Origin of the sequence: Bacillus cereus group sp. Bc031, from assembly GCF_027716265.1 — a bacterium.
In the GTDB taxonomy this organism is placed as follows: Bacteria; Bacillota; Bacilli; order Bacillales; family Bacillaceae_G; genus Bacillus_A; species Bacillus_A paranthracis.
The window spans coordinates 1-43,334 of sequence record NZ_JAQFUL010000041.1; the positions used below are offsets into that span (position 1 = coordinate 1).

A 43,334-nucleotide genomic window follows, 5' to 3' on the forward strand; every position below is an offset into this window, starting at 1 on the left:
TCGAAACGATTATCTGTTATTTTTGGGGAATTTAAAACCGTTGTTATTGGGTATTTTACAATCGTTGATTACAGATAGAAATTTTGGTGAAACAGTAGTTCAAAGATAACATCAAGTGTATACAATAAAGCGACAGCAGGTAATATACAAATAAATATAAATCTCCAATTTTTTAAATAATGTTTATAATTAGTAAGTACTTTTTCCATTAATATTGCTCCTACAGTTTTTATTTTCTATATAATTATACATTTAAATAAGTAGATTTACAAAGTGTTTAAAATTTATTTAGCAACTATTATGATTTTGTGTGATTGATAACGTGGAAGCAAAAAATATTTTAGGTCTATAAGTTGAGGAGGAGATGGAGAAAGATTTCATTAAAAACTTAGATAGCTGCATTAATCAATGTAAGAAATGATTTGACTAAAAAGCTTTTAAAGAACGATAGTAAAATGATACACTATACTCTACGTTATTTTTGAAATGAATAGAGGGATTTACGTGATAGATAAAATTAAAAACGTTGTTGAAGATATGTATGAAGATGAAGCAAAACATTTACTTCAAAGTATTCTAATACAGTTAGATGTATTAGACGGGAATTATAATGAAGATATGATAAAAAATTTAACGAGTATTCCTAAGCAATTAACGAATGATACAACTAAGGAAAAGAATATAAGTGAAAGTATACACATTCATATCGCTTTTGATGATTCAACAGCCGGTTGTTTAAAATATATGTTGAAACAGGAAGGGTTACTCGAGGAGAGTGTGGTTTCATTCTCTGAATTCTTTTCAATTGGGCCAATACATCAATTACATACAAATGAAGGTCAGTTAGCAAGAAAATAACGCGCATGAACATGTAGGCTTAAGTTTTGTAATCGCGCAATTAAAAGATAAGAAAAACATTCGATTTATAAATACGTCTGAAGCGAGTAAAGAAATATTAAAACAAGAGTATGATATTCGTGGAACAGGAGAGTTACCACCTGAAAGTTTAGCTCTAATTCAAAAAAGTTTTGTAAAATTGCCGTATTTAACTGTAGAGAATCGTCTGCAGTTTGAACATGAGTGGGATAGTCTATCGAAAAGTACGGAATTTTTAAGAGTTTGGACAGACAATGAAGTGCATTCTGTACAAGAAGATTATTTTGATCAATTTATAATTGAATGTGCGAAAAGTGTAGGTGCTGATCAAGAATTTCTAAAAGCTCCGATAGTAATTGGTGAAGCACTTGGTCTTGTAGAGCAATCAGTTGGCGATACGTTTTTAGAATATCGCTTAAAGGAATTAATTAAACAAGAAGTATTTGAATTTGAAGGTTCATTAGATGAAATGCGTTTCTATAGTGTGAAATTAAGAAAATAATACATCTATTCCGTTTATGAAAAAGCTCGTATTTTTAAAATACGAGCTTTATTTTTTGTTGAATTTAGGCTATACATAAGATTCCCAGAGAGGGCATATCACATATGAATGGTAAAGGTAATGAATGAAAAGAAGGTGATTTATTAATATGTATAACCAACAAAATTATCCATATGTTCAAGCGATGTATTATAATCCACAAAACTACGGGTATGAACCTACAAATGAAGTGAGAGATATTGAACAAGAAGATTACAGACCAGATGATGCGGAAGATGCTCCAACGTCACCACCTCCGTCACAAGCGCCGTCGTTACCGTCTACATTTGCTTCTCCTGCACAACCAGGTAATATGAAATCTTGGATGTGTAACTGTCTAGGAAGATGGGGCTATTTACGCTTACATCGTCCTGGTCCTTTCGGAAGGGATTTATGGTTCTTCCCGACCGAAGTGAGAAGAAATGGAGTATCAGGTTACACGTGGCAAGGTGGTCGGCGTCGTAAAATAAGTTATCGCTATCAACAAATTAGTAATTTCATGTGCTTCGCATAAAGAAAAGTGAGAGAGTAGAAAGATTTTACTCCCTCACTTTTTTATTTTTCAATATACGAAGTAAGGTTTTGATTAAAAAGTTACAATTTTCACGTTTTTATTAGCGTATAATGCATATGTTGGTTGTTTTTTTTAAACAAATGAGAGTGAGGGAATACAATGTCAATGAAAAATAAAGTTGGGCTAAGAATAGAGGATGGCATCAATTTAGCTTCAGCTCAGTTTAAAGAAGATGCATATGAAATTTATAAAGAATCTCGTAAAATGCAACCTATCTTATTTGTGAATAAAACTGAATTAGGTGCAGAGTGGCTTATTACAAGATATGAAGATGCTTTGCCGCTTTTAAAAGACAGTCGCTAAAAAAAAGATCCGGCCAATGTATTTTCTCAAGATACATTAAATGTGTTTCTTACTGTTGACAATAGTGATCATTTAACGACGCACATGTTAAATTCAGATCCACCTAACCACAATCGTCTGCGATCACTTGTGCAAAAAGTTTTCACACCGAAGATGATTGCACAACTGGAAGGAAGAATTCAGGATATTGCAGATGATTTATTGAACGAAGTTGAGCGGAAAGGTTCATTAAACCTTGTGGATGATTATTCATTTCCTTTACCAATCATTGTAATAAGTGAAATGCTCGGCATTCCAAAAGAAGATCAAGCGAAATTTAGAATTTGGTCGCATGCTGTCATTGCTTATCCAGAAACACCAGAAGAAATAAAAGAAACTGAAAAGCAACTATCTGAGTTTATTACATACCTTCAATATTTAGTTGATATGAAACGAAAAGAACCGAAAGAGGACTTGGTTAGTGCTTTAATACTTGCAGAAAGTGAAGGACATAAACTTAACGCTCGGGAACTATATTCAATGATAATGTTACTAATTGTTGCAGGGCATGAGACAACGGTAAATTTAATAACAAATACGGTATTAGCACTTCTTGAAAATCCGGATCAATTACAGTTATTAAAAGAAAATCCAAAGTTAATTGATGCAGCAATTGAGGAAGGATTACGATATTATTCCCCGGTTGAGGTTATAACTTCAAGATGGGCAGATGAACCTTTTCAAATTCATGACCAAATAATTGAAAAAGGAGATATGGTTGTCATTGCCTTAGCTTCTGCAAACCGTGATGAAACAGTATTTGAGAATCCGGAAGTATACGATATTACTCGCGAGAACAATCGCCATATTGCCTTTGGACATGGTAGCCATTTTTGCCTAGGCGCTCCACTTGCTAGGTTGGAAGCAAAAATTGCTATTACTACGTTATTCAATCGGATGCCTAAACTACAAATAAAAGGGAATCGAGAAGAAATCAAATGGCAAGGTAATTATTTAATGCGTTCTTTAGAGGAATTACCATTAACATTCTAGAATATTTATTATAAGACATGCATACATTGAAAATGTTTTACATAGAGTATGTATGTGTTATTTAAATTCGAAACGGAAGGGTGAAAACATCCCAATGATCAACTAATTCTATTTGTAAGAGATCTTCGTTAAAAAACGAAATATTCTTCTGAATAGGATTAGTCTGTACATTTATAGAAAAGGGATGTATTTCGCTCTGCGAAAATATAGTCTTTTCATATGATTTGTGCTGCCTCCTGTTCAGAACATGAAATAGGGGGCTTTTTTATGTCGACAAATGTAGAAATGAAACAAAATAATGGGGTATCACAAGTATTAAAAAACCGGTTTGTACAGGGGATTCTAGCATCAGCATTATTTTTACAAATTGGAATATGGGTTCGGAACTTTGCGGTATTACTATATGTAATGGAAATGACAAAAGGTGATGCTTTTGCTATTTCGATGATTTCAGTGGCGGAGTTTGCTCCAATTTTCATCTTTTCCTTTATTGGTGGAACGTTTGCTGATAGGTGGAAGCCGAAGAGGACTATGATATGGTGTGAGACTTTAAGTTCTTTATCAGTATTTGCAGTATTAATTACTCTAATGTTTGGAACGTGGAAAATCGTGTTTTTTGTCACACTTATTTCTGCAATCCTTTCGCAATTTTCTCAGCCATCTGGCATGAAATTGTTTAAACAGCATTTATCGGCAGAACAAATTCAATTAGCAATGTCTATTTATCAAACAATATTTGCGATATTTATGGTGTTAGGACCGATTCTTGGAACATTTATTTTTCATAGTTTTGGAATTTATATTTCAATCATTATTACAGGTATCGCTTTTTTACTTGCAGCAACTGTGTTGTTATTTCTTCCGAAAGATCTTGAGAATGATAATGAGAAGAAAGAAATCACTCTATTACAGGAAATGCTCGATGGAATTAAATATGTGAAAAAGAAAAAGGCATTAACTTTGCTAGGGCTTTGTTTTATGGCTGCAGGACTAGGAATTGGTTTAATTCAGCCGTTAGGTATTTTTATTGTGACTGAGCAGTTAGGATTATCAAAAGAGAGTTTACAATGGTTACTAACAGTAAATGGTGCAGGAATGATTGTTGGCGGTGCTTTAGCGATGGTGTTTGCAAAAAATGTTGCGCCGCAAAAGATGTTAATTATCGGTATGCTTGGTCAGGCAATTGGCATCGGTATTATAGGTTATTCCACCAATTTATGGGTAACACTCACAGCACAACTTTTTAGCGGTTTAGCTCTTCCTTGTATTCAAATAGGTATTAATACGCTCATTATTCAAAATAGTGATACTGATTTTATTGGTCGTGTAAATGGTATTTTAAGTCCGCTATTCACCGGTTCAATGGTAGTAACGATGAGTATTGCTGGTTCATTAAAAGAAATGTTCTCATTAAGTACGATGTACGAAGGCACAGCTTTACTATTTATAATTGGATTATTATTTATTTTACCTATATACAATTTAAAGCCAGTTATAGCAATAGAGAGTGAAATGAATAGGAAAGGAAGTGCTGTGCAACATGAATCCTAATCCAAATGTTAAATACCCTATCGAAGGAAATAAAAATGTTCACTTTATAAAAAATACAATAACGAAAGCTAATATACTCTCCGGAGATTATTCATATTATGATGCGAAAGATGGAGAAACATTTGAAGATCGAGTATTACATCATTATGAATTTCTTGGAGATCGCCTTATCATTGGAAAGTTTTGTTGTATTGCAAATGGAGTTACCTTTATTATGAATGGAGCGAATCATCGGATGGATGGATTTTCGGCATATCCATTTAATATATTTGGAAATGGGTGGGAGAAGTATACACCTAATTTGTCTGATTTACCTTACAAAGGTGATACAGTTATAGGAAATGACGTTTGGATCGGTATGGATACAACAATTATGCCTGGAATAAAAATAGGGGATGGTGCAATAATAGCAGCTAAATCGGTTGTGACTAGAGACGTTGCACCATATACAATTGTTGGTGGAAACCCTGCAAATAAAATAAGGGAGAGATTTTCAAATGCAATAATAGAAGAATTATTGCAAATACAATGGTGGCATTTTCATATTGAAAAAATAACTGAAAATATAGGTGCTATTGTACAAGGAGATATAGAGCCATTAAGAAAGCTAAAAAGGGAATAAAAAATGCATAACAAAAAGTATCATACCTCCGAATTTTGTTAATGATAATAGAACGAGGAGGTGTGATACTATGGCACAAGACGTTTTATGTGAAGTAAACAACTGTAAATTTTGGGCTAACGGCAATAAATGTAGCGCAGACGCAATTTATGTAGTAAGTCATAAAGGAAAACAAGCATCGACTACAGAAGAAACAGATTGCAAAACTTTCGATCCGGAAGTATAAATTTTTGAAGGGTAGCCAAATCGTGGTTGCCCTTTTATTAATTATAGTATTGATAATAAATCTCATTTTCATTCATTGTTTTTAACTTTTCTTTTATTTTTTCATATTTTCTTCATAAGTGATGTAATCCAGAGCAATTCATGTTCGATACGTGATTTACTAAATTCAATTACTTCTGTAATAAAAGGTGAACTAGCATCTAAAGATTGAATAGCAGTAAGTTGTTTATGTAGTATGTCTTGGCGTATTGTTAAAACTTCTTTTCTAGCTTCATAATCAAGCTTTTCAAAAAGCGCGATACGAACAAGAAATTCTATATTGTTTGTCGCGAGTTTTTTGGGAAACTCGCGCAACATTTCAGAAAAATTTCTTCTCCTGTTTCAGTAATTTCATACATATTTCGGTTTGGTTTTCCGACTTGTGTATGTACCTTTTTCGTTATAGCCCTCATACTCTCAAAACGTCGAAGAGAAGGATAAAGTATATTATGATTTAATTCAAAATTCTTACCTATTCGCTTAAAACTCAATAAACTGTTCAGCAAGGTACAAATTTACTGTACCTTGTTTTTTTATTTCTCAATTGTAAAATTTTAGTTGGTTATTTAGTATGGAAGTGTGTGAATAAGAGTAGAGGAGGATGCTTATGTTAACGTGTAATGGAAGTAAGACGTTCCAAACATTTATTAAAGCTGTAACGGATTTAATAAATAGTAATTTGTTAGAAGATCAAATTGTTTGTGGGATTGAAAAATTATTAGAAGAACTTTTAGAAAAGAAAACATGGCTTCCGTTAGAAAAACAGAAGGCGAATTCGGCTCAATATGAACGACACTTGCTTTATGAAGATCCTTTAAATCGTTTTGAAGTATTAGCTCTTGTATGGAAAGATGGACAATCGACTCCTTTGCATGATCATGATGGCACATGGGGAGTAGAAGGCGTATTTACAGGAAGAATAATGGTGCAGAACTTTATACAAACGAAGCAGCTTGAAAATTCACTTGTTTATTTAACTCATACAGGAAATCTTTATTTGGGAGAAGGAGAAACAGATAAAGTCATTCCACCAGCTGATTGTCATATTCTTGAAATAGCAGAAAATGAAAGCGTTGTCACTATTCATGTTTACGGAAAACGTTTAGAAAAGTTTAAAATATATGTCCCAACTGAAGAAAAGAATGTGTACATGTGTGAGACGAAATATATTAGTTATAGTTCATAGTTTAAAATCAGAAGCTTTTCTTTAAAAAGAAAAGCTTCTGATTTTATTTTTAATTATTTCTTGACCTGAAACGCTTTTCATAAATTATAACTAAAGAGAACCTCACGAGATCAGTGTGAAAACGATACCTTGAATATAGGTAGAACTCGTGTATTTTAGAAAGTGGTGAAGAAATAATGAAATTAATAGCAATTGATTTAGATGGAACCCTTCTTTCAGGGAATAAAATGATTAGTACAGAGAATGCAAAAGCAATTCGAGCATGTCAAGAAGCGGGCCATGTTGTAGCGATTTGTACAGGACGTTCTATTGTCGATATTGAACGATTATTGTTAGAAGCTGATTTAGAGTGTCCGATCATTGCAGAAAATGGTGCACTTATATATAAAGATAAAAAAATGATGAAAAGATATCCAATTCAAAATATGCAGGCACTTAAAATAGTAAAATATCTTGAAGAGAATGGTTTATATTATCAACTTTATACAGATAAAGGCGTATATGTTCCAGAATATGGAGTGGAAAGTGTACGCAGGGAAATTGAGGATTTGAAAAATTCAAAAACAAATGTGGATATACAAGAATTAGAAACAATTGCAGCATTATACCTTGAGCATACAGCATTTCATAGTACGGAAAGTTGCAAGTCAATTGTAGAAACAGAAATACACGTGCATAAATTGTTGCCATTTTCTTATGATATAGAGAAATTAAAAAAACTAAAAGAAACATTTCTTCATAATTCAGATTTAGCAATTACATCTTCATATTGGCACAATTTAGAGATTAATCATCGAGATGCTCAAAAAGGGAATGGATTATACACTTTAGCTGAATATCTTAATATTTCAGTTGAAAATACTGTTGCGATAGGTGATGGGCTAAACGATGTTTCTATGATGGAAAAAGCGAACATTTCAATTGCAATGGGAAATGCTGTTGAAGAAATAAAAGCGATGTGTAAATATGAAACATTATCTAATGAAGAACATGGTGTTGCACATGCTTTATATAAATATGTAATGTAACATAAAAAGAAAAAAAGAATCCAATTGGATTCTTTTTTTCTTTTTATTAGGGGTAAGGTATTCTATGAGATTCATAGAAGCCTTATTACATTTTATTATATAGAATATATTGGAATAAATGTTTATATTTTTCATGATAATTGTGAAAATTTTATGAACTTTATATGTAATGTATTTTTATATTGCTACTAGTGTGTATAAAACTATGTCAAAACTTAACGAATGTAAGGATGTTAAGGAGAGTTCATGCAACATAAAAGATCATGATTGGCTCAGCTAATAATCAGTCGGAGATGAATAAAACTTACTAATTAGAGTTTCAATTTGCATGCATATATTTTTTGTTTTTAATTGAAAAATAAAATTTGTTCGAATAATTATTCTTCAGCTATATACCTACAGGCACATTCTTCGTATAATGGAGAAGTATGAATTTAAAGTTTGTATGAATTTTACATATTGAGGTGAAAAAGGAATGAATGCGCGGCTAATGGAACTTATTGATGTGAGTACAATAGAAACCATGGCAGAACAATTTTATCAATTAACCAACATATCACATCAACTTCTTGATGCTGAAAAAGAATGTATATTTTCATTTGGAATAAATGAAAAGAAAATATGTAAACTTCCCAAAATTGAAATCCCCATTTTTTTATACAATCAATATTTAGGATCTTTTGTTGTATGGTCTCAGAAAAGCGAAATTTTCAATTCCCAAAAATACTTTGAAATGCTTTCAAATCTAATTATAGGTGGGGTAATGAAAGGATTTCAAAATAAAAATACAACGTTACTTACTCGAAAAGAGGAGGAACTACATACAATCTTACAAAACATGCCTGTTATGGTTGATGCACTTGATTATAATGGAGATTTTGTTTTGTGGAATCGCGAATGTGAAATTGTAACAGGATATACTGCGGAAGAGGTAATTGGAAATCCAAACGCACTTCGCTTACTGTATCCTGATCATAATTATCGTCACGAGATACAAAAGAAATTTTTGACTCGTGGAAAGAACTTTAGAGATTGGGAAATGCGCTTAACATGTAAAAATGGTGAAATTAAAACGATAATGTGGTCCAATATATCAGAACAGTTTCCTGTAAGTGGATTTAGTTATTGGGCTGTTGGTGTAGATATTACACATTTAAAAGCAATAGAAGAGAAATTAAAACAACAAACGTCTGAATTGGAATTAATTTTTCAAGCTTTACCAGACTTATGTTTCTTAACAGAAGATGACGGCACAATTATTGATTATAAAGCAGGATCCCCTACAAAATTTTACGTACCCGCAGAAGCTTTTATGGGAAAAAAGTTTTACGATGTCTTACCATCTCCAGTAGCACAGCAGTTTCAGGAAGCCATTAGTCAAGTGAAGGAAAAAGGAACGAATGTAATAGTAGAATATCCACTTACACTTAATGACAGTGTTGACTTCTTTGAAGCCAGGTGCTTACCATTATTACAGGATAAAATTATGATTATCGTACGCGATATTACAGAGCGAAAAAAGACAGAAGAATTGCTAAATAAATCAGATACGCTTGCAGCAATTGGACAATTAGCGGCTGGTGTAGCTCATGAAGTAAGAAATCCGTTAACTGTAATTAAAGGGTTTATTCAATTATTCCAAATTAATAAAGAAGATCAAGAAAAATATTTTGATTTAATGCTTTCTGAAATTGAAAGAATAGAAGCGATTCTTCAAGAATTTTTGTCGATTGCTAAAACAGACGAAATAAGTACCGAAAAGAAAAATATTTATCAACTATTTAAAAATGTCGTCTCATTAATGAATACAAAAGCAATTATGACAAATATTCAAGTTGAATTATATACAGATTCCAAGGATATAATCATTGAATGCTCAGAAAATCAACTGAAACAAGTATTTATTAACATTTTGCAAAATTCAATCGAAGCTATGCCAGATGGTGGGAGAATTTCAATTCACATAAAAGAAATAGGCAAAGATGGTATCATTATTAGTGTAATTGATAAAGGAATAGGAATACCTGAAGAACGAATTAAAAGATTAGGTGAACCATTCTATAGTACGAAAGAAAAAGGTACCGGTATTGGATTGATGTTAAGTTATAAAATTATTGAAAGTCATCAAGGGAATATAAGTATTATGAGTGAGGTTGGCGTCGGAACAACAGTAACGATTTACTTGCCAAAAATTCAGAGTAAAAAGCCTTTATCAAATTATGATGATAGATTAGAATCAATACGTTCAATTATTAATTCTTAAATACCCAATAACGAAAAGTTAAGCTTTTCGTTATTGGGTATTTTTGTATTTAATTTAGAAAACTTTACCTTTTCTTTAGATTTGCTTTAATTTCTATTAAGTTTTTATCAATATATTAGTATTTGTGCAAAGTAATGTATAGAAAATGTGCATTACTTTTAATATATAGATTCAATTATTAATAGAAATACAGTAAGGAGGAGATTATGACAAGGTGAAAAAACAAGAGAAAAAAAGCGGTAGAGCAGTACCGATGCGGTTAAACATTTTATTCTTATGTGTATTTATATTGTTTTCTGCCATGATTATACAATTAGGTAAAGTACAAATTATTGATGGTGAGACGTATAAAAATGAAGTGGAGAAGAGAGAAAATGCAACCGTAAGCCTTTCTGTGCCGCGGGGGAAAATATTTGACCGAGAAGGGAATCCAGTAGTTGATAATAAGTCTTTACGTACAATTACATATACAAAGATGAAAGGTGTAAAATCAGAAGAAATATTAAAAACAGCAAGACAACTTGCAGACATAATTGAAATACCAAAAGAAGATATAGATAAACTAACTGAGACGGATAAGAAAGATTTTTGGATGCAATTAAATCCGACACTAACCGAAAAATTAGTATCTAAAAAAGAAATAAATAGGTTCAGAGATAAAGATATTACCGGAAAAAATTTAGATAAAAAAATTGAAGAGTTAAAAAGAAAACGAGTTACGGATAAAAATCTTCAAGATTTAACAGATAAAGATATAAAAGTGTTAGCTATTAAAAGTAAGATGACTTCTGGTTATCAAATGGCTCCACAAATTATAAAAAAAGACGTTAGTGAAAAGGAATTTACTATAATTAGTGAAGGTTTAGCAAATCTCCCAGGTGTAGACGTGTCGGTTGATTGGGAGAGAGTGTATGTGAATGATGGATTATTCCGATCTGTTCTTGGAAATGTTTCTAATTCTGATGAAGGATTACCAAGTGAACGATTAGATTATTACTTAGTACGTGATTATAGCCGAAATGATAGGGTTGGAAAAAGTTATATCGAGCAGCAATATGAAGATGTACTTCATGGTACAAAAAAAGAAGTAAGAAGCGTTGCAGATAAACAAGGTACTACAATTAGAACGGAAACAATTTCTGAGGGAAAGAGCGGTAAGAACTTAACTTTAACGATAGATATGGAATTACAGAAAAAAGTAGAAGAAAGTATAGAAAAAATATTAAAGGCATATAAAGGATCTGAATCTATGTTGGACCGTGCTTTCGTTGTAATGATGAATCCGAAAAACGGACAAGTATTATCAATGGCTGGGAAAAGACTTGTAGAAAAAGACGGGAAAACAGAAATTGAAGACTATGCATTAGGTACAATGACTAGTTCATATGAGCTGGGATCAACAGTTAAAGGTGCCACAGTTTTAACTGGATTTGAAACGAAAGCTATAACACCAGGTACTTATTTTTATGATGCACCTATGAAGTTTAAAGGTACTAGGGAGAAGAAATCTTGGAAAGAGTTTGGAAACATTGATGATTTAAGAGCGTTACAAGTCTCTTCAAACGTTTATATGTTTCATACAGCATTAAAAATTGCAGGTGTGGATTATGTGAAAAATAGTTCATTAAATATTAAACAGGAATACTTTGATAAAATGAGGTACTATTTCAGACAATTCGGATTAGGTGTTCCAACGGGTATTGATTTACCGAATGAAACAGCTGGACAAATTGGTAAAAAAGATAATCAGCCGGGTTTCTTATTAGATTACTCAATTGGTCAGTATGACACGTATACACCACTTCAGCTCGTACAGTATATTTCAACAATTGCAAACGGTGGATATCGAATGAAGCCACAAATTGTACAAGAGGTAAGAGAGCAAACGTCGCAAAAAGATGAGATTGGTAAAGTGGTGCATGCAGTAGAACCAATTGTTTTAAATAAAATTGATATGAAAGAGGAATATATAAATCAAGTAAAAGAAGGATTTAGAAAGGTATTCCAAGAGGGTGATGGAACAGGAGTAAGGGCGTTCCAAAAAGCATCTTATAAACCAGCAGGTAAAACAGGAACAGCACAGACAGTTTACGGTGGAGAAAGCGATATTGGAAGAAATGAAAAGGGCGAGAGAAGAGAATGTTATAACTTAACGTTAGCAGGGTATGCGCCATATGATAATCCAGAAGTAGCATTCTCTGTAGTTGTGCCGTGGGTTATGAATGATAAATCTGGTATTAACTCTGATATTGGAAAAGAAGTTTTAGATGCTTATTTTGAATTAAAAAATAAGAGATTGACTGGATAAATTTTACAAATAGATAGCTCTCAAGAAGGTTAAAACATATGAAATAATATAGAAACTAGAGTCATTTAATTTAGGGATAGATTCAAAATAGGTGATAGAAAGGTAAAATCATTCTATCAATTGTTCACGTTTTATAAAATAAATCATATATTGATAGCATAGGACAAGCTGAAAAGCTTATTCTAACCTCACAGAACACTCCTTATCACGGTTAGGCATCTACTTATGTAGATGCCTTTTTTAATTAAATAACTGACAATTATTTATCAATCTAAAGTAGCAAGTATATTAGGACTATTAGGGGAAGATTGACGGTAATCATTACAGTATGATTAATAAGAGTGTTGAAATGTAAGGAGTGAGAAAGAAGTGCTAAATATTTTAATGATTAATTTTCCAGCAGAGGGACATGTAAACCCGACATTAAGTTTAGTCAAAGCCTTTACTGAACGGGGGGATCACGTACACTATATTACTACAGAACACTTTAAAGGCAGAATTGAAGATTTGGGAGCTACTGTATATACCCATCCAGATTTATTAAAGGATATTTCTATTGATACTGAAACTTCATATGGATTGAACTCTTTCTTTCATGTACATGTTCAAACTTCTTTATATATATTAGAAATTACGAAACAATTATGTGAAAGCATTAATTTTGATTTCGTAATTTATGATATATTTGGTGCTGGAGAGTTAGTAAAGGAGTATTTACAAATTCCAGGCATAGTTTCTTCTCCTATATTTTTAATTCCTACTGAATTTTTGGAGACTTTACCTTTTCATCCTAATGCAGAAATACCATTCCAACCTGATGAAATTTCTGAACAGTTACTATATCGAATGGAACATGAATTTGGAGTAAAGCCTAAAAACAATCTTCAATTTATGCATAACAAGGGAGATATTACTCTTGTGTACACAAGTCGTTACTTCCAACCTAATAGCGATTTGTTTGGAGAAAATAACATTTTTATTGGACCAAGTATTTCAAAGCGTAAAACAAATGTAGAGTTTCCACTTGAATTGCTTAGAAGGTAAGAAAGTTATTTATATTTCAATGGGGACACTGCTTGAAGGACTTGAACCATTCTTTAATACTTGTATTGATACTTTCTCAGATTTTAAAGGGGTAGTTGTAATGGCAATTGGTGATAGAAATGATCGTTCTAAAATTAAGAAAGCGCCAGACAATTTTATAATTGCTTCATACGTACCCCAATCAGAAATATTAAATGAAGCAGATGTTTTTATTACACATGGTGGCATGAACAGTGTACACGACGCTATTTATTTTAATGTCCCATTTGTCATCATTCCACATGATAAAGATCAACCGATGATAGCACAAAGATTAACTGAGCTGGAAGCCGCACATAGGTTATTGAAAGAGCATGTTAATGTACAAAGTTTAAAAGAAGCGGTAACAGACGTACTTTTAAATGAAAAGTATAAGCATGGTATACGAAAACTGAATGAAAGTTTTTTAGAATGCGGTGGTTCAAAAGAAGCAATTACCGTGATTACATCTCTTTTAATTAAATAGTTTAGACAATATAAAAGCATAGGGGCTCTACCTTTATGCTTTTATATGATTATCCTGCAAACTGCACAGCAGTATTTGCATGTAAAAAAGCAGTATCAAAAACAGGAACAGTAAGGTCGTCTTGGGAAATGAGCAATGGTATTTCAGTGCAGCCTAGTAGTATACCTTCTGCGCCATTTTGAATTAATGATTTTGTAATTTGTAATAGCTTTTCTTTTGATGTTTCTGAAATAATTCCTTTACTTAATTCATTTAAAATAACATGATGAATAAAATTTCTTTCCTCTTCATTTGGGATGATTGTCTCAATGTTATAGTTTGCTAGACGTGATTTATAGAAGTCTTGTTCCATCGTTTGTTTCGTACCCAATAATCCGATACGCTTTATATTCTGTTCTACCATTTCTTTAGCACTTACATCACCTATGTGAAGAAGTGGAATGGATATTGCACTTTCTACTTCTTCAGCAAATAGATGGACCGTATTGGAACACATTAATAAACATTCAGCTCCGGATTTTTCAACCTTCTTTGCAACAGTAACTAATTCGTTTTTCACTTCTTCATATTGATGATTTTGTAATAAAGTCGTTACTTCACCAAAGTCCATGCTATATAAAACAAGCTTTGCATTTTGATCGTATTGAGAGAGTGTAAGTGTATTAATATGTTTATAATATAATGATGTAGATTCCCAACTTAGTCCGCCAATTAAACCAATTACTTTCATCGTATATTCCTCCCGTAACTATTTTGAATTCATTATTTCATAATTCCGATAAAAATACAATGATTTAAATGTACTGTTAAACAAAAAATAAAAATAATTAGAAAAGTGTTGAAAATTATATTGTTTAATGCCATAATACGAATTACAAATTAATACTTATCCAGAGAGGTGGAGGGAACGGCCCTATGAAACCTCAGCAACCCCTATGTAAATGTATAGGAAGGTGCTAATTCCGCGGAGAACACGATGTGTTTTTTGGAAGATAAGAGGATTCTTAAATGTGAAAGAAAATGACCTCTTATGTAAGAGGTCATTTTTTGTTGTATAGAAAGGGAGTGTCGATGCATAATTCATTTTCAAAATAAATATAGAGTAATAAAAGTTGACTATTAAGAGGGGGGAATTGTTATGAACAAATTATCAACAAAATTAGTAGTGGCAATCGGAATTGGAGCAGCATTATACGGGATATTAGGACTTTGGGGATTTTCTATTGCACCAAATACATTTATTAAACCTGCATTAGCTATTTTAACCGTTTTTGGAGCGTTATTTGGTCCAGTGGCAGGGCTGTTAATAGGACTTATCGGTCATACTGTAACAGATACAATTGCTGGCTGGGGTATTTGGTGGGGCTGGGTTTTTAGTTCCGGCATTATCGGCTTTGCAATGGGGTTCATTCAAAAAAGAGTTGGCTTTAGTGTGAAAAACGGGACATATAATAAGGGAGATATTTCTTATTTAGCCATTACTGGCTTAATTGGAATTGTCATTGCTATTATATTTGCTGGGGCATTCGATATTATTGTAATGGGAGAACCGTTTGACAAAATTGTTATACAAGTGTTAGGTGCAACAATTGCTGACGTTATTGTATTTTTAGTTCTTGGATTGCCAATTACAATAGGCCTAGCTAAATCAAATAAGAAACATACACATTTAAAAATTGAAAAGTAGGGATATTAAAATGCAACCAATTATTTCTTTTGAACAATTCAACTTTCAATATAAGCATGCAGCGCAGCCTACTGTGAAAGACATTACATTTCATATATATCCTGGGGAAAAAGTGCTAATTGCTGGACGAAGTGGTTCAGGGAAATCAACATTAGCTCATTGTATGAATGGGCTAATCCCATTTTCTTATGAAGGGACTAGTACTGGTAATATTTTAATTGCTGGAAAAGATCCGAGGAAAAAGAGTGTTTTTGAACTGAGTAAACATGTAGGCACAATTTTGCAAGATCAAGATGCACAATTTATTGGTCTTACAGTAGAAGAAGATGTAGCCTTTTATTTAGAAAATGAATGTGTAAATCAGGATGAAATGAAAAAGATTGTCTCGGAGTCATTAAAAAAGGTAGGGATGCATACTTTTCATAAACAAAGTCCGCATGAATTATCTGGAGGGCAAAAACAAACTGTTTCTTTAGCGGGTTTGTTAACAACAAATGCTCCTATATTATTGTTCGATGAACCGTTAGCAAATTTAGATCCAGCTAGCAGCTTACATACAATTGAACTTATTAAAAATATACATAAGCAATATAATAAAACAATTGTAATTATTGAACATCGAATAGAAGAAATGTTAAATCTGGATTTAGATAAAATTATTTTAATTGATGAAGGGGAAATTGTTGCGATAGGGACACCAGATGAGATTTTAGCGTCAAATATATTACCCTCAATCGGATTAAGAGAACCTATGTACATAGAAGGATTAAAAAGATTACATTTTGATAGTAATAATGACGTAATATATCCACTTGAAAATCTTCATAAGGAAAGTATTAGTGGTGTAATAAAAGAGTGGATGGAGAAAAAAGCTTTTTGTAAAGATACTCCTACAAAAAAAGAATTATTGAAAGTAGAGAATTTATCATTTTCATATCCTAATAAACAAAAAGTATTAGAGAATGTAAATTTATCCATATATGAAGGAGAAATTGTAGCACTTTTGGGCCATAACGGAGCTGGAAAATCAACATTAGCTCATAGTCTTATAGGAATAAACAAAACAAAAAATGGCAGGATTTTAATTGATGGAGTAAATATCAATTCTTGGTCTATACGTAAACGCGGTGAGATTATATCTTATGTCATGCAAAATCCAAATCACATGATTACACAACCTACTGTTATAGAAGAGGTTTCATTCACATTAAAATTACAAAAGGTTTCAAAGGAAGAAATTAAGTTTAGAGCGGAGGAAGCGTTAAAAATTTGTGGTTTGTATACATTTCGAAATTGGCCAATTCAAGCGTTAAGTTATGGACAAAAAAAGAGATTAACGATTGCATCTGTACTAACAGCAAATCCAAAACTTATCATATTAGATGAACCGACAGCGGGACAAGATTATTATCATTATAAACAGTTTATGTCGTTTATTAGAAAATTAGCTAAAAAGGGAATATCATTTATTTTTATCACACACGATATGAATCTCGCATTGGAATATGCAGACAGGGCGATAGTTTTACACGAAGGGAGAATTATTGCGAATCATACCGCATCCATTGTATTAGGTCATCCAGAAACGTTAAAAAGAGCGAACTTAAAGGAGAGTTCTTTATTTAAACTCGTTAAATTTAGTGGTATTGCAAATCCTGAAAGGTTTATGGAACTTTATTTTGATGTTATTAGGAGGGAGGAAGGTGTATAATACATATTTTCATCGCATGGACGGAGCAGTGAAATTGTTGTTCTTTATTTTTGGTATGACGCTTACCTTTTTATTTTTTGATTTTCGCGTATTGCTATTCGTATTTATAATTGGATGTATCGGACTTTTAGTTGCTAAAATTCCATTTCGTAAAATTTTTATTGTTTTTACTGTTATATTTACATTTAGTTTATTAAATTCTGTCATGATCTTATTTATTACACCAACCCATGGATCTGAATTAACTGGATCGTATACTTCATTTATGTATATTGGATATGCAACAATTACATACGAAACATTATTTTATGCAGCTACACTTTCGTTAAAGTATTTTACGTTATTACCATTTACACTTATTTTTATTTATACGACTGATCCAAGCAAATTTGTGAGTAGCTTAAGTAAATTTCGAATTCATTATAAAATTACTTATGCGATAAATATTGCATTACGTTATATACCTGATATTCAGTCCGAATATAAAGTTATTAAACATGCCCAAGAGGCGAGAGGAGTAGCTTTCGAAAAAGGAGAAGCAAGTTTATGGATCCGCATGCAAAACCGTGTCTTAATTTTTTGGCCTTTAATTATTTATTCTTTAGAGAGAATCGATACAGTTTCAAACGCAATGGATTTAAGAGGGTTCGGAAAGAAGGATACACGTACGTGGTTCTATACAAATAAAGCGAAAAGCCAGGATTTCATTGCTTTATTTGTAGGTATTTTTATTTTAATTGCTGCAGTATATGTAAAGTTACATGTATTTCAAAATTTTTGGTATCCATTTTAAAGCACTCTCAAATGAGTGCTTTTACTTATTTTTATATAGACATGCTCAAAAAAGGGATATTTACATAATGTATAATACGAACCAGTTAAAATGATCAACTACCTATTAGTTTTCAAACCAAAAGGAGGAGAAAATATGAGTTACGGTGGTTCTTGTGGTTTTGGTGGAGGTTTCGCTTTATTAGTTGTGTTATTTATTTTATTAATTATCGTTGGATGCAGCTGCTGGGGCGGAGGGTACTAATTTTTAGTTAGTCTCCACAAATGTAAAACTAAAAAACATAGAAGATACTTATGTATCGAAACAGATAAAAAAGGAGCATAATTGCTCCTTTTTTATTTATTGTTAGATGCGTTTGTATTACATTTCGGAAATGTAATTGTCAAAGTAGTACCTTTATTCATAACGCTTCGGATTTTTAAATTACCTTGCATCGTTTCAATGATCTTAACAGTAACCATTGTACCTAAACCTGTACCTTTCGTTTTTGTACTAAAATACGGTTCGCCAAATCGATTTATTTGCTCTTGTGACATACCAATTCCGCTATCTTCAATTCGTATGATAACTTTATTATTACTAATAGAAGAGGAGATATTTAAAGTACCGCCATTAGGCATTGCTTCAATACCATTTTTTAATAAGTTTAAAAAACATTGCCGAAAGTGCTGTTTATTACCAACTATTGTTGCCGTAGAGAAATCTTTTGTAATATGTATTGTATTCATATTACATAAAGGTAAGATCATATTAATAACTCGATTTAATTCTTGTTCTACTGAAATCTCATCTAATTTTTCTGAAGCAGGTTTGGCAAACGTTAAATAATCATCAATAATTCCTTGGGCGTGATGTAACTCTTCGAGTATATGCTTAATATACTCGTCTCTTGATTCTGGAGTTAAATTTGGTGTTTTTAAAAGTTGTGTAAATCCTTTTACAACAGTTAAGGGATTTCTTACTTCGTGCGATATACTAGCAGCGAGTTGGCTAACAATCTCCATTTTTTCCATTTTAATTAACTTTGATCGCATGCATACTGCATCTTTTAAAACTTCATTAAAATAAACTACAAACAACATTAAAACGGTTGGTAATATTATGAAATAAATGATGTACAAATTATTCACTTCAAAATCTGATAAAGTTAATACAATTACAGTTGTAAATATTGCTAAGAAAAATGTTAAAAACATTGCATAAGCTACTTTAATTTTTCTATTATACGTATTAAATTTTGCGGATGCGAATGCTGTAATGATAAACATTGTTCCATACACTACTATTGTTAACATACTAAATCCATAAAATGAAAATCTTGTAATTAATAAAATAGCAAACAATGTTATACCGACAGGGAAGCCACCATAAAGCGTACCTACTATAACCGGTATTTGTCTTAAATCATGAATACAATTTTCATCCATATAGATAGGATAGCGCATACATAAAATAAGAGGGATACTCGTACAAAGTATAATAAGTAGTTTTTTATATTTCTTCAAATTGCGCCCGCTTTCATATATAAAATAAAAAATAAATATGCTACTTAAAATGTATAGAAGGTTATTTAACACGTGTTGATTGATATACACAAAGTTCATAATATTTGCCTCGTTATTTTTAATTTCCTTTTCATATATATTATCATGATAATAGTATAAACTATATATTTGTTTGAATAATATAGATTTATATCTTTTTAGTATTCGACACGTTTACCCACTCTTCATAAAATTCTTTAACTGATGCATATCGTTCGGTTCGATTTTCATTTACTGCGCGATACGCTATTTCATATAAATCCCTACTTGCTTCCCATTTTGTAAAGGAGCGATCTTTTCCACCACCTAAAATCGCGAAAGCCATTGCCCCCATATTAAATACATTTGTTCTCGAATCAATTATAGCGTTTAGCTCAAATTCTTCAGGAGACATAAAACGTGAGGAACCCCATAATCTTCCCATTTTATTTACGTATGGTTTTTTAGAATATAAATCAATATCACAAATTTTCGTTTCATTTGTATTAAAATTATACATAATACTACCATCATAAAAATCTATCGCTACATATTTTTTCTTTTCGACATATGTATGGAAAGAAAAAATGGAATTTAAGGATTGAACTCGTTTTCTAACAGGTAAATGCTTAAATTTATAAAATGGAGAGTTTGGATTTTTATATTTTTCAGGAGGCGGGAAACTCCAGTGCGAATGAAGACATTCACCATCAAACCAATCGAAAATTAATACATATCCAGATTGAACTGGAAAGTGTTCAATTAGTTTTATAAGCGAGTTGTGTTTTAATTCCTCGTATAGGAAAACTGAATTTTTCAAACGTTCAATAGCGTCGTTTATTGTTCCTTCGTATGCAATTGTTTGTGCCCCTGCGTATTTAATGAATTTTTTATGGCCATTTTTTTCAACACCAAAACTTATATTACCTGAATCTTGCTGGTCAAAAACTGCAAATACGGTTCCTAATTTCAATAGCCAATCAAATTTATGATGTTCTTTTAACTGGAATGTAACTTGATTTAACTGAATTTCAACTGGAATATCTTTCATATTATACCTCGCATTTATTATAATTAAGTTATATATTTCAGTATTCGACACGTTTTGTAAAAATCCTATGTGAATCACATGAAATTTATATAAATATAATAATAAATAATTATAAAAAGGTGGATAAAATGGAACAACAAATCGTTATTAAACCATATGAAAAAGAGTGGCACGAAGAGTATTTAATAGAAAAAGAGAAATTTATTTCTTTATTCGGGGAAGATTGTATTGCTATTGAACATATAGGGAGCACATCTGTACAAGGGTTAGGAGCGAAACCTTTAATTGATATGATGATTGGCGTAACAGATTTGCAAATTATCGAAAAGTGGATTGATGATCTATTAAAAATCGGATATGAGTATGTTCCAAAAGAAACACCTAATTGGCGTTTTTTTAGAAAGGGAAAATGGAGAGCAGGTACTCATCATTTACATGTTTATATTTATAATAGTGACGAATGGAAAAACAATCTTTTATTTCGAGACTTTCTAATAAAGCATGAATGGGCACGTAAAGAATATAGAGAACTAAAAGAGAGACTTGCAGCTACATATCCTTTTGATCGTGTTTCTTATACAAATGCAAAAGCACCATTTATTCAAAAGATATTAGAATTAGCTAAAACTCAAAAGAATTAACATTACAGATTTTTATCTGAAAAAATTTAAAAAATCCCTTCCTGCGTTATTTATAGGGAGGGATTTTTTCTTTTGTCATAACGATATACATCTAATTATTAGAGACAGATTAGTTTATTTATTTCGATATTTCTAGTACATTGAAAATATTAAGGGGGAATGAAGCAATGAAAGCTATTGTACATCAATATAAAAAAGGGGTAGAGGGATTAGAATATAAACTTTCATCTGAAACAAATCCTAATGCCGGGGAAGTAAAAGTAAAGTTAAAAGCAGCAGGATTAAATCATAGGGATTTATTTATTATAAACAATAGAAAAGAAATGGATCTACCGTTAGTAATAGGGTCAGATGGTGCAGGTATTGTTACAGAAATAGGAGAAGGTGTTTCAGCTGATTTATTACAAACCGAGGTCATTATTAATCCTAGTATTGGATGGGATAATATTGCCGAAGTACCAGAGTTACCAGAGGTGTTAGGGGGACCAAAAGATGGAACGTTTGCTGAATATGTAATAGTGCCCGCTGAAAATGTAGTAGGAAAACCGTCATATCTTACTTGGGAAGAGTCTGGCGTTCTATCTTTATCGGCACTAACTGCATATAGAGCGCTTTTTACAAAGGGTAGATTAAAGCGTGGGGAACATGTTTTAATTCCTGGGATAGGCGGCGGTGTAGCGACATTTGCTATGTTATTTGCAAAAGCAATTGGCGCAAAAGTAAGTGTTACTTCAAGGGTAGAGAACAAAAGAAAATTTGCCGAAGCATATGGCGCAGATTTTTCTTTTAATAGTTCTGGAAATTGGGAAGAGAGTTTATGCGAAAGAAAAGTAGATTTAATAATTGATAGTATAGGTCCAGCAACATTCTTAAAATACTTTGATGTATTAAAACCGAATGGGAGAATTGTTAATTTTGGTGCAAGCTCCGGAGATAAAATTGAATTACCTTTACGAGCGTTATTTTATAATCAAATCGATATTATGGGGACATCTATGGGTAGCAGTGAAGAATTTAATGAAATGATTAAGTTTATAGAGAAATATAAGATTAAACCAATTATGGATAAAGTTTATTCGTTGGAAGAAGCGATTCAAGCGTTAAGACGTATGGAGCAGGGAGAACAGTTTGGTAATATCGCTCTACGTATGGAATAAAAATATGATTTAATAACCTATGTTTTTATATGTATATGTTATGTAATATATACACTTTTAGTTAGTGGGTTATATGATTTTAAAGGTTTTTCCATCATATATATTTTTAATGCGTGTAAATAGTTACATAATTGTCAAATGAAAAATAGTAACATGAATAAAGTGAAAATCTAAATGTGTGTAAATGTTGTATACTGTGTAAATCAAGTAAACTTGTATCTTAATTTCAAGTGAAATAAGAAATTATAAGGAGAGAGTAATGTGAATTACCAGTATTTCAATGGATAAACAATTTAGCAGGTACATCTGTACTCTTAGATAAGGTAATGATTGCTATTACAAATAGTGCTGCATATGTGGCTATTCTATTCATGCTTATCTTATGGTTTCATAACGGAAAGAAAGAGAATGCGATAAGAAAACAATATACAGTGTTGTATACGACACTTTCAGTAATAATTGCATTGCTAGTAAATGTTTTTATTCATTTAGTATACTATCATCCACGTCCTTTTGTATCATATGATGTGAATCAATTAGTACCCCACGCAGAAAACTCATCCTTTGTTAGTGATCATTCTGTACTTGTATTATCGATTGCATTCATGTTTATTCTTAGAGGAGAAAAGTTAAGATATATCGCACTTTTGTGGGCAGTATTAGTTTGTATATCACGTTTGTATGTAGGTGTTCATTTTCCTTTAGATGTAATGGGTGCGGCTGTCATAACGATTTTAACAAGCTGTTTATTATTGCAGAAAAAACGTATTTTTGAACCAATAGCAAAACTTGTTTTCAAAATGTATGCATTCGTAGCGAAACGAATTCGTTTTTTAGAGAAATATAACCATGTAGCTTAAATTTCATAACTAGCCTTTTATAGTTTAGGAAAAAATCCCCCTTTGGAAATTCAGAGGAGGATTTTTTGTTGTATACAAGTGAATAGATTACTTGCAATAACAATTTGAGTGTTATGCAAAAAAAGAATGAATATTCTTAAATTTCACGTACTGTATTTTAAGTATTTAAATAACTGACAATAACTATAACTAGTTTCACACTGTTTTAAAGGAATTCATACGAAAACTTCGAAACATATAGTATTGAAAGTAAAAACTACATATTTTGTAGCACATCTTTGTAGTAATTAATGGTGAAAGAAAGGAGCGAAATATGCATAAACTTCAAACGAATAAAGGCGCGCGGTATTTTATGATTGCTTTTATTGTTTTGTTTCTTATTATGCTTTTGCGTTTTTTCTATATTCAAGCAGTAGGGGTCGTGCATAATGTGAATGTAAAGGATCTTGCAACTGAACAACATAATAAAAATGGTGTTTTGGAAGCGAATCGTGGCACGATTTATGATCAAACTGGAAAAGTGCTCGTTCAAGATTCAACAACGTATCGTGTTGTTGTGAATTTGAAAGGTAATGGCAAATTGAAAAATAAAGATGAAACCGCAGCGCAATTAGCTGATGCGCTTGAAATTAATAAAGAAGATGTGTTAAAGAATTTCCATGAAGGGCGTACGCAAGTTGAAATCGGAAAAGTTGGCCGGAATTTGTCTAGGGAAAAGAAAGAACAAATTAAAAAATTGAAAATCCCAGGTGTTTCTTTTATGCCTGAGAAAGCAAGAGTGTATCCAAATGAAGATTTTGCATCTTATATACTTGGTTTTGCTAGACCAGACGATAAAGGAAATACAGAAGGGAAGTTTGGGCTTGAAAAAAGTTTAGATAAATATTTGCGCTCGACAAATGGGAATATAGAATATGTGGGAGCGCGAGGAAGTATCCCGCTTACAAATGATATAGGAAAAATTGAACCCGCTAAACATGGAAATAACGTATATCTTACGCTCGATAAACAAATTAATAGTTTTTTAGAAGAAGCGATGAATAAGGCGCAAGAGCACTATGACCCTTCTATGTTAGTAGGTATTATAGCGGATCCAAAGACGGGGAAAGTTTTAGCTATGTCTAGTAAACCTAGTTTTAATCCTAATAAAGGGGATATTGAATACTTTTTAAATGATCCAATCGCAAATGCATATGAACCAGGTTCAACGATGAAAGTATTTACGTTAGCTGCAGCAATCAATGAAGGTGTATATAACGGGAAAGAATATTTTCAATCCGGCAAGTATTCAGTAGGTTCATCGGATATAAAAGATCATAATGGTGGGTTTGGATGGGGATCTATAACATTTGATGAAGGTTTTGAAAGGTCATCAAACGTAGCTTTTTCTATTTTAGAAGATCAGTTATTAAAACCAAATAAATTTAAGCAATATATGAATAAATTTGGTTTTAACCAAAAAACGGGAATAGATTTACCTGGTGAAAGTAAAAATACTTTATTATTAAATACACAAATTCAACAAGTAACATCTTCTTTCGGACAAGGTTCTACAGTAACTCCAATTCAATTAATCCAAGCTGCAACCGCTATAGCAAATGACGGGAAAATGATGCAACCATATATCGTTGACAAAGTTGTAAATCCAACAAACAAGCAAGTTATTATGGAAAATCAACCGAAAGAAGTTGGCAATCCGATAAAAAAAGAGACTGCGGACAAGGTAAGAGACTTAATGGAGCGTGTTATTATGTCTTCAAAAGGTACAGGTACAATGTATAAAGTCGATGGTTACCCAATAGGAGGCAAGACAGGAACAGCGCAAATTCCGAATCCTGAAAATGGACGATATATGGAAGGAAAAGAAAATTATATTTTTTCATTTTTAGGTATGGCTCCAATTGATGACCCAGAGTTAATTGTATACTTAGCTATTAAGCAGCCAAAGTTAAAGGGAGATGAATATGGAGCTCAGCCGCTCGCTGAAATATTTAAACCAGTTGTGAAAAATAGCCTTGAATATTTAAAGGTGAAACCATATACAGAACAACAAATGACCGATGCAACGAAAAAATCCCAATTAAAAGTGCAAAACTATGTGAATCAATCAATAGATACGGTAGAGAATAATGTAAAAAAAGAGAAACTCCAACCGATAATTTTAGGAGAAGGAAAAATTAAAAAACAATATCCGCAGTCTGGTGAAGTAATGAGTGAAGGTGATCGTATATTTTTATTAGGAAACAACGCAACAATGCCCAATTTACAAGGTTGGTCCATGCGTGATGTTATGTATTTTTCTAAACTATTAAAATTAGATTTAAAAACTTCAGGTACGGGTTATGTAACAAATCAAAGTATTGAAAAAGGACAAGCTATACAAGAAGGCGATATATTAGAACTAGAATTAGAACCACCGTTACAACCGTTAGCAGAGGCAAATACAAATTAATTCAGGAAATATGAAGGGTCTATATATAATAGACTCTTTTTTTTATGATTCAAGTAATTTCACGCACCGTAATTTTTAGGAGAAATAATAAACTTAACAGTTACTAAAACAGAAAAACCTACATATATTGAAATTAGAACGACTGTTCAAATTTTTGTATGAAACGACGGAAGGAGTCTACATTGAATAAAAGACGATACGATAGCGATTTAGCCAAAGAAATAATAGCAGAGAAGGCGACAGAATTATTTTCCTTAAAAGGATATACAAGAACTTCAATTGATAACATTGCAAAAGCCTCTGGTTATAGTAAAGGACATATATATTACCATTATAAAAATAAAGAAGAATTATTTGTTTATTTAGCTAAAGACAGTATGAGAAATTGGCACGATAAATGGGAAATAGCAGAAAAACAGTATACAAACGCTACTGGGAAATTATATGGGATAGCTAAATTTGTACTTTATAATTACAAAACGCCATTATTAAGAGCAGGACAAGAACTTGCCTCTGATCCGAGCGCGAACCCTTCTACAATTCAACAACTCTATGGTTTAGCTGTTATCCCTTTAAAAACATATCAAAAAATTTTGGATGAAGGTATACAAAGTGGTGAATTTTATATAGAAAATGTTGAGGATTCAAGTCTTTTATTAGGTTCATGGCTAGGTGGATTATGTCAATTCATTCATTCATTTGAAACAGAGAAATTAGAAGTTTTATTTAATGAAGCCATTACGATTTTTTTACTTTCTATTTCAAACAAACATGCGTAGCATTACAAGCGAATTAGAACGATTGTTCAAATCTTTACACTCGTCCGTTTTCATTATATGTATTAACAACAGGAGGTTTTTTATATGGGTGAACAAAGAGTCGCAATTATAACTGGCGGAGCTTCTGGTATCGGTAAAGCTTTAGCTATTCAATTAGCAAATAAAGATATATTTGTAATTATCGCAGATATTAATGAAACAAGTGGTCAAGAGCTTGTGAATAATATAAAAAATAATAATCAACTAGCTAGGTTCGAATATTTAGATGTTACTAACGCTGAATCCGTAGAGGAACTTATTATAAAAATAGTTAATGAGTTTGGTAGAATTGATTATATGTTTAATAATGCTGGGATTGCTATGTATGGAGAAGTATTCGATATGTCTTTAGATAATTGGAAACATATTATTGAAATAAATTTATTAGGAGTAATTTACGGGACACAATTGGCTTACCAATTCATGAAAAAACAAGGATTTGGTCATATCATTAATACTGCGTCTGCAACAGGTTTAGGACCTGCTCCACTTTGTACCGCGTACGCAACAACAAAACATGCTATCGTCGGTTTAACAACGTCATTACATTATGAGGCAGAAGAATACGGTGTAAATGTAAGTGTACTTTGTCCAACTTTTGTAGATACACCCATATTTGAAAAATCAATTGCAATTAATATGAATAAGGGCCATAAAACAACTAAAAACAAATAAGCCGATTTCAGCAGACAAGTTTGCTGAAATTGCACTGAAAGCTATTCATAAAAATAAATTAGTTATATGTCCAATGCCGTTTAAAAAAACAATGGACGTATTCTTTACCTTATTTCCTTATCTTCATAAAAAGCTAATGCGTTTCATATGCCGAATTGGTCGAAAAGCAAAAATGAGGCAACTATAAATATCTGATTATTTTGTATTTACAGTTAAAGTAAATTGTGATAATATGGAAAAAATCAAATGCAGTGAAGAGAAGAGTAAATAAGATGAATTTTTCACAGAGAGCTCCATTTAGCTGAAAAGGAGTAAAAATTCTTTATTGAACCAAGCCTCTGAGCAGCGCATCGGAATCTATTAATAGAGGGTGGTGTGACGGGAGCTCCCGTTATAGAGCTATGGTATAAGCATGAATGAAAATGCAGTACCAGATAAGGTTAATATGGTGACATATTAACAAACTAGGGTGGCACCGCGATAATAAATCTCGTCCCTAAGATTAAAAGTCTTGGGGGTGGGATTTTTTTATTGGTTTAAAACAATTTGGAAAGCGGGGGCCAAAAATGAAAAACTTACTTAAAGATTGGAAATATCCTTTATTACTACTGTCCGGAGTTGGTATTGCAAATTTAGGGGCATGGATTTACTTAATAGCACTGAATGTACTTGTCTATCATATGGGTGGCTCAGCCTTAGCTGTTGCTACTTTATATGTAATTAAACCATTAGCTACTCTATTTACAAACGCTTGGTCAGGAAGTATGATTGATCGTTTAAATAAACGAAAATTAATGATTCACCTCGATATATATCGCGCGGTATTTATCGCTATTTTACCATTACTTCCATCACTTTGGATCGTTTATGTATTCGTATTCTTTATTAGTATGCCCAATGCAATTTATGAGCCAACTGCGATGACGTATATGACGAAATTAATACCAGTTGAACAAAGACAACGTTTCAACTCATTGCGTAGTTTAATAGGGTCTGGTGCCTCTGTAATTGGTCCATCGATAGCGGGAGCATTGTTAATAGCAAGTACACCAGAGTTTGCTATATATATGAATGCCATAGCATTTCTCTTATCAGGAGTAATTACCTTGCTACTACCTAATCTTGATAAAAAACCTGATATTCATACATCAAATGACAGGTTGTCTCTAGCTGTACTAAAAAAAGATTGGACCATCGTTTTAAATTTCAGTAAAAAATCTTTGTATATCGTTTTCGTGTACTTCTTATTTCAAGGGATGATAGTGTTAACTGCCGCAAATGATTCACTTGAATTGTCATTTGCGAAAGAAGTTTTATTGTTAACAGATAGTGAATATGGTTTTTTAGTTAGTATTGCTGGAGCCGGATTTATTTTAGGAGCAATAACAAATACAATTTTATCAAAAAAATTAACACCTTCATTTTTAATTGGAATAGGATCATTTTTCATCGCAATCGGTTATATAATTTATGCTTTTTCAAATGGGTTTTTAATAGCTGCTATCGGATTTTTTATTTTATCTTTCTCTATGGCATATGCAAATACAGGGTTTAATACCTTTTATCAAAATAATGTCCCTGTCCATATAATGGGACGGATTGGGAGCATATATGGATTATTTATTGCAGGTATCACCATTTTAATTACGATTTTGTTCGGAGTTGCCACTCAATTTATTTCTATACAACTTGTGGTTATTATAGGTTCTTTAGTAATGTTATTTATTACTATCATCTTGTGTGTGTTTACTTTATTGCCATCACATTCTAAAGTGCATTCTTCTGAATCAATACATTCGAAATAATTCTCTTAGTTTTGATTTAAATCTTACGATGTTCAATAGGAGGGTTATCCCTCCTATATATGGAAATATAAGAAAGGAGAACAATATTGATAAACGAGGGTGATTTTTGTAATGAAAACAAAAGATCAAATAGATAACATTGTAAAAGAAACATATCGTCATATAGATTTCTCTGGGGTAATTTTAGTGAAAGAAAAAAAGGGCATAGTTTATGAAGAAGCGTTTGGTTATGCAAATCGAAATGAGTGTATAAACAATACGCTACAAACTAGGTTTGGAATTGCCTCTGGGTGTAAAATATTCACAGCTATCGGTGTCTGTCAACTTGTTGAAAATGGGGGAATTACTTTTCAAACAAAGTTAAAAGAGTGTTTAAGTGTTAACTTTCCAAACTTTAATGAAGATATTACAATACATCACCTTTTGACGCATAGTTCGGGTATTCCAGATTATTTTGATGAAAGTATTATGGATAACTTCGAAGATCTTTGGAAACAAACACCTATGTATTTATTAAAAAGTTTAAAAGACTTTTTACCATTATTTCAAAACAGAGATATGATGTATGCACCAGGAAGTAAGTTTCACTACAACAATGCAGGTTTTATCATACTGGGATTAATAATCGAAGAACAGACAGGACTTAAATTTACGGAGTATATAGAAAAAAACATATTTAATCCAATTGGTATGAATCATTCGGGCTATTTTTCTTTAGATAGATTACCAAGGCAGACAGCTCTCGGATATATAAAAGATGAAATTAGCCAGACATGGAGAACAAATGCTTACTCTATTCCGATAAAAGGTGGTTCGGATGGTGGAGCTTTTATTACTGCGTCAGACATGCTGAAGTTTTGGGAAGCGTTATTTAACTATGAAATTATAAGCCAAGAATATACAAAAATACTTTTAACTCCTCACATCCAAGTAAATAATAATCAATCTTATGGATATGGAATATGGATTGAAACAAGAGAAAACAAGATATTCAAATATCATGTAATGGGATATGACCCAGGCGTCAGTTTTCGTTCGGCCGTATATCCAGACTTAGGAATTACATTAGTTATTCCATCAAATAAAGAAGCAGGACCCGAAAAATTAATGATAGAAATAGAAGGAGGTTTTTAATTATATGGATATAGAAATTAGAGCGTATAGAAAAGAGGATGAAACCGGTTGGGTACGTTGCCGTGTGTTATCTTTTTTAGATACAGCTTATTACGATAATGTATTTAGAGAAAAGGAAAGATATGAACATCCGGCTATTGAACTAGTAGCTGTATATGAAAATCAAATTGTAGGTTTAATAGATATCGAATATGAATTAGAAGAACGTACAGTTTGTTCAAGAGGAACTGGTCTTGGTGGTATGATTTGGCATATTGCAGTTCATCCGGATTTCCGTAGAATGAAAATTGGTAATCAGCTATTAAAGGAAGCGGAGAAGTTAGCGAATGAACGTAACCTAAATCGCCTAGAAGCATGGACTAGGGACAATCTATGGGTACATGGATGGTATGAAAAGAACGGATTTGTAAAAGTAGATTCCTATTTACACGTATATAGCGATCATACAGACGAGATAAAAGGTGTAATGAAAAGTAATATAGATCAGTTATATCCAGTTCAAACATTTGCTCATTATACAGGTGAAAATAAAGAAGACATAAGAAAACAATTTAAACGAGTGCATGATTGTTTTTGTTTTGAAAAGTATTTTAGTTAACGAGAAACCCTTTATTTACTAAATAAAGGGTTTTCTAATTCTGTACGATTACATATGGATATATGGATTTTTAAATTAAAAAACATTACTATATAGTTATAAATTTTAATTATTAATTCATATGAAAGGATGTGTTAACAATTTGTATATGATCAACGGTAGCTTGTTTATTATTTTAGGGGTTATTTGTTATTTAATTGTATGGTTGTTGCAGTAACTTTATTCCCTTTACCAATCGGTTTTCCTTCTAATATTGAAAATCTGAATCGCTCGGTCAATATAATACCATTTGCATCAATTATTAAAGACATCAATCAAATTGGTAGTGCTTATGATGGAGATGCCCTATTTATGATTGGTCTAATTATAAGAAATGTAGGCGGAAATATTTTATTATTAATGCCTTTAGGATTTTTAGCACCAATCCTATGGGATAAATATAAAAAATTCAAAAATACAATTTTATTAGGATTTTCTATATCAACTAGTATTGAATTGCTACAATTAATTCAGTCTTTATTTAGTGGAATGGGACGAGTTACTGATATTGATGATGTAATATGTAACGTTATAGGTTGTATTCTTGGATACTTTATTTATAAAATCACTATTATGCTAGCTGCTAAATTTAAAATTCAAGTATTTAATGAGACAGATTCTAAAAGAATAGAAACTATTGATAACTAACAATTCATACGTGTTAAAGTATACATTTATTTTGAATAAAGATGATAAAAGACGTACGAGTCAAAAGTACGTCTTTTTACTTTTATAAATAAGCTTATAGCTATTACATGGTGTAACATAATAAATAGACAATAGTATAATCGGAAATGAATAATACATTAATAAAAAAGTATAAATACATTCATCTCTTGTTTATCAATGCTGTGAACGGTAATACTAAATAACATTGAACTTTTATAACAAGGGATGATCATATGATATTCATTTACACGGATTTCGGCGGAACGCATTCAACTGCACTTGCAGCAGCTTATCATTTAAATAAATTACCAACGGATCGTAAGCTAACAAAAGAAGAAATATTAAATGTGGATTACTTTAATAAATTGAAAACTGAAGATATGGGGAAAATTATTTTTCATGGAGTAGATGAAAATGGTAACCCGGTTTATACGATTGGATGCAGCGCATCAAAAATCGTTGTACCTGCGATGAAGCATTTAGGAGAGATTCTGCAAAAACATTATCAAAGTCATGAAAAGATTGTTTTTTCTAATACATCACCAACAGTACCTTTACCAATGACTTTTGGCGGTCTGTTTTCTAGAAGGTTTCACATCGACTTTATCGGTGTACCATTACTCGTATGGGGTGCAAAACTTAGCTGTGATAATGTACAAAGACTTGTTAGTTATACGAAAGAAGCCGGACGATTAACAAATGATTATGTTGTGATTTTAGATAATGAAACTTTTAAATAATGTAGGATAAAAGGAAAATCAAGCTAATTTCTTGATTTTCTTTTTAATTTGTGAAAAAGACAAGAAATATTCACATTTATCATCTATCTACTATAGCCAAAACAATAAAGTCCTGTTACTATTACAGGGATATTCTCTTTTCATAACATAAATATATAGAAAAATTAGAAAAGAGGAATTGAATTAAGGGAGGAACAACATGAAGCGTGTTGCTTGGATTACTGATAGTACAACTGCGAGTTTTACAACAGAAGGAGATAACTTTGTTATCCCAATTGAAGTTATTATTGATGGTGTGTCGTACAAAGATTGTGAAGAAGGTGTGCGTGAGCGCGTTTATAATGCTTTAAACGAAGGTAAAACTGTCACTACATCACAACCTAACATAGGGGAAATGGTAGAGTTATTTTCGAAATGCAAAGAAGAATATGAAGAAGGATTTGCAGTTGCTATTAGCGGAAAAGTAAGTGGAACCTATCAAAACATGAAGTTAGCTGCAGAAATGGCAGGTTTCCCATTAACGGTATTAGATAGTGAAACAACAAGTTATCCAATGGACGAACTAATTAGAAAAGCAAAATCGTTATACAATGATGGTATGACTTTACAAGATATACACACAACATTAGTAGATGAAAAAAGAAGACCTTTCCACGTATTCCCGAAAAGTTTAAAAGGCCTTTATGCAAGTGGACGTGTAAAGGGAGTTCAATTTTTACTTGGAAGTTTATTAAGTGTCAACTTAATATTAGAAGTAAAAGGTGGAGAGCTTTTACTTGAAAAGAAAGTACGTAAAATCCAAAAATGTCGAGAATACATTAAAAATGAACTTGAAAAAGAATTACCAAAAGTACTTCACATGTTCCATGCTAACGATAAAGATGGAGCTGAAGAATGGATTTCAGATATTAGACAAGCATTCCCTGAAATGGATTTCAAATTATATCCATTACCAATTTCATTTGCGGTACATGCAGGTGAAGGTACAATAGCAATTAGTTATTAAGAAGAAAACCCGTGAATGATACGCGGGTTTTTTTATTTATAAATGGTGCATACCACGCCACCATCAAGTTGAAGTTTTATAGCACTCTAGAACGAAATTTGTGTTAACTCGAAACAAAAATCTTATTTTATCATTTTTGGGGAGCAACCACAATTTCTTGACTTGATTTGAGATTAAAAATATAAACCTTTTCCTACTGGCTGAACAGTTTCTAGTACAATATCAACCATTTCTTCATTAAGTAGGGTCCTTATAATCCAAGCCGATAGTTCTTGAGCAGCAAAACAACTCGCAGCAGTCGATATATTTCCTTCGTTTACGAAACTTTTCTCAATAACGTCTACACCAAATTCTTTTAGCTGTTCTACTGCTGAGGGATATGTAGTAGCTTTTTTACCAGTTAGTAATTTTTTAACTCCTAATAGTAGTGAACCAGAACACATAGATCCTATTAATTGTCTTTGAGGATCTACATGAATGCTATTAATATATTGTTGATTTTTATATAAATCCTTTACCCTTTTACCACTCGCAAAAATTACAGCGTCGGCAAAAGGGATATCAGATATGCTTCCTGTCATGGGAATACGCAAGCCAGACATAGATATATGAGATTGTTCCGTCCCTAAAAGCTGGACATCCCAATCGGAAATACCACCGACTAAACGTACACGATTTAATAAATCCCATGGTAGAAAAACATCTATATCGGTAAAGTTATCGAAACAGACTATTGCAATTTTCATTTTCTAACCCTCCACTTATGTATATCATTTTATTAATAATATAAACATCTCTTTTTTATGTTCTATATCCAGTTATAAATCCCTGTATATTACACGTATATGAAGGAGGTGTAGTAATTTTTTAACGCCTCTAAACATAAAAAGATATAAAATCTTTTTCTTGGTTTCTATCGGTTTTTTGTACAAAACCAAGATCTGTAGCAATAACTCGTAAGGTATTGGGGATGAGAATCTTTAAAATTCTCAAGGAAATAGGTGTAATTTATTACACATACAAATAGAAATAAAAACGTCATTATTTTTTATAAATTCTCAGATAGAAACACGTTTTTCGGTTTTAGGAGGGCATTTTTTCATTAGCTTGTTAATCTATATATAATATGATTTTTATAATTTCCCTAAAATAATTTTGACGTATTTATTTTTTCAATATAAAATAATATTCATCCAAATTTAACCAATACCATATAAAAGATGTATCTTTTTATATGCATAGGTATAAATCTCTTTAGTTTTAAGGGGAAAGGTTAATATGAAAGTAAAGAAACTAGTTACGCTTGTAGTACCATTTACACGATTATACGTGTCAGTTCAATTAACCGAAATTCTTCAAGGCCATTTCAGCAACTGAACGAAATCGGAATGGATATTAATTTGAAGGAAAAGTCCCCAGAGAAACGAAAGATTGTAAGAAACCCCCAAAAATGTTACATGGTATACAAGAAGGTGACATCATTTATGTTACGGACTTAACTCGAATTACTCGTAGTACAAAAGATTTATTTGAATTAATCGATAACATACGGAGTAAAAAGGCAAATTTAATATCCTTAAAAGATACATGGCTAGATTTATCAGAAGATAATCCCTACAGCTAATTCTTAATTACTGTTATGGCGGGTGTAAACCGATTAGAACGTGATCTTATCCGTATGCGATAGCGCGAAGGAATTGAACGAAAGAAAGTTTAAAGGTCGGTCAAAGAAGTACCATAAAAATCATGCAGGAATGAATTATGCAGTAAAGCTTTATAAAGAGGGAGATATGACTGTAAATAAAAAACTTATGAAATTACAAATGTGTCTAGGGCTTATTATATAGAAAGCTATCGGAAAGGAACAGTTGATGAGTTATACCAAAGATCGGAAATATATAATAGAAAATAAGTTTCATATAGAGGTGAAATTATATGCCTAAAATTGACAATATGCTAGCAATTCTATGGATGCTTCGTTCAGGTGAAAAAATCACTGCAAAACAAATTTCAGAAAAGTTAGAGATAAATATAAGGACTGTGTATCGTTATATTGATACAATTTCAACTAGTGGCGTACCTATAATTTCAGAACCAGGACATAACGGTGGATACACTTTATTGAACAATTTTGTAGAGGCTCCTCTTTTTTTTGATTTTGAGGAGCAAACTTCACTATTTCACGCTGCTGTTTTTGCAGAAGAAGCCGGATATTATGGAGGTGAAGCATTAAATAGGGCCATTTCAAAACTAAGTAAATACTCAAATCAAGATCAAGAAACAAAGATAAACCAACATTTAACTAGTCTTGAAGTAATAAGTCGATTAAGTTCACTTTCTATAAAAACTTTTTTGAAGGAGTTGGAGCAGGCCGTAGCTAACGGGTATTCAGTAAAAATTCTTTACCATAAAAGTGGCGAAAAGCAATTAAATTATAGATCGGTCGATCCATACAGAATTATCTATTGGAATAATAAATGGTATGTAATTGGATTTTGTCATCTTAGGAATGATATCCGTAGTTTTAAAGTAGATCGAATTGAAAGTTTAATACAAACCGAAAATAAGTTTAACCGGCCAGACAATTTTTCAGCAAGTGATTTTTTTATAAAAAGTCTTCTTCCAACTATAGAAGATAAGGAAAGTATTATTTCTTTGGTTATTAATGGGGATAAAAATGTATTGGCTGATATATGCCAACATTGGTTTTTAGGACATTATTTACAAGAACGGACTTCAAATCAAGCAGTTTTTCTTCTTGAAAAAGATATGATACATAAATATGTACCTTATTTACTTTTACCGTACAATAAATCTATTAAAGTTATTGAGCCAATAAGTCTTAAGAATAGAATTATTGAAGTTCTGTCTGAATTAATAAAATTTCATCAAGTATGATAACTTCCCTGACGTTAACTGTCAGGGAAGTTATATTATAATAGCTATATAAATTGTGATTGGAGTGTTATTAGATGCAAACAAAAAAAGCTTTTTTATATGTATTTAATACAATGTCGGACTGGGAATATGGATATTTAATTGCTGAACTAAACTCAGGAAGATATTTCAAAAAAGATTTAGCACCTTTAAAAGTAATTACAGTAGGAGCTAATAAAGAAATGATAACTACTATGGGAGGACTGAGGATAAAACCAGATATTTCCCTTGATGAATGTACTCTTGAGAGTAAAGATCTTTTAATTTCACCAGGAGGGACTACTTGGAGTGAAGAAATTCATCAACCTATCTTGGAAAAAATTGACCAAGCTTTAAAGCGTGGCACTATTGTTGCTGCAATTTGTGGTGCAACTGATGCCCTTGCGAATATGGGATACTTGGATACTAGAAAGCATACAAGTAATAACTTAGAATATACTAAAATGGTATGTCCTAACTATAAAGGAGAAAAGTTCTATGAGTTGGGACCAGCGGTATCTGATGCGAATTTAGTTACTGCCTCAGGAATAGCTCCTCTGGAATTTGCAAGGGAGGTACTGAAAAAAATAGATGTATTTACACCAGATACATTACATTCATGGTATAACCTAAATAAGACTCATAAACCTAAATACTTCTTCCAGTTAATGAATTCAATAAAAAAATGAAATAACTAAAAAGCTCAATTTCTCTATTTTGATTTGCAGAGAAGTTAGGCTTTTTAATTTGGAATTCCCTTATCGATAACGATAAAAATGAACTTCGGTGTTATAAAAAACAAAATTCCCGTTTAGAGGATACGATAAAATCTTAGCTTGATAGGTATGTATTTGTACCCCTAGTATGTCAATTTTAATCTGTTATGAGAAAACACACGGATTTGTATCATCTTATGGTAAAATAAAGTTAAATATTCAGAAAAATCATTGTTTAAAACAAGCAGGATGATAATTAAATAAGATTTAAGTGATGGGGGTATAGTTAATACATGAGTAATGTACATTTTAGAGATATAGATGATACTAATGAATTCAAAGTTAGAAATATAAAATTAAGGTCTGGACAAGAAAAATTTATTGAAACCATAGATGAATGTTTAAATGAAGCTAATACCTATCATGAATGGCATCCGGTAGCTATATATTATGATGAAGAAATTATCGGATTTGCTATGTACGGTTCTTTTGGTCCTAATAAGGATACTTGGATTGATAGAATAATGATAGATGAAAAATATCAAGGCAAAGGCTATGGGAAAATTGCTATGATGAAACTTATTAATATAGTTTCAAAAGAATATGGGGTAAACGTTATATATTTAAGTGTCACTGAGGAAAACAGAACAGCTTATAACTTATACGAAAGTATAGGATTCGAGTTTATGAATGAAAGAGACCTAAATAATGGAGAACTCTTATTTAAGTACGCAATTAAATGAGAGCCATTTGAAATCGATTATTTCTTTACCAAAAGGTAAAGAAATGTTTACTATTCAACTCTTATAGGAGTAGCTCCCCATTGCTATTAAGATAGCAGAACAAAATTTCCTTAAATTAAAAATTACGCTATTCTATTTTTAGAATCATAGGAAAGGATGGCGTTTTTGTATGTTTATTCCTGTATCTGATGAATTACAATTATTTGCACAGGAGATTCAAAGTTTTTTATCTCCAAATGCCTTACGGGATCTTGCTAGAGATGTTGGTTTTGTATAACGAACCAGTAAGTATCCTTTGGTTAGTGGTTTATTAAGAATAAGCTTTTTATACAGAATATCTTTGATGTTCGAGATAATATATTTAGATTTATTTAATTCTAAAGAGTCCATTTCCCACTTAATTATATCATCATCCTAATTGAAGATTTCGCCTTTTCCTTGCTACCGATAATGAGACGTTATGTGAGCATTATACAACCTAAAATACAGAACATATCACTTTTCACTTTACCCCTATGTAATCTTCTACAGTAATCCTACTCCAATAGTTCACCGTTTATAGGTACATTTCATTAAGTAGAAATTAATAAATTTATTGAGGTTTAATAATTCTAATACTGATAATTTGACATACATTAAACCAAAAGTTGCATGTTATATTACTAGGCACAACAATATAAATGATACCATTTGTTTATTCCGTAAATATTGTTGATAAAAAAGGTGAAAGGATTTTTAAAGATAAAAATAGAAATCTATATAAAAAAATATTTAAATGGTAGGGATATTATGAAAATCGGTAAGTTTGGAGAAGTAAATAACTTAAGTATTGATACAATTAGACATTATATGGATCTCAGTCTTATTATTCCTGAAAAAAAGGGAGGCCACTATTTTTTTGATGAGTATTGTCAAACAGATTTAGAACTTATAATACATTACAAAGATCTAGGATTTAGCTTGAATGAAATCAAAGAACTATTTTTTTATAAAAATTTAGCAAAATCTATGAATTACGAAAAAGATATCTTTTACCAATCTTTATTTAAACTAAAATATGACAAAATGGAACAGGAAATAGAACTTTTGGAGAAGAAACGGGATAAATTAAAGGGAGTGTTACATGATTTATTATTAACAAATGAAACTTCCAATACAATTATAGGGATAGATTTAAGTATACTACATTTACTTACATGTTCTAAGTGTAGACAAAAACTAATTCTTCAAGATGGAATTATTAATAACAATCAAATTACCGAGGGAAAGTTAATTTGTAATTGTGGTGAAGAATATATAATTACTTCAGGAATAATAACTGCTGGTAAATCATTTAAAGCAAATGAGCGAACGTCACTTGAAGATACTATTTCGGATTATATTCATGAAACTGATAATGCATATTTGGAAAATATGCTTAAAGAAGGGGAATGGGCGAAAAAGAAACTAATACATTTAGATTTAAATAACAAATTAATACTAGATATAGGATCAGGACTTGGGTTCTTTTTGAGGAGCATTTATGAAGAACTACCCGAAGATTGCCTATACATCGCAGTAGATAGAGATTTCAATAAACTTTTATTTTTAAAAGACGTATTAGCGAGAAAAAATCCGAGAAGAAATATTCTCTTTATCTGTGCGGATTTTTTACTTCACGAATTAAACCCACTTTTTAAATCCAATTGTTATTTATTAAGTTTATTTATTTTATTTAAAAATTTCAGCTTAAATAGCCAAATTACAAATAACTTTCGAGCAAATTTTTCACTTTCAAAAATAAAGAAAGAAATCCAAAATCTACAGTTTCAATCCATTGATGAAAGTACTTCAAATTATTTGAAACGAGGCGGAAAGTACGAGGATTTCTTTGTTCAAGGTGAAGAAATTTATACATATTCATTTTTCGGAAAAAGATGGGGGTAACCCCATCTTTTATTTATTTCCCATTAAAATTATTCAAATCGTACATATTGCGATTGGGTTGACCCAAGAACTTACAATGTACGTAACACAAAATTAGGCAGGGGGAAAAGTTATGACAAGTTTACGGTTACATATAGAAAATAAAAAAAGAAACCAAGAACTAAGGAATATTTGTTTATATTCAATTGCAAAAACAGTATCAATATTCGGTAGCTCTATTTATAGTTTTGCATTAGGATTGTATGTATTACAAATAACCGGATCTGCTTTAAATTTCGCGATTACGCTTATTTTAGGAACGATTCCAATGATTGTTATGAATCCATTTGCCGGTGTAATTGCTGATAAGGTTGATAAAAAGAAACTCGTCGTTTGTATGGATGTACTAAGCGGATGCTTATTAATAACTGTTTATATAGTAAGCAACTATTATGGGTTAAACTTATTCATCATTTATACTACTACCTTTCTGATGACAGTATTTGCAACATTTTTTGTAATAGGTTTAGAGGCTGCAAAACCAAATATCGTCTCTAAAGAGAGACTAATGGGTCTTAACTCTATAAGTAAAATTATCGATTCTATATCTTTAATTCTAGGGCCTATGTTAGGGGGCATTGTTTTTGCAGTCTTTGAGATGAACACTTTTATAATCATTAACGGTATTTCATTTATCCTTTCGGCTATATCCATATTGTTTATCAACTTTAAATTGTGCGAGCAATACATAAATAAGGAATGTTCAATAAGGGAAATTAATTTTATGAAAGATATAAAGGAGGGATACTCTTACTTAATGGAGCGGGAGAGCTTAAAAAATACGTTTCGTATTTTAATTTCACTTAATTTTTTTCTAGGATTTTCTGTAACTGTTCCATTGCCATACATTATGAATACAGTTCTCAATCTTAGTTCTAAACAATTTGGTTTGATCCAAGGGACTTTTCCAATAGGTATGATAGTTGGTGCAATCATAGTAAAAAAGATAACGAATCGTTTTTCTTATTCCTATCTATTGAAAAAAACAAGTTTTATGATGGCAATTTTTATGATAGTTTCAGGTGCACCTGTTCTATTCAAAAGTATTGAAGTGAATAAAATTGTATTTGTGACCATGTACTGCGCCATTATGTTCTTTTTAGGGTTAATGATAGCATTAATCGATATCCTTTTAATTTATTTTATGCAAAGAGAGATTCCAGATGAATATAGGGGCAGAGTGCTTAGTATTGGATTAAGTTTAGGTAAAATGATGCAGCCGATAGCACTGGCATTATCAGGTCTATTATTAAATCATATTCCATCCTACACGCTTCCAATTGGAGGAGGAATCGTATTTCTTATTTTAAATCAGGCTTACTCAAATAAATTGAATTTAGAAATTCATTCAAAAGGGTATAGTGTTGAACGTAATTAAATAATATCGAAATAGCGCAGGATCATCATCCTGCGCTTATCTATCGTAATTCAGCTGTTTTTCTAATAACAATCTTATCAATATCGTCTTCTTCATCACCAATAAATAACCCGCGTTCTTTTAAATACGCCTCAAAATATAAATCTGCTTCTGCACGTTCATCATATGGTTTTACAGATAGAACGAAACCTAATTTGTTTTGTTCCTCTAGATGAGAAGTGGAAATGTATGCCGGTACATTGTGGCGTAAAAAGAGTTCTTTAACCGGAATAATCATATCTTTCATTAATTTCGTTAACATACCCATTTCAAACTCGAAATTAAAACGATCTATACTACATAAATCGGCGAATACTACACCAATAAAACCTGTATTATATACTTCTTGATATTCTACTTCCTCGTTACCGTAAAAATTCTTTTCGATTAAATAATTTATAAAGTAAGCAACACCGTCACTTTGTTCAAAAGGCTTCGTTGAAAGAACAAATCCGATTTTCTTTTGTTTATGTAAATATACACATGACATGTATGCTGAAATGTTATGCTCTTTAAATAGAGAGCTTGTTGCCCCAGATAGACCATCTAATACGTGATGAACAATTTGAAGTTTTTTACGGGCGAAATAATAGGATTTCTTTTGTAACTCCAATGTATCAATAAAGACAGAGCCGATAAAGCCTGTATTTGAAATAATAGGTGTTTGCTTTTTTCTTCCTCTGCGCTTTGTTTGAGCCATTGTAAAAATCATCCCTTCATGTACAATTAAAATAAAAAGAACATTTGTTCGTATATGTATATTTTACTATTAAAACGCTCTAAAGTAAAGGTTTTTTGACGAAAAAACAACAAAAAAGACACCTGTAAAAGGTGCCTTAAACGTTGTAGGGAAGAGGGTTCATCCTAACTATTTATATTATGATACAGAAACAATCTCTTCCGTATCTTCTACATCTAAATGACAGTCCATTGTACGAACATCTTGATCTTCATGACTTCCGAAATAAATAGTAATTTTCATATGTATCGCTCCTTTATTCTAGGAATACCTAAAATAATTACTAGTAATGTTAATATTTATTATATACCACTTTTTTCATTCCGACAACGTTATATCATATTTAATTCTTTAAGGAGACAAAGAGTGATTTATAGAGATATTTTTATAGAAATAGGTATATTTCTTATATGTTATATTTAATACTGAAAGATTCGAATTTGAATTTTTATGAAAGGGGCAAAATGAATGAATTTTAAAAAGTTACTAATAGATAATTTTACATATAAAACTTCATATATTGCGCGGCAGGCACAGGGAATGAATGTAAAAGAAACGAAGGGTTACATTGCTGTCGACTGTGGTTTACCTGCAGATACATTTAATATCATTACTTTACTAAACAATAATGTAACGGAAAATATCGAGAAATTATATAAGGAGGTAGTATACTATAACCAAAAGAAATATCCAATGAGTGTTTGGTTTTGGGACGAGAAGCTAGAGGGGAATATAAAGAATGAATTAATAAAGCTTGGATTAAAAGAAACAGAACAAAATATCGCGATGGTAGCAAACTTACATACAATACATCCAACAACAAACTTGCCAGAAGGTTTTACGATACAAAAAGCATCTTCGTCAGGACAAATTAAAAAGTTTGGAGAAGCGTTAGCTAGTCTATTTGGTACATCCGAGGAAGGTATACATGTACAAGCATTCTACAATCAAACTGCTTCTTTCCATTTATGGAATAGTGAAAATATGAAACTATACTTAGGGTTTTATAAAGATGAAGTCGTATCGGTTGGTTCATTAGTGTGTACACAAGATAGTATTGGTATTTATGATATAGCAACGAAAGAAGAAATGAGAGGAAAAGGATTTGGTTCTACTATGTTTCATTGCTTGCTGCAAGAAGCAAAGGAATGAAACGTTGCTCAATGTGTATTACAAGCTTCACCTGATGGGATTACTATTTATAAAAAGGCTGGTTTTCAATCTGTTGGACAAATGACGGTATTTGAAAATCGACATTTATTTGAATAAATTATCCAAGCCAAATTGCTTTCATGTAGGGGTTAATACACATGCCCATCAACTTAAGAACGAAAACAAAATGAACTTTCGTTCAAACAAACTAAAAAACACGTAATGTACTT

General features: G+C 31.6%; 32 protein-coding genes, 8 pseudogenes, 1 riboswitch and 1 other annotated feature. Of the genes and pseudogenes, 34 read left to right on the plus strand and 6 right to left on the minus strand.

Annotated features, from left to right (window positions below):
• Positions 1 to 504: 504 nt before the first annotated feature.
• The 6 genes and pseudogenes from PDQ33_RS16420 to PDQ33_RS16445 all read left to right on the plus strand — a co-directional run bounded on the left by PDQ33_RS16420 (position 505) and on the right by PDQ33_RS16445 (position 5,725).
• Positions 505 to 1,378 (plus strand): annotated as a pseudogene (locus PDQ33_RS16420) (DUF1835 domain-containing protein).
• Positions 1,379 to 1,526: 148 nt separating this feature from the next.
• Complete coding sequence (locus PDQ33_RS16425; RefSeq protein WP_270756292.1) at positions 1,527 to 1,931, plus strand: hypothetical protein; 405 nt, start codon at positions 1,527 to 1,529, stop codon at positions 1,929 to 1,931.
• A gap of 159 nt (positions 1,932 to 2,090) precedes the next feature.
• A pseudogene (cypA, locus tag PDQ33_RS16430) lies at positions 2,091 to 3,326 on the plus strand (cytochrome P450).
• Positions 3,327 to 3,593: 267 nt separating this feature from the next.
• Positions 3,594 to 4,877 (plus strand): MFS transporter, encoded by a 1,284-nt coding sequence (locus PDQ33_RS16435; protein ID WP_061130323.1) that lies wholly within the window; start codon positions 3,594 to 3,596, stop codon positions 4,875 to 4,877.
• The gene (locus tag PDQ33_RS16440) at positions 4,867 to 5,499 is read left to right on the plus strand and encodes a Vat family streptogramin A O-acetyltransferase (protein WP_001069222.1); all 633 of its coding nucleotides are present in this window, start codon (positions 4,867 to 4,869) and stop codon (positions 5,497 to 5,499) included. The genes PDQ33_RS16435 and PDQ33_RS16440 overlap by 11 nt, the downstream gene beginning before the upstream one ends.
• Positions 5,500 to 5,569: 70 nt before the next feature.
• Positions 5,570 to 5,725: a DUF1540 domain-containing protein gene (locus tag PDQ33_RS16445; protein WP_000046091.1), complete on the plus strand. Its 156-nt coding sequence runs from the start codon at positions 5,570 to 5,572 to the stop codon at positions 5,723 to 5,725.
• A 101-nt stretch (positions 5,726 to 5,826) separates the two neighbouring features.
• Here PDQ33_RS16445 and PDQ33_RS16450 read toward each other — a convergent pair.
• Positions 5,827 to 6,278: pseudogene (locus tag PDQ33_RS16450) on the minus strand (PadR family transcriptional regulator).
• Between the two features lie 92 nt (positions 6,279 to 6,370).
• Here PDQ33_RS16450 and PDQ33_RS16455 point away from each other — a divergent pair.
• The 5 genes and pseudogenes from PDQ33_RS16455 (at position 6,371) to PDQ33_RS16475 (ending at position 14,097) form a co-directional block, all read left to right on the plus strand.
• Positions 6,371 to 6,949, plus strand: coding sequence for a cysteine dioxygenase family protein (locus PDQ33_RS16455; protein WP_270395189.1), 579 nt, complete (start codon positions 6,371 to 6,373; stop codon positions 6,947 to 6,949).
• Positions 6,950 to 7,125: 176 nt separating this feature from the next.
• On the plus strand, positions 7,126 to 7,977 hold the full coding sequence (locus tag PDQ33_RS16460; protein WP_061130324.1) for a Cof-type HAD-IIB family hydrolase: 852 nt from the start codon (positions 7,126 to 7,128) through the stop codon (positions 7,975 to 7,977).
• Positions 7,978 to 8,452: 475 nt separating this feature from the next.
• Positions 8,453 to 10,240 carry a PAS domain-containing sensor histidine kinase gene (locus PDQ33_RS16465; protein ID WP_061130325.1) on the plus strand — a complete coding sequence of 596 codons (1,788 nt, stop codon included), beginning with the start codon at positions 8,453 to 8,455 and terminating at the stop codon, positions 10,238 to 10,240.
• Positions 10,241 to 10,454: 214 nt separating this feature from the next.
• Positions 10,455 to 12,548 (plus strand): peptidoglycan D,D-transpeptidase FtsI family protein, encoded by a 2,094-nt coding sequence (locus tag PDQ33_RS16470; protein WP_061130313.1) that lies wholly within the window; start codon positions 10,455 to 10,457, stop codon positions 12,546 to 12,548.
• Positions 12,549 to 12,917: 369 nt separating this feature from the next.
• Positions 12,918 to 14,097 (plus strand): annotated as a pseudogene (locus PDQ33_RS16475) (macrolide family glycosyltransferase).
• Positions 14,098 to 14,146: 49 nt separating this feature from the next.
• Here the strand turns inward: PDQ33_RS16475 and PDQ33_RS16480 are convergent.
• A complete protein-coding gene (locus tag PDQ33_RS16480; RefSeq protein ID WP_000864405.1) occupies positions 14,147 to 14,827 on the minus strand; it encodes an aspartate/glutamate racemase family protein in 681 nt (226 codons plus the stop codon).
• 153 nt (positions 14,828 to 14,980) lie between these two features.
• Positions 14,981 to 15,096, plus strand: a riboswitch (SAM riboswitch).
• A gap of 139 nt (positions 15,097 to 15,235) precedes the next feature.
• Here PDQ33_RS16480 and PDQ33_RS16485 point away from each other — a divergent pair.
• The 4 genes from PDQ33_RS16485 to PDQ33_RS16500 all read left to right on the plus strand — a co-directional run bounded on the left by PDQ33_RS16485 (position 15,236) and on the right by PDQ33_RS16500 (position 18,531).
• Positions 15,236 to 15,784, plus strand: coding sequence for an ECF-type riboflavin transporter substrate-binding protein (locus tag PDQ33_RS16485; RefSeq protein ID WP_046199162.1), 549 nt, complete (start codon positions 15,236 to 15,238; stop codon positions 15,782 to 15,784).
• 10 nt (positions 15,785 to 15,794) lie between these two features.
• A complete protein-coding gene (locus PDQ33_RS16490; RefSeq protein WP_001182476.1) occupies positions 15,795 to 17,495 on the plus strand; it encodes an ABC transporter ATP-binding protein in 1,701 nt (566 codons plus the stop codon).
• Positions 17,488 to 18,288, plus strand: a complete 801-nt coding sequence (locus PDQ33_RS16495; RefSeq protein ID WP_270756290.1) for an energy-coupling factor transporter transmembrane component T family protein — start codon at positions 17,488 to 17,490, stop codon at positions 18,286 to 18,288. Before PDQ33_RS16490 ends, PDQ33_RS16495 begins: the two co-directional genes overlap by 8 nt.
• Before the next feature lie 135 nt (positions 18,289 to 18,423).
• On the plus strand, positions 18,424 to 18,531 hold the full coding sequence (locus tag PDQ33_RS16500) for a YjcZ family sporulation protein (protein ID WP_000120182.1): 108 nt from the start codon (positions 18,424 to 18,426) through the stop codon (positions 18,529 to 18,531).
• Between the two features lie 92 nt (positions 18,532 to 18,623).
• On the opposite strand, the gene PDQ33_RS16505 is transcribed toward PDQ33_RS16500, so the two are convergent.
• Complete coding sequence (locus PDQ33_RS16505; RefSeq protein ID WP_270756288.1) at positions 18,624 to 19,892, minus strand: sensor histidine kinase; 1,269 nt, start codon at positions 19,890 to 19,892, stop codon at positions 18,624 to 18,626.
• An 88-nt stretch (positions 19,893 to 19,980) separates the two neighbouring features.
• Positions 19,981 to 20,862, minus strand: coding sequence for a serine/threonine protein kinase (locus tag PDQ33_RS16510; protein WP_076872732.1), 882 nt, complete (start codon positions 20,860 to 20,862; stop codon positions 19,981 to 19,983).
• A 128-nt stretch (positions 20,863 to 20,990) separates the two neighbouring features.
• Between PDQ33_RS16510 and PDQ33_RS16515 the strand changes: the two genes are divergently transcribed.
• The 12 genes and pseudogenes from PDQ33_RS16515 to PDQ33_RS16570 all read left to right on the plus strand — a co-directional run bounded on the left by PDQ33_RS16515 (position 20,991) and on the right by PDQ33_RS16570 (position 33,456).
• Complete coding sequence (locus tag PDQ33_RS16515; RefSeq protein ID WP_000437685.1) at positions 20,991 to 21,503, plus strand: GrpB family protein; 513 nt, start codon at positions 20,991 to 20,993, stop codon at positions 21,501 to 21,503.
• 167 nt (positions 21,504 to 21,670) lie between these two features.
• Positions 21,671 to 22,660, plus strand: a complete 990-nt coding sequence (locus tag PDQ33_RS16520) for a zinc-binding dehydrogenase (protein ID WP_073541705.1) — start codon at positions 21,671 to 21,673, stop codon at positions 22,658 to 22,660.
• 326 nt (positions 22,661 to 22,986) lie between these two features.
• Positions 22,987 to 23,520 (plus strand): undecaprenyl-diphosphatase, encoded by a 534-nt coding sequence (locus PDQ33_RS16525; RefSeq protein ID WP_002027786.1) that lies wholly within the window; start codon positions 22,987 to 22,989, stop codon positions 23,518 to 23,520.
• 313 nt (positions 23,521 to 23,833) lie between these two features.
• Positions 23,834 to 25,972: a penicillin-binding protein gene (locus PDQ33_RS16530; protein WP_270756286.1), complete on the plus strand. Its 2,139-nt coding sequence runs from the start codon at positions 23,834 to 23,836 to the stop codon at positions 25,970 to 25,972.
• Positions 25,973 to 26,154: 182 nt separating this feature from the next.
• Complete coding sequence (locus PDQ33_RS16535; protein ID WP_001042679.1) at positions 26,155 to 26,751, plus strand: TetR family transcriptional regulator C-terminal domain-containing protein; 597 nt, start codon at positions 26,155 to 26,157, stop codon at positions 26,749 to 26,751.
• A gap of 84 nt (positions 26,752 to 26,835) precedes the next feature.
• Positions 26,836 to 27,652, plus strand: a pseudogene (locus tag PDQ33_RS16540) (SDR family NAD(P)-dependent oxidoreductase).
• Between the two features lie 55 nt (positions 27,653 to 27,707).
• Positions 27,708 to 27,966 (plus strand) — a binding site (T-box leader).
• 65 nt (positions 27,967 to 28,031) lie between these two features.
• On the plus strand, positions 28,032 to 29,270 hold the full coding sequence (locus PDQ33_RS16545) for an MFS transporter (RefSeq protein WP_000793330.1): 1,239 nt from the start codon (positions 28,032 to 28,034) through the stop codon (positions 29,268 to 29,270).
• 111 nt (positions 29,271 to 29,381) lie between these two features.
• Entirely contained in the window at positions 29,382 to 30,404 is a 1,023-nt protein-coding gene (locus PDQ33_RS16550; protein WP_270756285.1) for a serine hydrolase domain-containing protein, read from the plus strand.
• Positions 30,405 to 30,408: 4 nt separating this feature from the next.
• Positions 30,409 to 31,002 (plus strand): GNAT family N-acetyltransferase, encoded by a 594-nt coding sequence (locus PDQ33_RS16555; protein ID WP_000350625.1) that lies wholly within the window; start codon positions 30,409 to 30,411, stop codon positions 31,000 to 31,002.
• 142 nt (positions 31,003 to 31,144) lie between these two features.
• Positions 31,145 to 31,689 (plus strand): annotated as a pseudogene (locus PDQ33_RS16560) (VanZ family protein).
• A gap of 254 nt (positions 31,690 to 31,943) precedes the next feature.
• Positions 31,944 to 32,450 (plus strand): DUF3189 family protein, encoded by a 507-nt coding sequence (locus PDQ33_RS16565; RefSeq protein ID WP_270394560.1) that lies wholly within the window; start codon positions 31,944 to 31,946, stop codon positions 32,448 to 32,450.
• A gap of 199 nt (positions 32,451 to 32,649) precedes the next feature.
• Positions 32,650 to 33,456, plus strand: a complete 807-nt coding sequence (locus PDQ33_RS16570; RefSeq protein WP_061130275.1) for a DegV family protein — start codon at positions 32,650 to 32,652, stop codon at positions 33,454 to 33,456.
• A gap of 173 nt (positions 33,457 to 33,629) precedes the next feature.
• Here PDQ33_RS16570 and PDQ33_RS16575 read toward each other — a convergent pair whose 3' ends face one another.
• Positions 33,630 to 34,202 (minus strand): DJ-1/PfpI family protein, encoded by a 573-nt coding sequence (locus tag PDQ33_RS16575; protein WP_270756284.1) that lies wholly within the window; start codon positions 34,200 to 34,202, stop codon positions 33,630 to 33,632.
• 594 nt (positions 34,203 to 34,796) lie between these two features.
• Between PDQ33_RS16575 and PDQ33_RS16580 the strand changes: the two are divergent.
• The 6 genes and pseudogenes from PDQ33_RS16580 (at position 34,797) to PDQ33_RS16605 (ending at position 41,174) form a co-directional block, all read left to right on the plus strand.
• Positions 34,797 to 35,328: pseudogene (locus PDQ33_RS16580) on the plus strand (recombinase family protein).
• Positions 35,329 to 35,391: 63 nt separating this feature from the next.
• A complete protein-coding gene (locus PDQ33_RS16585; protein WP_001124121.1) occupies positions 35,392 to 36,354 on the plus strand; it encodes a helix-turn-helix transcriptional regulator in 963 nt (320 codons plus the stop codon).
• A gap of 74 nt (positions 36,355 to 36,428) precedes the next feature.
• Positions 36,429 to 37,061 (plus strand): type 1 glutamine amidotransferase family protein, encoded by a 633-nt coding sequence (locus PDQ33_RS16590; protein ID WP_270394557.1) that lies wholly within the window; start codon positions 36,429 to 36,431, stop codon positions 37,059 to 37,061.
• Between the two features lie 320 nt (positions 37,062 to 37,381).
• Positions 37,382 to 37,831 carry a GNAT family N-acetyltransferase gene (locus tag PDQ33_RS16595; protein ID WP_000072998.1) on the plus strand — a complete coding sequence of 150 codons (450 nt, stop codon included), beginning with the start codon at positions 37,382 to 37,384 and terminating at the stop codon, positions 37,829 to 37,831.
• 789 nt (positions 37,832 to 38,620) lie between these two features.
• The gene (locus PDQ33_RS16600; RefSeq protein WP_061130356.1) at positions 38,621 to 39,757 is read left to right on the plus strand and encodes a MerR family transcriptional regulator; all 1,137 of its coding nucleotides are present in this window, start codon (positions 38,621 to 38,623) and stop codon (positions 39,755 to 39,757) included.
• 112 nt (positions 39,758 to 39,869) lie between these two features.
• On the plus strand, positions 39,870 to 41,174 hold the full coding sequence (locus tag PDQ33_RS16605; protein ID WP_270756280.1) for an MFS transporter: 1,305 nt from the start codon (positions 39,870 to 39,872) through the stop codon (positions 41,172 to 41,174).
• Positions 41,175 to 41,214: 40 nt separating this feature from the next.
• Here PDQ33_RS16605 and PDQ33_RS16610 read toward each other — a convergent pair whose 3' ends face one another.
• Positions 41,215 to 41,913: a hypothetical protein gene (locus tag PDQ33_RS16610; protein ID WP_001990662.1), complete on the minus strand. Its 699-nt coding sequence runs from the start codon at positions 41,911 to 41,913 to the stop codon at positions 41,215 to 41,217.
• Between the two features lie 507 nt (positions 41,914 to 42,420).
• On the opposite strand from PDQ33_RS16610, the pseudogene PDQ33_RS16615 reads away from it, so the two are divergent.
• A pseudogene (locus PDQ33_RS16615) lies at positions 42,421 to 43,221 on the plus strand (GNAT family N-acetyltransferase).
• Positions 43,222 to 43,334: the final 113 nt, after the last annotated feature.

Coding starts and splice junctions, on each gene's coding strand:
- PDQ33_RS16515 (WP_000437685.1), top strand. CDS start 20,991: ATGGAACAACAAATCGTTATTAAACCATATGAAAAAGAGTGGCACGAA.
- PDQ33_RS16425 (WP_270756292.1), top strand. CDS start 1,527: ATGTATAACCAACAAAATTATCCATATGTTCAAGCGATGTATTATAAT.
- PDQ33_RS16505 (WP_270756288.1), bottom strand. CDS start 19,892: ATGAACTTTGTGTATATCAATCAACACGTGTTAAATAACCTTCTATAC.
- PDQ33_RS16600 (WP_061130356.1), top strand. CDS start 38,621: ATGAAAATCGGTAAGTTTGGAGAAGTAAATAACTTAAGTATTGATACA.
- PDQ33_RS16465 (WP_061130325.1), top strand. CDS start 8,453: ATGAATGCGCGGCTAATGGAACTTATTGATGTGAGTACAATAGAAACC.
- PDQ33_RS16520 (WP_073541705.1), top strand. CDS start 21,671: ATGAAAGCTATTGTACATCAATATAAAAAAGGGGTAGAGGGATTAGAA.
- PDQ33_RS16530 (WP_270756286.1), top strand. CDS start 23,834: ATGCATAAACTTCAAACGAATAAAGGCGCGCGGTATTTTATGATTGCT.
- PDQ33_RS16435 (WP_061130323.1), top strand. CDS start 3,594: ATGTCGACAAATGTAGAAATGAAACAAAATAATGGGGTATCACAAGTA.
- PDQ33_RS16460 (WP_061130324.1), top strand. CDS start 7,126: ATGAAATTAATAGCAATTGATTTAGATGGAACCCTTCTTTCAGGGAAT.
- PDQ33_RS16455 (WP_270395189.1), top strand. CDS start 6,371: ATGTTAACGTGTAATGGAAGTAAGACGTTCCAAACATTTATTAAAGCT.
- PDQ33_RS16585 (WP_001124121.1), top strand. CDS start 35,392: ATGCCTAAAATTGACAATATGCTAGCAATTCTATGGATGCTTCGTTCA.
- PDQ33_RS16480 (WP_000864405.1), bottom strand. CDS start 14,827: ATGAAAGTAATTGGTTTAATTGGCGGACTAAGTTGGGAATCTACATCA.
- PDQ33_RS16445 (WP_000046091.1), top strand. CDS start 5,570: ATGGCACAAGACGTTTTATGTGAAGTAAACAACTGTAAATTTTGGGCT.
- PDQ33_RS16510 (WP_076872732.1), bottom strand. CDS start 20,862: ATGAAAGATATTCCAGTTGAAATTCAGTTAAATCAAGTTACATTCCAG.
- PDQ33_RS16570 (WP_061130275.1), top strand. CDS start 32,650: ATGAAGCGTGTTGCTTGGATTACTGATAGTACAACTGCGAGTTTTACA.
- PDQ33_RS16605 (WP_270756280.1), top strand. CDS start 39,870: ATGACAAGTTTACGGTTACATATAGAAAATAAAAAAAGAAACCAAGAA.
- PDQ33_RS16595 (WP_000072998.1), top strand. CDS start 37,382: ATGAGTAATGTACATTTTAGAGATATAGATGATACTAATGAATTCAAA.
- PDQ33_RS16565 (WP_270394560.1), top strand. CDS start 31,944: ATGATATTCATTTACACGGATTTCGGCGGAACGCATTCAACTGCACTT.
- PDQ33_RS16590 (WP_270394557.1), top strand. CDS start 36,429: ATGCAAACAAAAAAAGCTTTTTTATATGTATTTAATACAATGTCGGAC.
- PDQ33_RS16610 (WP_001990662.1), bottom strand. CDS start 41,913: ATGGCTCAAACAAAGCGCAGAGGAAGAAAAAAGCAAACACCTATTATT.
- PDQ33_RS16545 (WP_000793330.1), top strand. CDS start 28,032: ATGAAAAACTTACTTAAAGATTGGAAATATCCTTTATTACTACTGTCC.
- PDQ33_RS16440 (WP_001069222.1), top strand. CDS start 4,867: ATGAATCCTAATCCAAATGTTAAATACCCTATCGAAGGAAATAAAAAT.
- PDQ33_RS16550 (WP_270756285.1), top strand. CDS start 29,382: ATGAAAACAAAAGATCAAATAGATAACATTGTAAAAGAAACATATCGT.
- PDQ33_RS16525 (WP_002027786.1), top strand. CDS start 22,987: ATGATTGCTATTACAAATAGTGCTGCATATGTGGCTATTCTATTCATG.
- PDQ33_RS16500 (WP_000120182.1), top strand. CDS start 18,424: ATGAGTTACGGTGGTTCTTGTGGTTTTGGTGGAGGTTTCGCTTTATTA.
- PDQ33_RS16575 (WP_270756284.1), bottom strand. CDS start 34,202: ATGAAAATTGCAATAGTCTGTTTCGATAACTTTACCGATATAGATGTT.
- PDQ33_RS16490 (WP_001182476.1), top strand. CDS start 15,795: ATGCAACCAATTATTTCTTTTGAACAATTCAACTTTCAATATAAGCAT.
- PDQ33_RS16555 (WP_000350625.1), top strand. CDS start 30,409: ATGGATATAGAAATTAGAGCGTATAGAAAAGAGGATGAAACCGGTTGG.
- PDQ33_RS16485 (WP_046199162.1), top strand. CDS start 15,236: ATGAACAAATTATCAACAAAATTAGTAGTGGCAATCGGAATTGGAGCA.